This is a genomic window from Pseudomonas versuta (assembly GCF_001294575.1).
GTDB lineage: Bacteria > Pseudomonadota > Gammaproteobacteria > Pseudomonadales > Pseudomonadaceae > Aquipseudomonas > Aquipseudomonas versuta.
Genome location: NZ_CP012676.1, coordinates 1,714,837 through 1,772,507 on the forward strand (window position 1 = coordinate 1,714,837; position 57,671 = coordinate 1,772,507).

General features: G+C 61.1%; 46 protein-coding genes and 2 pseudogenes (1 of these 48 running past the window's edge). 32 read left to right on the plus strand and 16 right to left on the minus strand.

Annotated elements, in window-relative coordinates; translation table 11 throughout:
* Positions 1 to 112: 112 nt before the first annotated feature.
* The 3 genes from AOC04_RS07760 to AOC04_RS07770 all read left to right on the plus strand — a co-directional run bounded on the left by AOC04_RS07760 (position 113) and on the right by AOC04_RS07770 (position 2,837).
* Complete coding sequence (locus AOC04_RS07760) at positions 113 to 1,396, plus strand: NAD(P)/FAD-dependent oxidoreductase (RefSeq protein WP_060692119.1); 1,284 nt, start codon at positions 113 to 115, stop codon at positions 1,394 to 1,396.
* Between the two features lie 201 nt (positions 1,397 to 1,597).
* Entirely contained in the window at positions 1,598 to 2,146 is a 549-nt protein-coding gene (locus AOC04_RS07765) for a cupin domain-containing protein (RefSeq protein WP_060692121.1), read from the plus strand.
* Between the two features lie 76 nt (positions 2,147 to 2,222).
* Positions 2,223 to 2,837, plus strand: coding sequence for an LbetaH domain-containing protein (locus AOC04_RS07770; RefSeq protein WP_060692123.1), 615 nt, complete (start codon positions 2,223 to 2,225; stop codon positions 2,835 to 2,837).
* A gap of 90 nt (positions 2,838 to 2,927) precedes the next feature.
* On the opposite strand, the gene AOC04_RS07775 is transcribed toward AOC04_RS07770, so the two are convergent.
* Positions 2,928 to 4,604, minus strand: a complete 1,677-nt coding sequence (locus AOC04_RS07775) for an acid phosphatase (RefSeq protein WP_060692125.1) — start codon at positions 4,602 to 4,604, stop codon at positions 2,928 to 2,930.
* Positions 4,605 to 4,829: 225 nt separating this feature from the next.
* Here AOC04_RS07775 and AOC04_RS07780 point away from each other — a divergent pair, with 225 nt between their 5' ends.
* Positions 4,830 to 6,170 carry an MFS transporter gene (locus tag AOC04_RS07780; RefSeq protein WP_060692127.1) on the plus strand — a complete coding sequence of 447 codons (1,341 nt, stop codon included), beginning with the start codon at positions 4,830 to 4,832 and terminating at the stop codon, positions 6,168 to 6,170.
* Positions 6,154 to 7,083 carry a 2-hydroxyacid dehydrogenase gene (locus AOC04_RS07785; protein WP_060692129.1) on the plus strand — a complete coding sequence of 310 codons (930 nt, stop codon included), beginning with the start codon at positions 6,154 to 6,156 and terminating at the stop codon, positions 7,081 to 7,083. The genes AOC04_RS07780 and AOC04_RS07785 overlap by 17 nt, the downstream gene beginning before the upstream one ends.
* Before the next feature lie 9 nt (positions 7,084 to 7,092).
* Here the strand turns inward: AOC04_RS07785 and AOC04_RS07790 are convergent.
* Positions 7,093 to 7,461: pseudogene (locus AOC04_RS07790) on the minus strand (LysR substrate-binding domain-containing protein); the annotation flags it as partial.
* On the opposite strand from AOC04_RS07790, the gene AOC04_RS07795 reads away from it, so the two are divergent.
* The gene (locus tag AOC04_RS07795) at positions 7,437 to 7,769 is read left to right on the plus strand and encodes a tautomerase family protein (RefSeq protein WP_060692130.1); all 333 of its coding nucleotides are present in this window, start codon (positions 7,437 to 7,439) and stop codon (positions 7,767 to 7,769) included. The pseudogene AOC04_RS07790 and the gene AOC04_RS07795 sit on opposite strands and share 25 nt — an antisense overlap.
* A gap of 124 nt (positions 7,770 to 7,893) precedes the next feature.
* Entirely contained in the window at positions 7,894 to 8,379 is a 486-nt protein-coding gene (locus tag AOC04_RS07800) for a P-loop nucleotide/nucleoside kinase family protein (protein WP_060692132.1), read from the plus strand.
* On the opposite strand, the gene AOC04_RS07805 is transcribed toward AOC04_RS07800, so the two are convergent.
* Positions 8,357 to 9,730 carry an MFS transporter gene (locus tag AOC04_RS07805; protein ID WP_060692134.1) on the minus strand — a complete coding sequence of 458 codons (1,374 nt, stop codon included), beginning with the start codon at positions 9,728 to 9,730 and terminating at the stop codon, positions 8,357 to 8,359. The genes AOC04_RS07800 and AOC04_RS07805 overlap by 23 nt on opposite strands.
* Before the next feature lie 106 nt (positions 9,731 to 9,836).
* Positions 9,837 to 10,550, minus strand: coding sequence for a murein L,D-transpeptidase catalytic domain family protein (locus AOC04_RS07810; RefSeq protein ID WP_060692136.1), 714 nt, complete (start codon positions 10,548 to 10,550; stop codon positions 9,837 to 9,839).
* Positions 10,551 to 10,684: 134 nt separating this feature from the next.
* On the opposite strand from AOC04_RS07810, the gene AOC04_RS07815 reads away from it, so the two are divergent.
* Positions 10,685 to 12,244, plus strand: a complete 1,560-nt coding sequence (locus tag AOC04_RS07815) for a L,D-transpeptidase family protein (protein ID WP_060692138.1) — start codon at positions 10,685 to 10,687, stop codon at positions 12,242 to 12,244.
* A 38-nt stretch (positions 12,245 to 12,282) separates the two neighbouring features.
* Positions 12,283 to 13,368 carry an NAD(P)H-dependent flavin oxidoreductase gene (locus AOC04_RS07820; RefSeq protein ID WP_060692140.1) on the plus strand — a complete coding sequence of 362 codons (1,086 nt, stop codon included), beginning with the start codon at positions 12,283 to 12,285 and terminating at the stop codon, positions 13,366 to 13,368.
* Here AOC04_RS07820 and AOC04_RS07825 read toward each other — a convergent pair.
* From AOC04_RS07825 to AOC04_RS07850, 6 genes are all read right to left on the minus strand, one after another.
* A complete protein-coding gene (locus AOC04_RS07825) occupies positions 13,341 to 14,654 on the minus strand; it encodes a spinster family MFS transporter (RefSeq protein ID WP_060692142.1) in 1,314 nt (437 codons plus the stop codon). The two genes, AOC04_RS07820 and AOC04_RS07825, sit on opposite strands and share 28 nt — an antisense overlap.
* Positions 14,655 to 14,729: 75 nt before the next feature.
* Positions 14,730 to 15,752, minus strand: coding sequence for a 4-hydroxy-2-oxovalerate aldolase (dmpG, locus tag AOC04_RS07830; RefSeq protein ID WP_060692145.1), 1,023 nt, complete (start codon positions 15,750 to 15,752; stop codon positions 14,730 to 14,732).
* A gap of 10 nt (positions 15,753 to 15,762) precedes the next feature.
* Entirely contained in the window at positions 15,763 to 16,692 is a 930-nt protein-coding gene (locus AOC04_RS07835; protein ID WP_060692146.1) for an acetaldehyde dehydrogenase (acetylating), read from the minus strand.
* Between the two features lie 20 nt (positions 16,693 to 16,712).
* The gene (locus tag AOC04_RS07840; RefSeq protein WP_060692148.1) at positions 16,713 to 17,504 is read right to left on the minus strand and encodes a fumarylacetoacetate hydrolase family protein; all 792 of its coding nucleotides are present in this window, start codon (positions 17,502 to 17,504) and stop codon (positions 16,713 to 16,715) included.
* Between the two features lie 140 nt (positions 17,505 to 17,644).
* A complete protein-coding gene (locus AOC04_RS07845) occupies positions 17,645 to 18,418 on the minus strand; it encodes a glucose 1-dehydrogenase (protein ID WP_060692151.1) in 774 nt (257 codons plus the stop codon).
* A gap of 13 nt (positions 18,419 to 18,431) precedes the next feature.
* Positions 18,432 to 19,412, minus strand: coding sequence for a flavin reductase family protein (locus tag AOC04_RS07850; protein ID WP_060692153.1), 981 nt, complete (start codon positions 19,410 to 19,412; stop codon positions 18,432 to 18,434).
* Positions 19,413 to 19,584: 172 nt separating this feature from the next.
* Here AOC04_RS07850 and AOC04_RS07855 point away from each other — a divergent pair, with 172 nt between their 5' ends.
* The 8 genes from AOC04_RS07855 to AOC04_RS07890 all read left to right on the plus strand — a co-directional run bounded on the left by AOC04_RS07855 (position 19,585) and on the right by AOC04_RS07890 (position 31,059).
* Positions 19,585 to 21,021: a coniferyl aldehyde dehydrogenase gene (locus AOC04_RS07855; protein WP_060692155.1), complete on the plus strand. Its 1,437-nt coding sequence runs from the start codon at positions 19,585 to 19,587 to the stop codon at positions 21,019 to 21,021.
* A 118-nt stretch (positions 21,022 to 21,139) separates the two neighbouring features.
* Positions 21,140 to 22,714: an amidase gene (locus AOC04_RS07860; protein WP_060692157.1), complete on the plus strand. Its 1,575-nt coding sequence runs from the start codon at positions 21,140 to 21,142 to the stop codon at positions 22,712 to 22,714.
* 273 nt (positions 22,715 to 22,987) lie between these two features.
* Positions 22,988 to 24,175 (plus strand): acyl-CoA dehydrogenase family protein, encoded by a 1,188-nt coding sequence (locus AOC04_RS07865; RefSeq protein ID WP_060692159.1) that lies wholly within the window; start codon positions 22,988 to 22,990, stop codon positions 24,173 to 24,175.
* Between the two features lie 42 nt (positions 24,176 to 24,217).
* Positions 24,218 to 25,963 (plus strand): FAD-binding protein, encoded by a 1,746-nt coding sequence (locus tag AOC04_RS07870; protein WP_060692161.1) that lies wholly within the window; start codon positions 24,218 to 24,220, stop codon positions 25,961 to 25,963.
* Positions 25,960 to 27,714, plus strand: coding sequence for an FAD-binding protein (locus tag AOC04_RS07875; RefSeq protein ID WP_060692163.1), 1,755 nt, complete (start codon positions 25,960 to 25,962; stop codon positions 27,712 to 27,714). Before AOC04_RS07870 ends, AOC04_RS07875 begins: the two co-directional genes overlap by 4 nt.
* Positions 27,698 to 28,456: an SDR family oxidoreductase gene (locus AOC04_RS07880; RefSeq protein WP_060692165.1), complete on the plus strand. Its 759-nt coding sequence runs from the start codon at positions 27,698 to 27,700 to the stop codon at positions 28,454 to 28,456. Before AOC04_RS07875 ends, AOC04_RS07880 begins: the two co-directional genes overlap by 17 nt.
* Position 28,457: 1 nt before the next feature.
* On the plus strand, positions 28,458 to 29,489 hold the full coding sequence (locus AOC04_RS07885) for a ferredoxin--NADP reductase (protein WP_060692166.1): 1,032 nt from the start codon (positions 28,458 to 28,460) through the stop codon (positions 29,487 to 29,489).
* Between the two features lie 19 nt (positions 29,490 to 29,508).
* Positions 29,509 to 31,059 carry a FadD3 family acyl-CoA ligase gene (locus tag AOC04_RS07890; protein ID WP_060692167.1) on the plus strand — a complete coding sequence of 517 codons (1,551 nt, stop codon included), beginning with the start codon at positions 29,509 to 29,511 and terminating at the stop codon, positions 31,057 to 31,059.
* 67 nt (positions 31,060 to 31,126) lie between these two features.
* Here the strand turns inward: AOC04_RS07890 and AOC04_RS07895 are convergent, their stop codons facing one another.
* Complete coding sequence (locus tag AOC04_RS07895; RefSeq protein ID WP_060692169.1) at positions 31,127 to 31,744, minus strand: hypothetical protein; 618 nt, start codon at positions 31,742 to 31,744, stop codon at positions 31,127 to 31,129.
* A gap of 444 nt (positions 31,745 to 32,188) precedes the next feature.
* Here AOC04_RS07895 and AOC04_RS07900 point away from each other — a divergent pair, with 444 nt between their 5' ends.
* A complete protein-coding gene (locus AOC04_RS07900; RefSeq protein WP_060692172.1) occupies positions 32,189 to 37,267 on the plus strand; it encodes an RHS repeat domain-containing protein in 5,079 nt (1,692 codons plus the stop codon).
* 126 nt (positions 37,268 to 37,393) lie between these two features.
* Here the strand turns inward: AOC04_RS07900 and AOC04_RS07905 are convergent, their stop codons facing one another.
* Positions 37,394 to 38,179: an enoyl-CoA hydratase gene (locus AOC04_RS07905; RefSeq protein WP_060692174.1), complete on the minus strand. Its 786-nt coding sequence runs from the start codon at positions 38,177 to 38,179 to the stop codon at positions 37,394 to 37,396.
* 144 nt (positions 38,180 to 38,323) lie between these two features.
* On the opposite strand from AOC04_RS07905, the gene AOC04_RS07910 reads away from it, so the two are divergent.
* The 10 genes and pseudogenes from AOC04_RS07910 to AOC04_RS07955 all read left to right on the plus strand — a co-directional run bounded on the left by AOC04_RS07910 (position 38,324) and on the right by AOC04_RS07955 (position 49,689).
* The gene (locus AOC04_RS07910) at positions 38,324 to 39,109 is read left to right on the plus strand and encodes an SDR family oxidoreductase (protein ID WP_060692176.1); all 786 of its coding nucleotides are present in this window, start codon (positions 38,324 to 38,326) and stop codon (positions 39,107 to 39,109) included.
* 54 nt (positions 39,110 to 39,163) lie between these two features.
* Positions 39,164 to 40,153 (plus strand): bifunctional MaoC family dehydratase N-terminal/OB-fold nucleic acid binding domain-containing protein, encoded by a 990-nt coding sequence (locus AOC04_RS07915; RefSeq protein WP_060692178.1) that lies wholly within the window; start codon positions 39,164 to 39,166, stop codon positions 40,151 to 40,153.
* Between the two features lie 9 nt (positions 40,154 to 40,162).
* Positions 40,163 to 41,296 carry an acyl-CoA dehydrogenase family protein gene (locus tag AOC04_RS07920; protein ID WP_060692180.1) on the plus strand — a complete coding sequence of 378 codons (1,134 nt, stop codon included), beginning with the start codon at positions 40,163 to 40,165 and terminating at the stop codon, positions 41,294 to 41,296.
* Complete coding sequence (locus tag AOC04_RS07925) at positions 41,268 to 41,687, plus strand: MaoC family dehydratase (protein ID WP_060692182.1); 420 nt, start codon at positions 41,268 to 41,270, stop codon at positions 41,685 to 41,687. The genes AOC04_RS07920 and AOC04_RS07925 overlap by 29 nt, the downstream gene beginning before the upstream one ends.
* Before the next feature lie 18 nt (positions 41,688 to 41,705).
* On the plus strand, positions 41,706 to 42,881 hold the full coding sequence (locus AOC04_RS07930; protein ID WP_060692184.1) for a lipid-transfer protein: 1,176 nt from the start codon (positions 41,706 to 41,708) through the stop codon (positions 42,879 to 42,881).
* 9 nt (positions 42,882 to 42,890) lie between these two features.
* Entirely contained in the window at positions 42,891 to 44,060 is a 1,170-nt protein-coding gene (locus tag AOC04_RS07935; RefSeq protein WP_060692186.1) for an acyl-CoA dehydrogenase family protein, read from the plus strand.
* 107 nt (positions 44,061 to 44,167) lie between these two features.
* Positions 44,168 to 45,358 carry an acyl-CoA dehydrogenase family protein gene (locus AOC04_RS07940; protein ID WP_060692188.1) on the plus strand — a complete coding sequence of 397 codons (1,191 nt, stop codon included), beginning with the start codon at positions 44,168 to 44,170 and terminating at the stop codon, positions 45,356 to 45,358.
* 10 nt (positions 45,359 to 45,368) lie between these two features.
* Positions 45,369 to 46,508 carry an acyl-CoA dehydrogenase family protein gene (locus tag AOC04_RS07945; protein ID WP_060692190.1) on the plus strand — a complete coding sequence of 380 codons (1,140 nt, stop codon included), beginning with the start codon at positions 45,369 to 45,371 and terminating at the stop codon, positions 46,506 to 46,508.
* A 28-nt stretch (positions 46,509 to 46,536) separates the two neighbouring features.
* Positions 46,537 to 48,224, plus strand: a pseudogene (locus AOC04_RS07950) (class I adenylate-forming enzyme family protein).
* Between the two features lie 82 nt (positions 48,225 to 48,306).
* Positions 48,307 to 49,689 (plus strand): DUF1329 domain-containing protein, encoded by a 1,383-nt coding sequence (locus AOC04_RS07955; protein ID WP_397456629.1) that lies wholly within the window; start codon positions 48,307 to 48,309, stop codon positions 49,687 to 49,689.
* 192 nt (positions 49,690 to 49,881) lie between these two features.
* Here the strand turns inward: AOC04_RS07955 and AOC04_RS07960 are convergent, their stop codons facing one another.
* The 4 genes from AOC04_RS07960 to AOC04_RS07975 form a co-directional block, all read right to left on the minus strand.
* The gene (locus AOC04_RS07960; RefSeq protein ID WP_060692194.1) at positions 49,882 to 50,235 is read right to left on the minus strand and encodes a VOC family protein; all 354 of its coding nucleotides are present in this window, start codon (positions 50,233 to 50,235) and stop codon (positions 49,882 to 49,884) included.
* An 87-nt stretch (positions 50,236 to 50,322) separates the two neighbouring features.
* Positions 50,323 to 52,452, minus strand: coding sequence for an oxidoreductase (locus AOC04_RS07965; protein WP_060692196.1), 2,130 nt, complete (start codon positions 52,450 to 52,452; stop codon positions 50,323 to 50,325).
* Between the two features lie 71 nt (positions 52,453 to 52,523).
* A complete protein-coding gene (locus AOC04_RS07970; protein WP_060692198.1) occupies positions 52,524 to 53,351 on the minus strand; it encodes an alpha/beta fold hydrolase in 828 nt (275 codons plus the stop codon).
* A gap of 18 nt (positions 53,352 to 53,369) precedes the next feature.
* Positions 53,370 to 54,698: a spinster family MFS transporter gene (locus AOC04_RS07975; protein WP_060692201.1), complete on the minus strand. Its 1,329-nt coding sequence runs from the start codon at positions 54,696 to 54,698 to the stop codon at positions 53,370 to 53,372.
* Between the two features lie 219 nt (positions 54,699 to 54,917).
* Here AOC04_RS07975 and AOC04_RS07980 point away from each other — a divergent pair, with 219 nt between their 5' ends.
* The 4 genes in view from AOC04_RS07980 to AOC04_RS07995 are tightly spaced (at most 29 nt apart) and all read left to right on the plus strand, a layout consistent with a single transcriptional unit that may run on beyond the window.
* Positions 54,918 to 55,652, plus strand: coding sequence for an SDR family NAD(P)-dependent oxidoreductase (locus tag AOC04_RS07980; RefSeq protein ID WP_060692203.1), 735 nt, complete (start codon positions 54,918 to 54,920; stop codon positions 55,650 to 55,652).
* Between the two features lie 29 nt (positions 55,653 to 55,681).
* A complete protein-coding gene (locus AOC04_RS07985) occupies positions 55,682 to 56,455 on the plus strand; it encodes an SDR family NAD(P)-dependent oxidoreductase (RefSeq protein ID WP_060692204.1) in 774 nt (257 codons plus the stop codon).
* A gap of 10 nt (positions 56,456 to 56,465) precedes the next feature.
* Positions 56,466 to 57,095 carry a nuclear transport factor 2 family protein gene (locus AOC04_RS07990; protein WP_060692206.1) on the plus strand — a complete coding sequence of 210 codons (630 nt, stop codon included), beginning with the start codon at positions 56,466 to 56,468 and terminating at the stop codon, positions 57,093 to 57,095.
* Between the two features lie 10 nt (positions 57,096 to 57,105).
* On the plus strand, positions 57,106 to 57,671 hold the 5' portion of the coding sequence (locus AOC04_RS07995) for an alkene reductase (protein WP_060692208.1). It continues 508 nt past the right edge of the window; 566 of the gene's 1,074 nt are visible here — the first part of the coding sequence; its start codon is at positions 57,106 to 57,108; the stop codon falls past the right edge of the window.

Here is a 57,671-nt window from a genome sequence, read left to right on the forward strand (position 1 = left end):
CGGTTGGCGGGTGGTGCAGAAGCTATGTCCACCGCGATCAGCTGTGCTCTCGCTTGCGCGCTGCCGGCGCCGGGGTCCACCGGCGCGACGGCGGCGCCCATCGGAGACATTCATGAAGTACACCCATGTAAACAGCTATTACGCTGCGACCCGAAACCTCACGACTGACTTCCCGGCACTTGAAGAGTCGGTGGAATGTGATGTCTGTGTCATCGGCGCCGGGTACACCGGCCTGTCATCGGCCCTGTTCCTGGCTGAAGCAGGCTACAACGTGACGGTACTTGAAGCCGCGCAGGTCGGGTTCGGTGCCAGCGGTCGCAATGGCGGTCAGTTGGTCAACTCCTATAGCCGCGACGTCGATGTCATCGAGGCCCGTTATGGCGAGAAGACCGCCCGGGTGCTCGGCAGCATGATGTTCGAAGGCGCCGATATCATTCGCCAGCGCATCGGGCACTACGACATCCAGTGCGATTACCGGCCGGGCGGGATCTTTGCTGCGCTGAATAAAAAACAGCTAAAAGCCCTGGCCGAGCAGAAAAGCAGCTGGGAGGCGTACGGCAACCAGAACCTGACAATGCTCGATGCGGCTGACATCAAGCACGAAGTGGGCTGCGCCAACTACGTTGGCGGTCTGCTGGACTTGCAGGGTGGCCACATCCATCCGCTGAACCTGGCACTGGGTGAAGCCGCGGCCTTCATCGGCCTGGGCGGCAAGATCTTCGAGCAGTCGGCTGCCGTGGAAATTACTTACGGCGAGCCGATCACTGTGCGTACCGCCAGGGGCGTGGTGCGCGCCAAGTACCTGCTGATCGCCGGTAACGCTTATCTGGCGCAGAACCTCGACAATCGCGTGACCGCCAAAAGCATGCCCTGCGGGTCGCAAATTGCCGTGACCGAACCACTTCCCGAAGATGTGGCCCGCAGCCTGATCGCCAACAACTACTGCGTCGAAGACTGCAATTATCTGCTCGATTACTACCGCCTGACCGCCGACAACCGTTTGTTGTATGGCGGTGGTGTGGTCTATGGCGCCCGCGAGCCGGACGACATCGAGCAACTGATCAAACCGAAAATCCTCAAGACCTTCCCGCAATTGAAGGACGTCAAAATCGACTATCGCTGGACCGGCAATTTCTTGCTGACCATGTCACGCATGCCGCAATTCGGCCGTATCGAGAAAAACGCCTACTACATGCAGGGTTACAGCGGCCACGGTGTTACCTGTTCGCACCTGGCCGGCAAATTGATCTCGGAAATGATCCGTGGCGATGCCGAGCGTTTCGACGCGTTTGCCTCCTTGCCGCATATGCCGATGATCGGTGGTCGCACCTTCCAGGCGCCGCTTACAGCCATGGGCGCGGCGTATTACGCCCTGCGTGACCGGTTCGGGATCTGATCCCGAACTGGCCACGTGGTAGCGGGGGTCGTCAGCGCGCTGCCACTCAGTTATTGATCGGCCATTTAGCGAACCTGCTGAGCAAGAACCGCAAACGTGATTTAATAGCCGCCTTTCACGTTTGTGGTACAGGGGTACGGTGCGCTCAACGCCCTCCGTCGCCCCCCCATTACCCTTAAGTAGTTCACGCATAAGGCTGTCATGGACACGGGCTCACGACTCAAACTAGTACGCGAAAGCTACAAAATGTCCCAGCGCGAGCTGGCCCGACGTAGCGGCGTCACCAATGCCACAATCTCCCTGATCGAGCAGAATCGCGTCAGCCCTTCTGTCAGCTCCCTCAAGAAACTGCTTGAAGGCATCCCCATGTCTTTGGCGGACTTCTTCACCTTCGACCAACCGCCCCGCGCCCACCAGTATGTTTTCCGCGCCAATGAGCAGCCGGATCTCGGGCGCGATGGCTTGCGCCTGTTGCTGATCGGCGCTTCGGTACCGGGCCGGCAGATGCGCCTGTTGCGCGAGCAATATGCCCCGGGCGCAAGCACGGGGGCAGAAGCGATCGTGCACGCCGAAGGGGAGGAGTGCGGGCTAGTCACCCGTGGTGTTATCGAGCTCACCGTGGACGGTATGAGCAGCATCTTGAATGCCGGGGACGGCTACTACTTCCCGAGTACGCTGGCGCACAGGTTCAGAAATATCGGCGCCGACGAGGCAGAAATCATCAGTGCCAACACCCCGGCCAACTTCTGATGTGAAAGCATCCGGATGGCCTCGTTTGGCACTTTGTGCGCAAGCCTTGCGCTAATAAACGCCAGGAAAGTCTTCCATGAACATACCGCCAATCTGCTCGTTTATTGCTCGCTGGCCCGAACTGGGGCTGGTGCCATCCGTTGCGTGGCAAATCACCCGGGACTGTGAAAACCAGGTGTTGTTTTTACTGGCCAGGCTTGGGCCGGGTTATCAACGCCAAGGGGTTTGTGCAATTCACGAAACGGCGGTGGTGGAGCCGGGTGCCGTATTGAAGGGGCCGATCATAGTCGGCCCCGGTGCTTTCGTTGCGGCGGGTGCTTACCTGCGAGGCGGGGTATATCTGGGGCGCAACTGCATCGTTGGCCCGAGCTGCGAAGTGAAAAGCAGTTTCATGCTGGAAGGCAGCAAGCTGGCGCACTTCAACTTTGTTGGTGACTCGTTGATTGGCGAGAAGGTAAACATCGAGGCGGGTGCGATCATTGCCAATTACCGCAACGAGCTGGACGGTGCGCCGATCAACATCCGTCATGCGGGCTATGTGATCGAGACCGGAGCCAATAAATTCGGGGCCTTGATTGGAGATGGCTGCAAAATCGGGGCAAACGCAGTGATTGCCCCCGGCGCGCTGCTACTGCCCGAGACACGAGTGCCGCGACTCGGTCTGATTGACCAGTTTGCCTATGTTGACTAATACCCCCGCCAACTGCTGACAACCCCCTGTAGGAGCAGGCAAGCCAGGCTCCTACAGATCTGCTGCGCTCCCTGTGGGAGCTGGCCAGTCTCAGAACTTCAATGCATTGGTCAGGTCGCCCATGGGCGTTTGTCCGCGGGCTTTCATTGCATCGTCACGCGCCTTGAGGCCATCAAGCATTTCCAACTGATGCACCCGGGTGATCAGGCGCAGGATCGAGGCGGTGTCATACACCGTGTGGTCCACCGTGCCCTTGCGAGCGAAAGGGGAGACCACCAGCGACGGGATTCGTGTACCCGGGCCCCAGCGGTCGCCTTTGGGCGGCGCCACATGGTCCCACCAGCCGCCGTTCTCATCCACAGTGACCACAACCACCATGTTCTGCCATTGCGGGCTGTTGCGCAGCACCTTGATGACACGGTCAAGGTGCCGGTCCCCGGCCGCCACGTCGGCATAACCGGCATGCATGTTGAGGTTGCCCTGGGGTTTGTAGAAGGTCACCGCGGGCAGTTTGCCGGCCTCGGCATCGGCGACAAACCGGTTGGTAGCAGATTCGTCCCCCAGGCCGCCGTCACGCAGGCGCTTGCTGCGCTCGAGCGGGTTTTGCGGACCTTGCTGCACGAAGTAGTTGAACGGCTGGTGGTGGTACTGGAAGTTTGGAATCTTCGGCAGGGTGCCCGAGTCTTTGAACTGGTCCAGAGTGGCTTGCCAGGCACCGGCGTACCAGGCCCAGTCGATGTTCTTTTTGCTCAGTTTGTCGCCAATGTGCTCGTGGGTCTGGGGCACCAGCACGCTGGGCAAATCAGGTTTTGAGTAATCCGGATGTTCGGGGTCGCGGATCCAGGTAGGCCAGTAGGGCGGGGCCATGGTGTTCACGGCAAAACCGTCCGGGGTGAGGGCGCTGGGGCCGAACTGCGGGGCGCCGGTCATGGCGCTGGCCGGGGATTTGTCTAACGGTTTGAGGCGCGTGCCGGTGGGGTCGTCGCCTTGTAGCGAGGCGATCTGGGACTCGGCCACCGAGGTGCTGGCGTTCGGATAAAACGGTACTGCGGCGCTGATCAAGTACTGATGATTGAGGTACGAGCCGCCAAAAGCACCCTGGAAGAAGTTGTCACACAGCACGAACTCCCGGGCCACGTCCCACAGGCGCAGGGAATACTGGGTCTGGGCGTAATAGCCCATGGTCAGGCCGCCCGAGTCGGCCCAGGCGACGAACCGGTCGTTCTTGCCATCGTTGATCTGCATCTGGTTCTGGTAGAAGACGTGCCATAAATCGCGGGTCACCAGATTCAGCGGCAGGTCTTCCCGGTTCGGCCCCTTCAGGGCAAACGGGGCATTGGGCAGGTTTTCCTGGTACTGCACTCCGGTGGCATAAGTCACGCCGTCCACTGTCTGTGGCCCCACCTGAACCACTCCGCCCCAGGCGGGAGGCAAGGTCTGTAACAGGCTGCCATCACGGTCGCGTTGCTGGTAGTCGGCGGGTTCGAGTGCCGACAATGGCCGCTCTACGCCAGGGAAGTTGGCGAACAGATTGTTGAAGCTGCGGTTCTCGGCATAGATCACCACGATGGTCTTCACCTGCTCCCCAAGTTTGTTGTCCAGTTCAGTCGGCGTCAGCGGCTGCGCTTTGGCGCCGCTGTCCTGCTGACTGCCCCCGCAAGCGCCCAGAGCGGCTGCGCCCACCCCCAGCGCCGCAGCACCGGCAAGGAAATGACGGCGGCTGGTACTGGCGGGCAGTCGGGTGTCCTGGTCTTTCTGGTCGCTCATACGGGTTCCTGATCAGATGTAACAAAATATTATCGGGCCGGAGGCTAACAGGGGATTGTGACGGCGCCGTGGCAGCAAGTCGACCTTGAGGAAGATTTCATCCCATATATAGGGTTATTAAGCCACATATTGAACTGTCGTCGAGACTGGTTTATGGTCTGGCCATAACCAAGGGATCAGGCGGCTGTCGGGTTCCGAAAATAAATACAACAAGAGGTTTTCCCCATGACAGGTCCTTCGCTGGACAGTTGTCTGCATGCCAGCACCATGAAGAAGCTCAATCTGAAGCTGATTCCCTTCCTGATGCTGTTGTACATGGTGGCTTACATTGATAAGTCGAACATTTCGGTGGCGGCGTTAACCATGAACGCCGACCTGGGGCTCAGCGTGCGGATGTATGGCATCGGCGTGGGTCTGTTCTTCCTCACCTACATTCTGTTCGAAGTGCCCAGCAGCATCATCCTGACCCGGGTCGGTGCACGGCGCTGGATTGCCCGGATCATGATCACCTGGGGCATCATCGCTGCCGGCATGAGCCTGATCCAGAGCGCCAACCAGCTCTACGTCATGCGCCTGTTGCTGGGCGCGGCCGAAGCCGGTTTCACCCCCGGCATCATCTACTACCTGTCGCAGTGGTACCCGCGCAGTGACCGGGCCAGGGCCATGTCATGGTTCTACATCGGCGCGGCTCTGGCGTCGGTGATCGGGTTGCCGCTGTCGGGTGCCTTTCTGCATCTGGACGGTCTGCTGGGCATCAACGGCTGGCGGTGGTTGTTCTTTCTCCAGGGCATCCCTGCAGTGGCACTGGGCATTGTGGTATTGCGCTACATGCCTGACTCCCCGGCCTCTACCAACTGGCTCGACAGCGCGCAAAAAGCCTGGCTCAGCCGCACCATGCAGGCCGAACAGGCGACCACCGTCATCTCGCACAAGGACGCCTGGCATGTGGCGTTTCGCAGCCGGCAGGTGTGGCTGCTGAGCCTGTTCTGGTTGCTACAGGCGTTCGGCACTATCGGGGTCACCCTGTTTTTGCCATTGATCGTGCAGTCGGTGTCCAAACAGGGGTCGTTTATTGTCAGCCTGCTGTCGGCGATGCCGTTTTTCCTGGCTTGCGTATTCATGTACGCCAACGGCCGTCATTCCGACCGCACCGGTGAGCGCGGCTGGCACCTGGGCGGCCCGCTGTTGCTGGCCGGGATCATGCTGGGCCTGGCGGTGTTTACCGGCAATCAGTGGCTGGCCTACGTGATGCTGGTGGTGGCAGTTGGCCTGAACTGGGCGGCGACTCCGGTATTCTGGGCCACCACCACCGAGTATCTGTCCGGGCCTGCAGCCGCTGTTTCAATCGCCTTGATCAACTCCATCGCCAACATCGCCGGGCTTGGCCTGCCGCCCGTAATGGGCTGGATCAAGGACACCACCCATAGCTATGACTACGCCTTGTTGATGGTCGCCGTCGCCTTGTTGGCCGGTGGCATGCTGGGTCTGTACCTGGGCGGTCAACGCAAGCGCCAAGTCATGCGTGACGCCATCCTGGAGGGCCACAAAAATGTACACAGTGCTTAAAGTTGCGCGTTTGCCGGACATGCTCAGCGAGGGTTTACATGCCCGATATGAAGTATTGGAATGCAGTGAGAGCGGCAGCGAACTGGATGCGTCAAAGGCCCGGGGGATCCGCGCTCTGGTTGCCAATGGCGAGTCGCGGGTGCGGGCCGACTTGATCGGGCGGCTGCCCGACCTGCAAGTGATCGTGGTGTTCGGCGTCGGCTACGACGGTATCGATGTGGCGGCTGCCAGGGCTCGGGGCATTGTGGTGACGCACACGCCGGACGTGCTCACCGACGACGTGGCTGATTTCGCCATTACCCTGATGCTCGGCACTGCCCGGCGCATTGCCAAAGCCGATCAGTTCGTGCGTAGCGGGCAGTGGCAGCAAGGTCCGTTCGGCTTTACCCGCAAGGTCAGCGGGGCGCGGCTGGGCATTGTTGGCCTGGGGCGGATCGGCATGGCGATTGCCCGGCGCGCGGCGGCGTTCGACATGCGCATCAGCTACCACGGGCGTCGTCCGCTGGCGGTTGATTACCCGTACTACGCCTCGTTGACCGAACTGGCCGCCGCGGTGGATTTTCTGGTGATTGCCGTGGGCGGTGGAGAGTCGACCCGGCACCTGGTCGATGCCAAGGTGCTCGCGGCACTGGGCAGTGAAGGCATCCTGATCAATGTGGGGCGCGGTAGCGTGGTTGACGAGGCCGCGCTTGCCAGTGCATTGGCCCAGGGGCGCCTTTTGGGGGCCGGGCTGGATGTATTCGAGGATGAACCGCGGCCCCATCCCGGCTTGCTGGCGCTGGACAATGTGTTGTTGGCGCCGCATATGGCCAGTGCCACCTGGGATACGCGGCGGGCGATGTCCGACCTGACCCTGGCCAATCTGGCCGCGCATTTTAGCGGTGCTGCTTACCCCACTCCGATCCCGGATTGAACTGCCATTTTATGGCGCGAGCCCTTGCGCTTGTTCTTGCAGACCGGTTTCGATCAAGCCGGCCAGGTGTTTGATGGCAGGTGCCTGCAGCTCGGCGCCGGCATGCAGTACATAACCCAGGGTCGGCATTGGCGGTAAGCCGTCAATGACCTTGAGGTTGCCCGGCAGCCCGATACGGGTACGCAGGGTTACCCCAAGCCCGCCAGCGACAGCTGCCCAGAGGCCACCCACGCTGGGGCTGGTCAGGGCAATTCGCCACGGTATATTGGCTGCATCCAGCGCCCGGGTTGCAGCACTGCGCAACAGGCAGGGGGCATCGAACAGGACTAATGGCAGCGGGGTGTCCGTGAGTTGTGGCGCCGGCATGTCCCGCGGCCCTCTCACAGAGCCTGCACGCTGCCTTGGTCGAGAGCTTCGACGTACCGCCGACAGACCGCTTTCAGGTGATCCATCAGCACGAAGCCGGCGAGTTGATATTTGACCGTCATTACCCGCGCAGCGACGATTTTCTGCTGATCGAAATCACTGCCGGGCGTGTACGCGATACCGCGACCAAACAGCGCTTCTATCGATCCCTGGTCCAACGGTTGCAGCGTGAACCGGGTATCGATCCTGAGGACGTGATGGTGGTGATCACTACCACCGATGCCCAGGCACGGTCGTTTGGAGGAGGGCGGGGCAACTAGCGCCGGTTTCAGGCTGTATCAGCTAAATGCGCGCCAGCTGTGACTGTCGACAGGACTGGCGCAATGCTAGGGTCGGCATTCAATTCCCGGCCGATCAAAGCCAGCACAGACAAGGAACCCTTCCATGGCGCTACCGACCCTGCATCTTTTATGCGGCAAGATCGCTTCCGGCAAATCGACCCTGGCCAAAACCCTTGCCGTCGAGCACCGGGCCATTGTGCTGAGTGAAGACCAGTGGTTAGCCCGGCTTTACCCGGGTGAAATCAACTCGATCGCTGACTATGTGCGATACGCACGGCGGATTCGCGAGGTGCTGGGCCCTCTGGTGATTGGGGTGCTTGAGTCGGGTACCCCTGTGGTGCTGGATTTTCCTGCCAACACCGTCGCCGATCGTCAGTGGCTACTCAGCCTGGCGCAAGCGGCGCTGGTGCCGCACCGCTTGCATTATCTGGAGGTGGATGACGCTAGCTGCAGGGCCCGGCTGCATGCTCGCAATGCGCAGGGCGAGCATGACTTTGCTGCGACTGATGCAGAGTTTGATCTGATCACCCGCTACTTCAGTGTCCCGCAAGCAGATGAGGGGCTGGTTATCGTGACTCACCGCCCGTAGTCATCTCCAGTGGCCGGTAGTGCTGTTGGTCTGCTGCGCCCGGGGTTGCGGCACCGGCCTCATGCAGGGAAATCCTAGAGGTCTCCGGCAACGCCAGGCCACCGAGCAATGCCAGCAGGGCAACGGCGATCAGGTAAAACGCCGGTGAAAGGTTGCTGCCGGTGGTGCTGATCAGCCATGTCGCCACCAGCGGAGCAGTGCCGCCGAACAGGGTGTAGGCCATGTTGTAGGTAATGGCCGACGCGGTATATCGGGTGCGGGTCGGGAAGGTTTCCGAGAGCAGGGCGGCAGTTACCACCCCGCATAGCACCGCACCGACCGCCAGCAGCATGACGCCGATGATGGACGCCGCGAAGCCGCCGGAACTGGCCATCAGCAACGATGGATACACCACGACAATCAGCAGTGCACACGCCGTCATCACCGTGACCCTGCGCCCGACCCGGTCTGAATACAGCCCGGCCAGCGGGCAGATCGCGGCAGCAAACAGCAAGGCAATCAGCGATACCAGCAAGGCCGTTGCACGACTCAGGCCCCCGGCCACTTGCAGGTAAGTCGCGAAGTAAGTGGTGAACATATAGAAAGACAATGCCGTCAGCGACACAAAGGCGCCCAGGCCACAGATAGCCCCGCCATGGTTGCGCAAGGTTTCCTTGAGCGGGGAGTGGGCCACCGCATGTTCCTCGGCCACCGCCTGGAATGCAGGGGTTTCATCCAGCTTCAAGCGCATGTAAAGCCCCACCAGACCCAGTGGCGCAGCGATCAGGAACGGCAGGCGCCAGCCCCAGTCGGCCATGGATTGTGCCGATAGCGACGCTTCGAGTGCATAGGCCACCACGGCCGCTGCAGCGAAGGCGCAGAAGGTCGATACCGGCAGGAAGCTGCCATACCAGGCCCGTTTATCATTCGGCGCGTGTTCCATGAGGTAGGCACAGGCACCGGCGTATTCACCCCCGGCGCTAAAGCCTTGAGCGCAACGGATCAGGGTCAACAGGATGGGGGCCATCACGCCAATGGCGGCATAGGCAGGCAGTACCCCGATCAGTGTCGTGGCCCCTGCCATCAACAGGATTGTCATTGCCAGGGTTCTTTTGCGACCGATACGGTCACCCAGCATGCCGAAGAAAATTCCGCCAAGGGGACGGAACGCAAAGGCTACGGCGAACACGGCGAAGGTCTTGAGCAGCGCGGCACTGGCATCGCCGCTGGGGAAAAACTGCTGGGCGATGGTGGTTGCCAGAAAGCCATAAACCGCGAAGTCGAACCACTCGACGAAGTTACCGATGGCCGCGGCGGCAATGACTTTTCTCAGGGTTTTGGGGCTGACCTGCCCGGTGATGGCACTCGTCATGCTGAACCTCGACATTTCATCAGAATGCTTTCGATTATCGAGGCAGCCAGTGAAAGGGTTCGCTTCAAAAGTGTCATCGGCATAGTCAGCACCGACGCTTTGCTGCCTAGCCGCCTTTGGTCGAGACGATACTCGCCACCAGCCGTGGCTTGCAGTTCAGATAAGCCGAAGACTGCAGCCAGTGCTGGTCGGGGTACCAGGCAAACATGAACTGACCGTCCTTGAGTTTGTCTACCACCTGGCGCGCCACTTGCGGGCGTACGGCAGGGCAGCCCTGGCTTCGGCCGATGCGGCCCTGGGTCTGGCTCCACAACGGGTTCACATAGCTGGCGGGGTGAATCACGATGGCCCGCTCACGGGCACTGTCATTGATACCCGGCTCCAGGCCGTCCATACGCAGCGAGTAACCGTTGGCACCCTGGTAACTCTCCTGGGTGCGGAACAGGCCAAGGCTGGATTGATGACTGCCTTCATTATTGGAGAATTGAGTGGCGAAGTTTTCCCCGGATTTTTGCCCGTGGGCCACCAGGTCGCGCAGCACCAGGGTCTGTTTACGCAAGTCGAAGATCCACAGGCGGCGGGCCGTGGAAGGTTGCGAATAGTCGATGACGGCAAGGTTCTGTGCGGGGCTGGCGCCATTGCTGACGGCGCATTGCATGGCACTGAGGGCGCTTTTAAGTGCCTGGGGATTGAGTTCCGGAGCGGCCTGGGCGAGGCTGTTGTAAAGCCCTGGTGAGGAAGTATTGGCGGCGAACGCTGGGCTGCACAAGGCTCCCAGGGTCGCGGCGACCAGAAAAAGTCGTCGCAAAGAAATCAGCATAGATTAAGAGTTTCCACTATTGAATTAGCTCCTGACGCTGCGTCGAGTTAATAGCGATCCTGTTTAGCTGCTAGCCTTCAGGACGGCTGTAATGGTGACCCCCAACGTGACGGCCATGGATTGGAGTAAAGCAGTTGATCAAAAAACACGCATGTTACTTGAGCATTGCCTTGCTCGTAGCGCCATTGGTCGCGTGGGCCGATGTGCTGCCAGACCCGCCTGCCAACCCGTTGCAGCAGACCCTGCTGCAACTGCCCCAGGCCTGCCCGACACTGGCACCCGGCCTGACGCCTCAGACCCAGGCACTTTTGCAGGCCTTTTATGAGGGCCAGAACTACCAGCCGGTATGGGCGCAAGAAGGGCGCCTGACGGCTTTGCAGGCAGCCTTGTCACAGCTGGCCGACGACGGGCTGGACCCGCTCAATTACCGGTTGCCCCAGGGCCAGGACCTGTGCGCCGACATCGGTACCAGTCGTCAATACCTGCAAGCCCTGCAGGACTTGCGTTTCGGTCGCCTGGCACAAAACCGTTTTGAACCGGTCTGGCACGCCAATACTGAAGAGCCTGACCGTCAGGCCGAACTCCTGGCAATCGCCGGGCCCGGGGTACAGAACGTAGCCGGTGCTTTCGAACTGGCCCGCCCCGCGCTGGCGCAGTATCAAGACTTGCGCCGGGTCTATGCCCGGGAGCGCCAACAGCCGCTGCCCCAGTGGCAGTCGATCCCGGATGGCCCCTTGCTGCGCCCCGGCATGCAGGATGCACGGGTACCGGCACTGGCCAGGCGTTTGGCCAGCGAGGGTTACCTGAGTGCTCAGACGCAAACTGACAACAACACGTACTCCAATGAACTGGCCTCCGCGGTCAAGAGCTTTCAGCTCGATCACTCATTGCAGGCCGATGGCGTCATCGGGCCAGGCACCGTTAAAGAGTTGAACGTCAGTCCGGCAACCCGCCGCGAACAGTTGCGGATCAATCTGGAGCGTTTCCGCTGGATGGCCCGTGACTTTGAACCCACCAGCCTGCTGGTCAATGTTCCGGCGGCACAGTTGACCGTCTACCAGAATGGCCAGCCGGTGTGGCAGACCCGCACCCAGGTAGGGCGGGCCGACCGCCAGACACCGTTGCTCAAATCCCGGGTGACGCGCCTGACCCTGAACCCGACCTGGACCATTCCGCCGACCATCTTCAAGGAAGACAAGTTGCCGCAGATTCGCCGCGATCCGTCCTTCCTGAGCAAGCATGACCTGCAGGTGCTCGACAGCAGCGGGCAGCCGCTGGCGGTGCAAAGTATCGACTGGGACCGTCCGGGCAACATCCTGCTGCGCCAGGGTGCCGGGCCACGCAACCCGCTGGGGCGTATCGTTATCCGCTTCCCCAACCCGTTTTCCGTGTACCTGCACGACACCCCGAGCCAGGCCCTGTTCAGTAAAGGGCCGCGTGCCTTCAGTTCAGGGTGCGTGCGGGTGGAGTCGGTGTTCCAGTTGCGCGATTTGCTGGTGACCCCGGCGGAGAAGGCCCGGACCGAGGAATTGCTGGCCACCGGGCGCACCACCGAGTTCAGGCTGTCCAACCCGGTGCCGATCCTCATGACGTACTGGACAGCCCATGCCGATAAAAACGGCAAAGTGGTGTACTCGCCGGACATTTATAATCGTGACCCGGCATTGATATCGGCCCTGTCTGCCAAGCGCTGATGCCCGTTTCAACCTTGAATTGATCTGCGAGACCTGCAATGACTCAATGGCCCGACTCCTGTTTTACCGACCTGGTTGGCATTGCCCACCCGATCATCCAGGCCCCGATGCTGGGCGCGGGGGCGCCAATGATGATCGGCGTGGCCAAGGCTGGTGGGCTTGGCTCACTGGCCTGCGCCACGCTGACCCTGGACGCGGTGCGCGCCGAAGTGGCGGCCTTTCGTGAAGCCTGCGATCAACCGTTCAATCTGAATTTCTTCTGCCATCAGGCCCCGGAACCCGACGAGGCCCGGGCCCGGCAGTGGAAGTCTTTGTTCAAAGATTATTACCGCGAACTGGGAGTGGACTATGACGCGCCAACCCCGGTGTCGAGCCGTGCACCCTTTGATGAAGCCACTTGCGCACTGGTTGAGGAACTGCGCCCACCGGTGGTCAGTTTTCACTTCGGTTTGCCGGCCCCGCATCTACTGGCCCGGGTCAAAGCCTGTGGTGCCAGGGTTTTAAGTTCCGCCACCACCGTTGAAGAAGCGCAGTGGCTGGAGCGCAACGGCTGTGACGCAATCATTGCCATGGGTTACGAAGCCGGTGGCCACCGCGCGATGTTCTTGAGCAATGAGCTGACGACCCAGATCGGCACCTTTGCCCTGGTGCCGCAGATTGTTGATGCGGTATCGGTGCCGGTGATTGCCGCAGGCGGGATCGCGGATGCGCGTGGCATTGCGGCGGCCTTTGCTCTGGGCGCCAGTGCGGTGCAAATCGGCACAGCATACCTGTTCTGCCTGCAGGCCAGACTTGCCCGGCCCCATTACCGCGCCTTGCGTGAGGCCGGTTCCAGCGAGACTGCACTCACCAACCTGTTTACCGGCCGCCCGGCCCGCGGCATCGTCAATCGGGTGATGCGTGAACTGGGGCCGATCAACCCCCAGGCCCCGGAGTTTCCGTTGGCGGGTGGCGTACTGCTACCGCTCAAGGCCAAAACCGAGCCTGCCGGCTCCACAGATTTCATCAACCTGTGGGCGGGTCAGGCTTTCGCACTGAGTCCTGGACGCAGTGTCGAATTGTCGTCCGAGGAACTGACCCGCAAGTTGGTCGATGACTACACCGCGCGTTCCACATGTAAATAACGGGTTTGCGCGGCATGGGTGGAGGTGCGAATTAAAAGCATGATCGCACCCACCACCGGCAGGCTCACCAGCAGCAAGCCGTAGCGCAACGATTCATTGCCAAAGCGCGGCAGCAGTGCATCGCTGAACAAACCGGCGAGCAAAGGCCCGACACCGACCCCCAGCAGTGTCGAAATGATCGTCTGCAAAGCCATTGCTGTGCCCCGGCGATTGGGCGGCACCAGTTGCGTGACCAGGTTGTAGGACGGCGCCACCCACCACACCACAAAAAAACTGTACAGCGCACACCACAGCATGGCGCTGGGGATCGGCACCCCTGCCACCTGCGCCCAGATCGTGTTGGGCCACAATAAATAAGCGAACAGTGCGCTGATCGCGGCCACGTGCCCGATCACCGGAATGCCCACTTGCCAGTGCGGGTTGCGGGGCGTCAGGTGGTCGCTCAACCAGCCGCTAAATAACGCGCCGATGCCGGCAAAACCGCCACAAATGAACCCGGCCAACAGTCCGGCATGCTGCAACGACAAGCCATGGGAGCGCACCAGAAAACTGGTGTTCCACATGCCGATTGCATAGGAGCTGAGGGTGCTCAGGCCGCCGGCCATGATCAGGCAACGGTAAGCGGGCAGGGCCCAGAGCTTGCGGGCTTCGCTGCTCAGGCTTTGCAGGGGATGCGCGGCATGGGCATTGGCCAGGTCCCAGCGTCCACGGTCCGGATCCTTGGCCACCAGCGCCAGCACCAGTGAAAACAGCAGCGCCGGCATGCCAATCACGATAAACGCCGTGCGCCAGCCATAGTGTTCGACCACCCAGGCGCCAAGGCTCAAGCCGATCACCGCCGAGAAAGTCGGTGCGGCGGTGAAGCAACTGATGGCAAACGAACGGCGATGGGGCGGGTACAAGTCGGCAATGATCGACATCGACGCCGAGGTGGTAGGCGACTCACTCACTGCAACCGCCATGCGTGCCAGGGCCAGCATCCAGAAACTCACGGCCAGGCCGCAGACCATGGTAGCCACGGCCCAGAGCAGGCACGCCATGGCCAGCAAGCGGGTGCGCGACATGCGATCGGCCAGGCGTCCGGCAGGCAAGCCGAGCAGGGCGTAGACCCCGGCAAATGCCAGGCCGGAAATCAGCCCCATGGCTGTGTCACTGACACCGAATTCGAGTTTGATCGGTTCAATCATGACCGCCAGAATCTGCCGGCCGACAAAGTTGTCGGCAAACACCGCAGCCAGCAACAACAGCAAGGCATGGCTGCGCCAGCCGACGTGAGCCTTGGACATATTCGTTTCCCTGTCAGATAAAAATGCCAAAGGCGCTGACACGCAACGCGTCAGCGCCTTTGACAAACCCCTGCGTCAGCCGCGTCGGCGAGCCAGGGTCATGGCGGTGTCTTCGATCATGTCTTCCTGGCCGCCGACCATGCCGCGTCGGCCCATTTCCACCAGAATTTCCCGCGCCGGTACGCCGTACTTCTTCTCGGCGCGCTTGGCGAACAGCAGGAACGAGCCATAAACACCGGCATAGCCCATGGTCAGGGCATCGCGATCGCTGCGGATCGGGAAGTCCATGATCGGCACTACCAGGTCTTCGGCCACGTCCTGGATACCGAACACGCTGACCCCGGTTTCAATGCCCATGCGGTCACAGACCGCCACCAGGATTTCCATCGGCGTATTGCCCGCACCAGCGCCAAGACCTGCGGCGGCCGCATCGATGCGCGTGGCCCCGGCTTCGATCGCGGCGATGGAGTTGGACACCCCCATCGACAAGTTGTGATGCCCGTGAAAACCGATCTCGGTGTCCGGGTGCAGGGCTTCACGCATCGCCGCAACCCGGGCCTTGATGTCGTGGGGCAGCATGTAGCCCGCGGAGTCGGTGAGGTAAATACAGTTGGCGCCGTAGCTCTCCATCAACTTGCCTTGCTTGACCAGCCCTTCAGGGCTGTTCATGTGCGCCATCATCAGAAAGCCCACGGTGTCCATACCCAGCTTGCGGGCATAGGAAATATGCTGCTCGGAGACGTCCGCCTCGGTGCAATGGGTGGCGACCCGAATCGTGTTGACCCCCAGCTCGAAGGCCATTTGCAGGTGGTCCACGGTACCGATACCCGGCAACAGCAGGGCTGAGACTTTGGCCTGCTTCATCATCGGAATCACGGCCGACAGGTACTGCTCGTCGGTGTGCGCCGGAAAACCGTAGTTCACAGAGCTGCCGCCCAGGCCATCGCCGTGGGTTACTTCAATCAGGGGTACACCGGCGGCATCCAGACCGCAGGCGATGTCTTTCATTTGTTGCAGGGAAATCTGGTGACGCTTGGGGTGCATGCCGTCGCGCAGGCACATGTCATGCACGGTGATTTTTTTGCCGCGAAGATCCATGGGTAGCTCCTTAAGCGAGGGCAGATTGAGGGGCAGTGGCCTTGAGTTGCAGCTCGCCCTTGAGGATTTCCTCGGCAAACATCTCAGCCGTACGCGCCGCCGCAGCGGTCATGATGTCGAGGTTGCCGGCGTACTTGGGCAGGTAATCGCCCAGGCCTTCGACTTCCATAAAAATCGATACCCGGTTGCCGTCAAAAACCGGACCGTTCACCAGTTTGTAACCCGGTACGTACTTCTGTACCTCCTGGATCATGTCGGCGATCGCCAGGGTGATCGCAACCTTGTCCGGTGCGGTTTCGGTCAGGCAGTGCACGGTGTCACGCATGATCAGCGGCGGCTCGGCCGGGTTGACGATAATGATTGCCTTGCCTTTTTTCGCGCCGCCGACCTGCTCGATGGCACTGGCCGTGGTGCGGGTGAATTCGTCGATGTTCTTGCGCGTGCCCGGGCCCACCGACTTGGACGCTGCGGTGGCCACGATCTCGGCATAGGCCACGGGTTGCACGCTGGACACCGCGGCTACCAGCGGAATCGTTGCCTGGCCGCCGCAGGTCACCATGTTGACGTTCATCACACCGCGCTTGAGATTGGCCTGCAGGTTGACCGGCGGCACGCAATACGGGCCGATGGCGGCAGGCGTCAGGTCAATCATCAGCACTCCCAGCTCATTGAGCTTGCGGCTGTTTTCGGCGTGCACGTAGGCAGAGGTGGCATCGAAGGCGATCTGGATATTGTCCGCCAATATATGGGGCAACAGGCCGTCGACCCCGTCACTGGTGGTTTTGAGCCCCAGTTCGCGGGCGCGGGTCAGGCCTTCTGAAGTGGCATCGATACCGACCATCCACACTGGCTCCAGCACCTCGCTGCGCAGCAATTTGTACAGCAGGTCGGTACCAATGTTGCCCGGCCCGATCAGGGCGCATTTAATCTTTTTGCTCATGGGAAGGCTCTCGAACGGGTTTAGGACACAAAGCGCAGACGTGCAGAACCCAGGCCGCTGAGGGTCAGGCTGACCTCGTCGCCGGGTTGCACCGGTACCAGCGGCGCCAGGGCCCCGGACAGAATGATTTCGCCTTTGCGAAACGGAATATCGAACTTGCCCAGGGTGTTGGCCAGCCAGGCCACGGCGGCACACGGATGACCTTGCACCGCCGAACCGAAGCCGTTACCGGCCGGCTGGCCATTTTTCAGCAAGTGCAACTCGACCTTGGCCAGGTCCAGTTCACGGGGATCGATGCGTTGCTCGCCGAGGGCAAAAACGCCGCATGACGCATTGTCGGCCACGGTGTCCTGAATGCGGATTTTCCAGTCGGCGATACGTGAGTCGACGATTTCGAAACACGGCATCACCCATTGGCTGGCGGCCATGACGTCTTCGGCGCTAATGCCGGGGCCGTGCAGGTCCTCGCCGAGAATAAAGGCGATTTCACCTTCGGCCCGCGGCTGCACCAGCAGCTTGGCGCTAAAGCTGACATCGCTGTTATCGGCGACCTGCATGCGGTTGGTCAAAAAGCCGAAGTCGGGCTGATGCACATCGAGCATGTCCTGCACGGCGCGGCTGGTAACACCGATCTTTTTGCCGATGACCTGTTCCCCGAGGGCTTCGCGCCGTTGCAGAAAACGCAATGAAATCTGATACGCCGTCTCCAGCGTCAAGTCGGGATAACGCTGGGTCAGCGGCTGCAGGCTACGGCGTTCAAGCAACGCGTGAAACAGCTCATCGCCCAGGGCTTCAATCAACTTGGGGTCCATAAACACTCTCTCTAAAATCCGGACTATATGAGTCACTGTGGGAGCTGGCTTGCCAGCGATGGATTGCGCGCGGTCTGACTGCAAAACCCAGTCGTGTGCATCGCTGGCAAGCTCGCTCCCACACGTTCATGGGTACAGCGTCAGCCCGGCCAGACGCTGGACTCGGCGCCGCCGTCCACTTCCAGGATTTTGCCGGTTACCCAGCGTGACGCCGGGGTGGCCAGGTACAGTGCGGCGGCCGCAATATCCTCCACCTCGCCCAGACTCTGCAGCGGGGTGGCCTTGACCATGGCTTCACGCATGGCCACCGGCAGGACGCGGTTCAGGGCGTCGGTCAGAATGGGCCCCGGGGCAATGGCGTTGACCCGCACCAATGGCGCGAAATCCTGGGCCAGCAGACGGGTCATGTGGCTCAGCGCCGCTTTGGCGGTGCCGTAGGCGCTGAACTGGGTTTGCGCATAGCGCGCCGCACCCGAGGTGATATTGATGATGTTGCCCGCGCCGGCAGCACGCATATGGGGCACGCAGAGCTGGCACAAGTGATAAGCCGAAGACACATTGAAGCGCATGATTTCTTCAAACCGCTCGACGCTCAGGGTCAGCGGATCGTTCGGGCCGGCGCCGCCGGCGTTGTTGACCAGATGCGTGATACGGCCCATGTGCTCACGTGCCTGCATCACCAGAGCCGTACGCTGCTCGGTGTCATTGACGTCACAACTCATGGCCAGGGCGCGACGGCCCAGCAGACGGATCTCTTGGGCAACCGCTTCGACATCGTTCAGGGTACGTGCCGCCAGCACCACGTCGGCGCCGGCCTCGGCGTAGGCCAGGGCAATGGCCCGGCCGATTCCGCGGCCACCGCCGGTAACGATGGCCACACTGCCGGTCAGGTCAAATCTGGAAATAATGCTCATAAATAGTCCTTTATTAGCGAGGGGCCCACAGGTCGGGCAGCCCTGGGTCGCTGGCGCTGATCAGCCGCTTGAGCAACACCTTCAGCGCCTGGGCATCGCCGGGGCCGAGTTTGGCCGAAACGTTTTCCTCCACCGCCTTGGCCAGGGCCAGCTGTTGCAAGGAGGCCTCCCGGCCGGTCGCGGTCAGTACATAACGCGGTTCATGGGTGCTGCCCTCCAGTGCCACCAGATTCTGTTTTTCCAGAAAACGCATGCTGGCAACCGAGACCTCGTGGCCGGTGTAGCTGACGAAGGTGTTGATCTCGTCCAGGCTCATGTTGTCGCGAATGCACAGCACGGAGAGGATGAAAAACGCGTGTTCGTCCAGTTGCTGGTTGCTCAGCAGGCGATGCAGCGCGTCCAGTAACTGGTAGTGCGCGCGGCCCAGCAAATAGCCCAACAGGTCCTCGGTGTAGCTGCACTCGGGCGGCGGCGGGGTGGTAGCCAGGCGCAGTTCACTGCGTGGCTTGCGGGTGGCCAGTGCGTATTGACCGCTCTGGAACGCCAGCGGTGCGCGGTCGCTGTGATCAAAGGCGAGCACCTCGCCGACAAAAATCACATGGTCGCCGCCTTCATATTGAAAGGCCGTACGGCACTGAAAGCGTGCGGTGCAATCCTGTAGCAGCGGTGCTTCGCTGATACCGCTGTCGAGTTCGATTTCCGCGAACTTGTTTTCGCCCTGCATGGCAAAGCGTCCGGACAGAGGTTCCTGTTCGGTCGACAGCACGTGCACGTTCCAGTGTTTGCCCGAGCTGAACACCGGCAGGCTGCGGGCGGACTTGGCCAGGCTCCACAGCACCAGCGGCGGGTTGAGCGACACCGAGTTGAAGCTGTTGGCGGTGATCCCGATAGGTGAGCCGTCTTCAGCCTGGGTGGTGATGATGGTCACCCCGGTGGTGAAGGTACCGAGCGCGGTACGGAAAGCCTGGGGATCGAAACTGCTTTGCATTGCCATGACGAACCTCATGGATTGAATTTTCGTGCTCGCAGTATTCCTCTCCAGGTGGGGCGCTACATCGTCTTAATGGACTAACGAATACAGCCGATTATCGTCCGATCGGACGAGGCGTACGGGGCCGTAATTGGCTAGCGTCGGGGCCTTGAAACGATGCCAAGAGGACTCATCCATGACGTGCAGCAGTACGGCCCCAGAACAGCTGTCCAGCCTGTTGGCAGCGCAAAAAAAAGCCTTTATCGAGGCGGGCCCGGTAAGCGTTGAGCAGCGCCGGCAACGGATTCAGCGGGTGATAGAGCTGTTGGTGCGATATCAGCAACCGCTGGTTGAAGCCATGGATGCGGATTTTGGTGGCAGGCCCCAGGGCTTTTCGTTAATGAATGATGTGCTGGGCTCCCTGGCATCGCTCAAATATGCCCGCGATCATCTGCCGCACTGGGTCGAAGATGAGCCGCGTCAGGTATTCGCGCCCTATGACCAGCTCGGCGCCAAGGCCTGGGTGATGCATCAGCCCAAGGGCTCGATCGGCATCATGGGCACCTGGAACGCGCCGCTGTTCACCCTGCTCAGCCCGCTGGCCTGCGTGCTGGCCGCGGGTAACCGGGCCATTCTCAAACCTTCGGAAGTGGTGCCGCTGACCGCCAGTGTGCTGGCCCGGGCCTTTGGCGAAATGTTCGACCCGCTGGAAGTGGCGGTGGTGCTCGGCGATGCAGACGTGGCCCAGGCGTTTACCGCACAGCCTTTTGACCACCTGGTCTTCACCGGCAGCACCGCCGTGGCGCGCTCGGTGATGCGCAATGCGGCTGAAAACCTGGTGCCGCTGACCCTTGAGCTCGGCGGTAAATCGCCGGTCATTATTTCCCGCAGTGCTGATCTGGCCAAGGCTGCATTCAGCATTGCCGTGGCCAAAGCCAACAACGGCGGGCAGATTTGTATCAACCCGGACGTGGTGTACGTGCCCCGCGAGCAAATGGCTGACTTTATCGGCGCCCTTGGCGCGGCCTACAGCGAGCTGCTGCCGACCGTGGAAGACAATCCGGATGTGGTGTCAGTGGTTAACGACCGGCACTTGCAGCGCGTTGAAAGCTACGTGCAGGACGCCCGGCAGCGGGGCGCCCGGGTTGAAAGTTTCCCGCGTGCGCTCAAGGCAGCCCCCCAGTCGCGACGTCGACCGCTACAAGTGGTGATCGACCCGCCGCGTGACAGCCTGATCATGCACGAAGAAATCTTCGGCCCGGCGCTGGTGCTGCTGCCCTATGAAAAGCTCGACCGGGCCCTGGCGGACATCAACTCACGGGAGCGGCCGCTGGCCTTGTATTACTTTGGCCAGAGCGAAGAAGAGCGCCGGCATGTGCTGCAGCACACCCTGTCGGGCGGTGTGACCATCAACGACGTGATGATGCACGCGGCCATGCACGACGCACCGTTTGGCGGGATTGGCGCCTCCGGCATGGGCCATTATCACGGCCGCGAAGGCTTCCTGGAGTTCAGTCACATGCGCACCGTATTCAAGGCCCCGGCCCATGATCCGCGCCGCGAATGGGGCATGCTGCCGCCGTATGGCGAGCACTTCCAGGCAACCATGCAGTCGATGGTTACCCCCGACTGATCCCCCCAGAAGAACCCTGCAGGCGCGAGCTTGCTCGCGATGCCGCCGGCCCCGGTGATGCTGTCGCGAGAAAAGCTCACGTCTGCCCATAAAACAAGAAGTGATCCGGAGATAAATTTTGCCAATTCCTGCCGCTACACCCGAAGACAGCCAGACCCCTGAAGGCTGGCAGCGCCGCCACGTACTCAAGGCGGCAGCCCTGGCTGCCGGCGCCGGGTTGCTCGGGCGCTATGCCAGCGCTGCGGGCTCAAGTGCCGTATCGCCCAGCGAATACCTGGCGCTGGACGCCACCGACATGGCCCGAGCCGTGCAAAAGGGCGAGCTGACCCCCGAGCATCTGCTGGCTGCGGCCATGGCCCGTTGTGATGCGGTCAACCCCAAGGTCAATGCGGTCAACATGCGTCATGACGAATACGCCCAGGCGCTGCTCAAGACGCGACGCGCAGCAGGGGCATCCACCACGGGTGCGCTGGCCGGTGTGCCCATCCTGCTCAAGGACCTCAACACCTACCTTGAAGGTACCCGCACCACCAATGGTTGCCGCTTGTTCAAGGATGCACCGCCGGCGCCACAAACCAGCACTCTGATAGCCCGCTACCAAGCGGCTGGCGCCGTGCCGTTCGGCAAAACCGCGTGCCCTGAGTTCGGCCTGACCACCACCACCGAATCCCTGCTCTGGGGGCAAACCCGCAATCCGTGGAACCTGGCCAGAAGCGCCGGCGGCTCTTCCGGTGGTGCGGCTTCAGCGGTCGCCGCAGGCATTGTGCCGGTGGCCCATGCCACCGACGGCGGCGGCTCGATTCGTATCCCGGCCTCCTATTGCGGCGTGGTCGGCCTCAAACCCACCCGTTACCGCACCCCCAGCGGCCCGGGCAAATATGAGGGCTGGTTCGGTGCCAGTGTTGGCAACGTGGTGTCGCGCAACATCCGCGACATGGCGTTGTTTCTGGATGTCGGCCAGGGTCATGAGCAAGGCAGTCCGTACTGGGCAAAACCGCTGGTACGCCCTTATATCGAAGAGCTGGGCACCGCTGCGGGGCGCCTGCGTATTGGCCTGGTGCGAGACTCGCTGACCAGTTCGCCGCTGGACCCGGCCGTTGCAAAAGTGCTGGACGACACGGCCAGACGTCTGAGCGCGATGGGGCACAACGTTGAAGAACTGCGTTTGAACATCGACCCTCGGCAGTTGTTCGGCGCCCATGGTTCAGTGATTGGCGATGCCTTGCTGACCCTGGTCCACGACCGTGAACAGGCGCTGGGCCGAGCTGCCACTGCCGATGACTTCGAGCGCATCACCCAAGTGGTTCTGGACAATGGCAAGAAAGTCACGGGTGAAGGCCTGTACCGCGCGCGCCAGTCGTTTGAAAGCATTGGCGGTTACATGGAACAGCAGTTCGACACCTTTGACGTCATCCTGTCGCCGGTCACTGCCAACGTCACACCGCAGCTGGGGTTACTGAGCCTGAACCAGCCATGGGACAGCTACGCCCACAACGCCATGGGCAGCGCAGCCTTTACCGTACTGGCCAACGTCAGCGGGCAACCGGCGATCTCGTTGCCGGTGGGAATGAGCGAAAACGGCTTACCGATCGGCATGATGTTTACCGGGCCATTGGGCGGGGAAGACGTACTGCTGCGCCTGAGTGCGCAAATCGAGCAAGACCGGCCGTGGGCGAAATTACCGACCGTTTGATAACCCATCGCGACGCTTGTCGTCGCTGACGAGCAGCGCGAGGCTGCGATCGGCGACGCAATCGTCGTAAATCCAGACACACCCGGTCCAAAGGATTCACGATCGCTGCGCAATCGATCGCAACCTCGCGCTGCTCGTCAGCGAATACGGGTTTCGTTGGTACAGGCTTTTGCCTAGTCCGCTTTGACGATGATCAGTAGCGCGCCAGGCCGGATTATTCGTCATACAGCGCCCGCGCATTCGCGCAGCGAGAGACTGACGGAGAACAGACGGATGGATCAGATACGAGAGAAAAGTCCGATAGAGCTTGAGCTGCTGGAACGCGCGCGCAATCTGATACCTGCGCTTAAAAGCCGTTCAGCCCAGGCGGACAAGGATTGCAAACTGCCCGATGAAACCGTTCGCGACATGCAGGAGGCAGGTTTGTTTCGCGCCTTGCAGCCGAAGATGTGGGGCGGCCACGAAGTCGATCTGCGAACCTTTTTTGAAATCCAGATGCTGCTGGCCGAGGGCTGTATGTCCACTGCCTGGGTGTTTGGTGTGGTCGGCGTTCACCCGTGGCAACTGGCACGCTATCCGGTAGAAGCACAACGTGACGTCTGGGGCGAAGACAGCTCCACGCTGGTGGCTTCTACCTATATGCCAGTGGCCAAAGTCACCCCGGTCAAGGGCGGCTACCAGGTCAGTGGGCGCTGGGGGTTTTCCAGCGGCAGCCAGCATGCGCAATGGTGCCTGCTCGGCGGTATCGTGCCGCAAGACGAAACCGGCCCGACCGAACACGGCACCTTCCTGATCCCGGCCAGTGACTATCGCATCGAGCAGAACTGGGACGTGCTGGGTCTGCGCGGCAGCGGCAGCCACGACATCATCGTCGAGGACGTTTTTGTCCCGGCACATCGGGTACAACGCACCAATAATTACAGCCTCGAAGCCACACCGGGACGGCTGGTCAACACCAACCCGATGTACTCGATTCCATTCGCCCAGGTGTTCGCTCGCGCCGTATCGACGTCGGCCATTGGTGCGCTGCAAGGGGCAATCAACGAGTTCCGCAGCAACGCCGCCGCGCACATTGGCAAACATGGTGCCAAAACCGCCGAAGACCCGGCAGCACAGGCCGCCGTCGCCGAGGCCACCATCACCGTCGATTCACTCAAGCTGGTGTTGATGCGCAATTACGCAAACCTCATGGCGCTGGCCACTGCCGGCGAGTATCCGGATGTTGAAACCCGCTTGCTGTATCGCTACCAGTCTTCCCATGTCACCAATGTCTGCGCCGACCGGGTCAGCGACCTGCTGCGCTGCATGGCGGCTTCGGGTTTGTACAGCACCAACCCGGTGGCCCGATATTTCCGCGACCTGCACCAGGCGCGCGGGCATATCGCCAACAACGAAGCGGCCTATCGACGCAGCTATGGCGTAGTGCAATTGGGTTTACCCAACTCGGACCCTTTTGTTTGATCGAGTAATGAGTTTCTGACCTCAGCGGATGGCATAACAATAATGACGGCTCAAGTTCAGTCTCAGTCCAGCTATGACGTAATCGTGGTCGGCTCCGGTGCGGGGGCGATGACCTCGGCCCTGTTTGCCGCCGACCAGGGCCTTTCAGTGCTGATTGTCGAGAAAAGCGACAAGTACGGCGGCACTTCGGCGATTTCCGGTGGTGGTATCTGGATCCCGAATAACCATTACTTCGCCGCGATCGGCGGGCGGGACAGCGCTGAGCTGTCAATGCAGTACCTGAAGGCCGCCACCGGTGAACACGGTGATCCGGTGCGCCTGCAGGCGTATCTGGACAACGCAGCACCCATGATCAAAAAACTCACCTCCAACAGTCGGGTGCGCTATGCCGTGGCCGACAAATACCCGGATTATTACCCGCAATTGCCCGGCGCCCTGCCGGGCGGGCGGACCCTGGACCCCGAGCTGTTCGACACCAGCTTGCTTGAGGAAGAACTGCCCAATCTGCGCAAACCTTCACCCTCGACCCTGCTGATGGGGCGTATTGCGTGGACTGCCCGTGACGCGCACAAGGCCATGGCCCGCAGCTTCGGCTGGCAATGGCTGATTTTCAGATTGATGGCCCGTTACAAGCTGGACTTCAAATGGCGACGCAAGAGCAAATATGACCGTCGGGCGGCCCTGGGCAGTTCGCTGGTGGCGTCCCTGCGCCGTTCGCTGATGGATCGCAATGTGCCGCTGTGGCTCAACACCGACTTCCAGGACGTGCTGCTGGACGGTGATCGCGTTTGCGGGATCAAGGTTGCAACGGGCGGCAGAATTCTTGAACTCAAGGCCCGGCGCGGGGTGATCTTTGGCTCGGGCGGTTTCGAGCAGAACCAGACCCTGCGTGAAAAATTCCTGCCGCAACCGACCAAAGCCAGCTGGAGTGCTACGCCACCGGGCAACAACACCGGGGCCGCACTGGAAGCGGGGCTCAATATTGGCGCGGCTACGGCGTTGATGGACTGGGCGTGGTGGGCGCCGACCATTGCCGTGCCCGGCGAAGAAAAACCGCGCGGGGTGTTTGCCGAGCGTGCGTTTCCGGGGGCCATTGTGGTCAACAGCCTGGGCCATCGATACGTTAACGAGGCAGCGCCGTATCTCGAATTCGTTGACGCCATGTACAAGGACAACCGCAAAACCGACGGTCGCACGGTGCCGTCATGGGTGATCTTTGATGGCCATTTCCGCTTTCATTACGCCATGGGCCCTTTGATGCCGGCCCAGGTGATGCCCGATAGCCGCTTGCGCAAGGAATGGCTCAACACTGTGTACTGGAAGGCTGACAGCCTTGATCAGTTGGCCATGCAAATCGGCGTGGATGGCGCCGGGTTAAGCAACACCGTAAGCAAGGTCAATCAATACGCGAAAACCGGGGTCGATCTCGATTTCGGGCGCGGTGGCAATGTGTTCGACCGCTATTACGGCGACTCCAATATCACACCCAACCCGTGTCTGGCGCCGATGCGCAAAGGGCCTTACTACGCCATGCGCCTGGACGCCGGAGACATCGGCACCAAGGGCGGGCTGCTGACCAACAGGCACGCGCAAGTGGTGCGGGAAGACGGGCGGCCGATCAGTGGCCTGTATGCCATTGGCAACTGCTCCGCCTCCGTCATGGGCACCAGCTATCCCGGGGCCGGGGGCACTCTGGGCCCGGCCATGACCTTTGGCTATATCGCCGCCAACCATATCGCCAGCAGCGTGCCGGTGGCAGCCAGCACTGCGCCAGAGGCGGTGTCATGAACCGGCCCCGGACCGCCAGCATCACTGAAATCCTGCCCCCGCTGCACCTGGACCGTCTGGCGGATCGGGACTGGGACCAAAGCTGCGACGTACTGGTGATCGGTTGGGGGGCTGCCGGCGCCTGCGCCGCACTGGAGGCCCGTAGCCAGGGGGCCGAGGTGATTGTCGCCGACCGTTTTACCGGCGGCGGCGCCAGCGCCAAGAGTGGCGGCGTCGTGTATGCGGGCGGCGGTACCCGACAGCAGCAGGACGCAGGTTTCAGCGACACCCCGCAAGCGATGTTTGACTACCTCAAGCACGAAACCCGTGGCGTGATCAGCGACGACACCTTGCGCAAATTCTGCGATGACAGTGCCGACAACCTGCGCTGGCTCGAAGGCCACGGCGCACGCTATGCCCACAGCATGCCTGCGGGCGGCAAAACCTCGTATCCCGCCGATGGCTATTTTCTGTATTACTCCGGCAACGAACTGGTGCCGTCCCATGGTGGCGAGCAACCGCCGGCACCACGCGGTCATCGCACGGTGGGCAAGGGGCAATGCGGTGCTGTGCTGTATGGCCATTTGAAAGACGCCTGCCTGCGCGCCGCAGTGCAGCCCTTGCTGCAAACGGCGGCGCGGCGCTTGGTGGTCGATGACACCGGGCGCGTGGTCGGTGCCCAGCTTTGGCGTTTGCCGCCGGGCTCCCGTGAAGCCCGTGAGCATGCGCGTCTGGCGGCCCGCGCCGAGCGCTGGCAAAACTTCGCTCCCGGTTATTGCGATCGCCTGCGACAAAAAATCAGCCAGCTGGAGCGAGATCATGGGCAACCGATACTGGTCCGGGCGCGGCGCGGGGTCATCCTTAGCACCGGTGGCTTTATCTTCAATCGCGACCTGATCCGCGAACATGCACCCAAATTTCGCCGTAATTTCAAGGTGGGCGCTACCGGTTGCGATGGCAGTGGCTTGCGCCTGGGGCAATCGGTCGGGGCGCAAAGCGAACGCTTGAGCCGTGTGTCGGCCTGGCGCTTTATCAACCCGCCTTTTTGCTGGCCCAAGGGGATCGTGGTTAATGCCCAGGGGCAGCGCTTTTGTAACGAAGAAGTGTATGGCGCCACCCTGGGCCAGCCATTGTGTGAAGAGCAGGGCGGTCAGGCGTGGCTGGTGCTGGATGCGCGCTTGCGCAAGCAGGCCATCCGTCAGGCCTTGTTCGGGGGGTATTGGTGGTTCCAGAGTTTGCCTGCACTGGCCCTGATGCTGCTGAAGGTGCGCAAGGGCGAGAACCCTGATCGGCTGGCCCAGGTATGCGGTATGCAGTCCGGGGAGCTGAGCGGCTCGTTGCAGGCGTATAACGCAGCTGCCCGGGGCGAAATCGCGGATGCCTTCGGCAAGTCTGAGAGCAGTCGCCAGGTGCTGGATAAAGGACCGTTCTATGCCTGCAATATCAGTGTCGACAACCCGGTATTTCCGCTGGGGGCGTTGACGTTGGGCGGGCTGACAGTCGATGAAAACAATGGCGCGGTGCTGGACGACAACGGCCGCCGGATTGCCGGGCTGTACAGTGCCGGGCGCACCGCCATAGGCGTGGCATCACACCTGTATATCAGTGGTTTGTCCCTGGCCGACTGCGTGTTTTCGGGACGCCGGGCAGGGCGGGCCTGCACCGGTATTGACCGCAATGCAGACCACTTTATTGCTGATCCGCTCGTGAGCCATCAAGCGTCGGCCGGCGCGCCTATAGAACAAGGATCGCCCCATGAGCGCACGTGTTAAAGGCAAGGTCGCGCTGATCACAGGCGGCGCCAGTGGCGTGGGCAGGGCCAGTGCCCTGTTGTTGGCCCGAGAGGGCGCGCGCGTGGTGATCAGCGACATAGATGTGGCCTCGGGCCGTGCCCTGGCTGAAGAAATCGGCCCGCAGGGGCTTTTTATTGAACAGGATGCCGCCAGTGAAGCGGACTGGGCCCGGGTAATACAGACGATTGGCGAGCACTATGGCCAGCTGGATATCCTGTTCAACAATGCCGGGATCTTGCTCAAGGGCGATATTGAAAACACCTCCCTGAGCGATTGGCAGCGGGTGCAGCGGATCAACTCCGACAGCGTTTTTCTGGGTTGTCGCGCTGCCATTGGCCTGATGAAACAGGGCGGCGGCTCGATCATCAACATGTCTTCCATCGCCGGTGTGGCCGGGCGTGATGACTACGCAGCCTATAGTGCCTCCAAAGGCGCCGTCGCTGCGCTCTCGCGTACCGTGGCGGTGATGTGCAGGCGGCGTAAATATCGCATCCGCTGCAATTCCCTGCACCCGGACGGCATTCTCACACCCATGACCACGGCTACTCTGCCGCCAGGCTTGGACCCCTGGAGCCTGACCATTGATGCAGACCCCATGGGGCGCATGTGCCTGCCTGAAGATGTCGCCGCCAGTGTGCTGTTTCTTGCCAGCGACGAGTCGCGCGCCATCAACGGCATCGAACTGCGAATCGACAGCGGCCAGTTTGTAATGAGTATTTGAAATGAATTCACCTGCCTATTTCTCCTTGCGCGTCGCGCAAATCGTTACTGAAACCCCGGACTCCAAATCGCTGGTGTTTGAGGTACCCCAGGCCCTGAATGAGCAGTTTTCTTATAAAAGCGGCCAGTTCCTGACCCTGCGGGTGCCCTTTGAAGGCGGCTGGTTGCCACGTTGCTATTCGTTGTCGAGCACACCGCTGGTGGATGAGCCACTGCGGGTCACGATCAAGCAAGTACGCGACGGCAGGGCTTCGAACTGGTTGTGTCAGCAGTTGCGCGAGGGCGATCAACTGCAAGTACTGGCCCCGGCCGGGGTCTTTGTGCCGCGCCATTTTGACGATGACTTCGTGTTGTTCGGCGGCGGCAGCGGGGTAACCCCGGTGTTGTCGATTTTGCGTTCGGCGTTGATCGCAGGCAGCGGCCGGGTGCTATTGATTTATGCCAACCGTGACGAGGCCTCGGTGATCTTTGCCGGCGAGCTCAAAGCGCTGGCCAGCGCCTACCCGCAACGCCTGCAAGTGATTCACTGGCTCGATTCGGTCCAGGGGATTCCTTCGGTGGCACAACTGGCGCACATGGCCAGGCCGTTTGTGCATGCCCAGGCCTTTATCTGCGGTCCGGGCCCGTTCATGGACGCGGCGGTCAGCGCCTTGCATGAAGTGGGCATGGACCATGGGCGCATCCACGTCGAACGTTTTGTCTCCCTGCCTGAAGAGGGCAGCGTGGAGGCGCTGGCGCCGGTCAATACCGATGTCATCGCCAGCCAGCTCTCGGTACGTCTTGATGGCGAGGAGTTCGAAGTGCCGTGTGCCGAAGGCGAAACGGTGCTCAATGCCATGCTGCGCGCCGGGCTGAAACCGCCCAGCTCGTGCCTGGTGGGATCTTGCGCCACCTGCATGTGCACCGTGGAGCGGGGCAGTGTCGAGATGCTGCGCAACGATGCCCTCGACCAGCAGGAACTCAATGACGGCTGGGTACTGGCATGCCAGTCCGTGCCCAACAGCGAACACCTGCGGGTGTGCTTCCCCGAATAATCAGCCGGACGAGTGATCGATGACTTTTAGCCCCATGACTATTCCCCAGCTACTGATTGATGCCGCACAGCATCATGCAGGGCGTACCGCTATCGAAGAAAACGGTGAGTGCACCGACTACCGCGACTTGCCGCACCTGGCGCTGGCCGTGACCCGCAGCCTGATGGCCCGGGGTATCGGCAAGGGTGACCGGGTGGCGATCTGGGCCCCCAATGGCCGGGACTGGATCATTGCGGCACTGGGCATTCATTGCGCAGGGGCGGTGATGGTGCCGGTCAACACCCGTATGAAAGGCAACGAGGCGGCTGATATTTTGCAGCGCAGTGCCAGCCGGCTGTTATTTGTCCAGCCGAAGTTCTTGGGCAGTGACTACCTGGCCTTACTCGCCCCCCATCGTCCCGATACCCTCGAGGGGCTGGTGCTGCTGGGTGACGCCCCGGCGTGGGATGAGTTTCTGGCCGGCGGGTCAAGCGTCAGTGAAGCCGACGCCCGGCAGCGGGCAGCCGGGGTCCGTGCCGATGACTTGAGCGATCTGCTGTTCACCTCGGGCACCACCGGTAAACCCAAAGGGGTGATGAGCGCCCACGGGCAAAACATCCGGGCGTTCAGCGAATACGTGAAGGTGATTGGGTTACGTGCCGGTGACCGCTACTTAGTGATCAACCCGTTTTTCCATGCCTTTGGCTACAAGGCGGGCTGGCTGACGTGCCTGCTGGCCGGGGCCACCATTTTGCCGCACCCGGTGTTCGATGCCGAAGCGGTCTTCCAGCGCATTGCAGCCGAGAACATCAACGTACTGCCGGGGCCACCGACCCTGTATCTGTCGATGCTGGCGCACCCCAAACTGGCTGAAACCGACCTGTCGAGCTTGCGCATTGCCGTTACGGGGGCCGCGACCATCGCCCCGAGCCTGATCGAACGGATGCGCCGCGAACTGGGTTTTTCGGTGGTGACCACGGCCTATGGACTGACCGAGTGCGGCGGCCTGGCGACCATTTGCAACCCGGCCGATCCGGCGCAGACCATTGCCAGCACCAGCGGGCGGGCGATTGCCGGTACTGAAGTGAGCATCCGTGACCCGCAAAACCGAGCCCTGGCGGCGGGTGATACGGGCGAAATCTGCCTGCGCGGCTTTCACGTGATGCAGGGTTACTTTGAAGACCCGCAAGCCACTGCCGAAACCATCGACACTGAGGGCTGGCTGCACACGGGTGACATTGGCCAGCTGGATGCCGCGGGCAACTTGCGCATCACTGACCGCCTGAAAGACATGTTTATCGTCGGTGGCTTCAACTGCTACCCGGCGGAGATTGAAGCGGGCCTGATCGAACACCCGGCCATCGCCCAAGTGGCGGTGATTGGCGTACCGGATGAGCGCATGGGCGAAGTGGGCTGTGCCTGCGTGGTGCTGCGCCATGAACAGCGACTGGACGAAGCGGGGCTGATCCTGTGGGCCCGGGAGCACATGGCCAACTACAAAGTGCCGCGCATGGTGCGGTTCTACGAGGCATTGCCGGTCAATGCATCGAACAAGGTGGCGAAGAATGAATTGCGATCATTGATTATGTAGTGGCATTGGCCAGCGCTCCCGCAGGCTGAGCGTTGGCCATCACAGCCATTGGGTTCGAATAGCGTGATTACTCTGTTTTGATTCTGTCCGGGTTGGAGAATACATATCGAGTGCCGGGAAATTCGTGCTGGATGTTCCCGTCAATGACACGGTGTTTGTTACTTGCCAGAACATGGTTCGAAATATACTTAAAGGGCGGGTAGTAGAGAATGTTGTCTTTAGGGGCGTCCATCCAGCAGAAAGAGATATTTTTGTTAAGGAATGCGGATCTCGCCAACTTGAGAAAATCGGGATCGAAGCCAGCGCGACAAACATTAAATTTGACTACACCCACCTCTCTTAAGTTATTTCGACTCAGGTAATCGGCTAGCTCATTAATGCTGAGGCTAAACATTCCGTCCTCATCGCCGTGAGCAAAGATGTCAAGTCTGTCCAACCGATTGATATCAGCATAAAAGTGTTGATTCTGAATTAATGGGGTGTGTTCCTGTTCTAATGTATGTGCATGCAGATAATCATGAGTGCCATAGTAACTTTTCAAATATTCCAGCTCATAGGCCCCGCGCTGCCCAAGGAATGCCGATGCAAACACCGGGAAAATTCTGCCGTGAACCCAGTTTTTGGAGTGGATTAAAGGTATTTTGCCAGCGACAATATAAAGCGTTGTGAAAATTCCCATGTTCATCTAGCCCCGTTTTATATTGTCTGAAACAATCACTGGAGTCGCATAGGCATTGTGAGAACGTCTTATACCACCGCGGGCGAAAAGAACGGCATGCTCCGCCGAAAGATTCATTGCTTTAATGAAGACGTCCTTGTGTCTATAAATGGTACCGCCCATATTTATCTCCTGAATTATATTTGCATTTGTATGTGGTGAGATTTCGATTGGGTGTGCAACTTTTGGTAAATAGTTATTTGGTGCTGTGACAAATAAGCAGGCATGTTTAAATAAGAATAATCTCAAATCCCGCAGGGGGATTTATCCTAAACTTTACATTCAGCGTGCGACTGCTCTCGCACGCATGCCGTTCTGTAGTTGCACCCATTACATCTCTTACTCATTGTTGGTCTCAAGTCAGCGCTTCTATTTTGCCACTCCTCTTAAGCGAACCACGGAGTAGCAAACATGCTTGACCCATCTGACCCCACCCCCGACACCCAATCCGCCGCCAGCCTGCTCAACAGCGGCGACGTCTATTCCGGTGCCTACAACTTCATGAGCAGCGTCAGTGCCGGGGTTGATCCGCGCACCGGTTCGTTCTCGGCCTCGATCAGCCTGCCCACCGGCGCCGCCAACGACCTGCGCGGGCCCATCAGCCAGCTGCGCCTGGGTTACAGCCCTTTGATGACTGAAGACCAGGGTTTTGGCCTGGGCTGGGGGCTCGGCACCACCTCGTGGGACGGTGCCAGTCAGCAACTTCAGCTGAACTCCGGCGAGCGTTTTCGCGGTGAAATTGTTGGCCAGGGCATGCGCTTTCCCGATGTGCGCTTGCCGGTGGTAACAGTCACGGTGCAGCGCCAGGAGATGTGGGTCCGCCACAACGACGGCACCTCTGAACGCCTGACGCCGTTGGCCGGGCACCCGAGCCTGTGGGTGGTCCGCACCCTGGTCGGCGCTGATGGCAGTGCCCTGAACTTTGACTGGCGCTCGATTGGCAACGCGGCTTATTTGCAGCACGTCAGCGATGCCCAAGGGCGAGTCGTTGTCGCGCTGGACTATGAAGGCCCGACCCGTCTGACCTTGCAACCGGGCACGCCCTCACAAGTGGTGATGACTTTTCTGCGTATCTCCGGGCAGTTGCGCCGGGTAACGGTGGACGGGTTGCCTGACAATGGCTGGCAGTTTGACTACAGCACTTCAACCTCGGGCCTGTTGCTGCTGAGCAAATGCACCCAGCCTACCGGCAGCACCGAGGAGGTGACCTACAGCGAGGCCAACGGCCTGAACCTGCCTGCAGGTGCGCCCTTTGCACGGATGCCGGTGGTCAGCCAGACCCGCAAGGACCCGGGCGATGGCCAGCCGGTGCAGCTGGTTGGCTATGACTATGGGCTTTATGGCAGCAACAATTATTTCGGCTGGCCAGCGGTGCGCCAGTGGCGCAACCGCGAGGACAACCTCTACCACCTGACCGGGGGCGGTGATTTTCTGTATGGCTCCACCGAAACCCTGATGGATGCCCGGGGCACGCCGCTGCAAACCATCAGCCGCACCTTTAACCGTTTCCACCTGCTGACCCGCGAGCGCACGCTGCAGGGCCAGACGATGCAGGAAACCGAGACCACCTATTACGACGAACCCTGGCTGCCGATTGCCCGGCAACTGCCTTATTTCCAGTTCCCGCACAAGGTGATTACCCGCAAGGCGCAGCTGGACGGGCAGCGGGTTTTGCGTGAATTGAGTACTGAGGAAGAGACCCGTTACGACGACTTGGGCAACCCGATTTGGCACCGCAATTCCCTGGGCGCGGTTGAGGTGTCCGAGTACTACCCGGTCAGTGGTGAGACCGATAACTGTCCGGCTGATCCGTTGGGCAGGATTACCCGTCTGAAAAGTCGCACAGTGAGTCCACCGCCCGGCACCGAAGGCCCGGTGAAGCAGACTCAATATCGCTATCAATCATTGCCAGTACGTCAGGATGCACCCGAGTTTGCACTGCCGACCTTTATCCAGAGCAGCGAGGAGAAACTGTTGTTGGTGGAGGGCGAAAAACGTACCGAGCTGGGGCGCTCCAGCCAGACCTTTATCGTTGATCCTTCGTCGCCCCATCACGGGCGCATGCTCAGTGAAATTCAGACCGTACAGGGTAAAAGCACCACCCGTTCCTACAGCTATCAGCTCAACCAAGCCCGCAATGCCCGCTCGCTTGAGCATGCAGTGCTGCAGGAAAACGTCACCGTCACCGTCACCGGGCACGATGGGCATGAATCCAGCTCCCAATCCTCGCAAGATCTGTACTCGGGTTTGATGGTCACCGAGCAGACCGATGAGCAAATGCGCATCGCCTTTGCCCACGATGCCCTGGGCCGTGTAGTACAAGAGGTCGCCGCCCCGGATTCGGCGTTCGAGGCCGAGGTCAATTGGGCCTATTCGTTGTCAGCGAACGAACGCTGCCAGACCCGAATCGGCGCTTCCGGGCGTAAGGAAACCGTCTGGCTGGATGGTATGGGCCGGGAAATTCGTCGAGAAAAACAGACCGACAGCGGTGAGACTTATACCGCCTGGACTGGCGAATATGACGTGTTGGGCCGGGTATTTCGGGAGACCAGCTACGACCTCGGTAACGAAGACACTCCGGCCCTGAGCCTGAGCACCGAACGTACCTTTGATGACTGGGGCAATGTGCTGACCGAAACCGGGGCAGACGGCGTCACCCAACACACTGTTGCCGACCCGGTAGCCCTGACCGGCACCCGCTGGCAGACCGACGCCAATGGCGTGGCCGGGCCCAAAACCGTGACCACCCAGGGTCTTGATGGACAGCCTTTAAAAGAACAGGTGTTTTGCGCCGATGGCCTGCTCCAGCACGAACTGAGCTGGAGCTATGACGGGCTTGGACGTTGCATCAGCCAGTCCGATGCCATGGGCCGGGAGACGCGTCAGGAGTGGGATGCCCGCGATCGACTGGTGTCGACTACGTTGCCCGACGGCAGTGTGATCAAGCGCACCTACGCCGAAGGGCACGACGGTGAATTACCGGCCACGGTCTCGATCTCTCATGCTTCTTTGGGCAGTAATGAAATCGTATTGGGCGAGCGCCAATACGATGGTCTTGGCCGACTGGTATGGGAAAAGGTCGGCCAGAGTGTGTCTGAATGGCAATACGCCGAAGGACAAATCCACGCCCATACCCAGACGCTGCCCGACGGCACGCAGGTCCGGACCGAACGCCAACCGGAACTGGGCGGTGCGCTGCTGTCGATGCAGGCGCCCGGAATCCGTGTGTTCAACACGTACGACCCGCTCAGCGGCCGGTTGCTGGAATCACAGGGCAATCTGGGGCTGCAAAAAGATCATTGGTCGCCGTCGGGTTTGCTGACCCAAGCCGATTACGCCTGGCAAGGCGATCAACCGCGCTCGCAGCAACAAACCGCCACGCCATCGGGCAAGGTCACGCGTCTGACCGATGCCGACGGCGCCGAGCAGCGCTGCCAGTACGATGCCTTGGGTCGCTTGAGCCAGCAGCAAGGTCCCGACGTCACGGTTACCGTCACCTACGATGCCGCGTCGCGCATTCACCAGCAGCGCACCCAATCAAAAGATGGCTCGCGGGACATGACCGTGACCCTGGGCTACGACAGCCTCGGTCGCCCGGCTCGGCGCACTACCGATACCCGCACCCCGACTGGGCAACAGGTAGAAGTGCAAACCCAACAGTGGCGCCAAGACGGCAAGCTGACCCAGCGCGAACTGACCCGTGACGGTGTTCTGATACGTCGTGAAACCTTCGACTACGACATCCGTGGCCGGATGATCGCCCAGCAGCTAGTGGGCGAGAAATTACCCGAAGACGCCCACGGCAAAACCTACCGCGAGCAGCACTTCGAATACGATGCGCTGGACAATGTGCGCCGTTTGGAAACCGTATTAGCCGACGGCAGCGCAAACAACGTCACCACATTTACTTACAACCCCTCCGACCTTACCCAGCTGATAAACATCAGTCACAGCCGAAGCGATTACCCGGCGCCGGTAACCCTGGAGTACGACGCCCTCGGCAATCTCAAACGCGACGAGCGCGGTAATCCACTGCACTACGACACCCTGGGCCGACTCATTGGCGTCACCCTGCCTACAGGAGAACGCCGTTGGCACTACGGCCCGGCGGGCAACATCATCAAGACCGAGGATCTGCGCGGCCCCCGCTGGCGTTACCACACCAGCGGCCAGCTCAGTTGCGAGCTGGGTGAAGACACTCAAACCCGCTGGGTACGGGCCGGTGCGGTGCCGGTGGCCGAAAGCCGGCTGGCCTCAGCGGTGCGCGAAGTCATGTTGCTGGGCACCGATGCCCAGGGCTCTGTGACTACTGAGGCCGAGGACGGGATCAATACCCCGGTCTACGGCGCCTACGGCCAGAGCCAGCCCGGCGCCAGCCGCCTGGGCTACGCCGGAGCCCTGCGCGAACAAGACAGCGGCTGGTACTTCCTCGGTGATTACCGCATCTACAATCCGGCGCTGATGCGTTTTCACAGCCGTGACAGCCTCAGCCCCTTCGGTGAAGGCGGCCTCAATGGCTACGCCTACTGCGCCGGCGACCCGGTCAACCGCATCGACCCGTCGGGCCATTCGTGGCTGGACTGGTTGCTGCCGGCGGTAGGGATTGCGTTCGCGTTGGTGGGCACCGTGGCCTCATTCGGTGCATTGGCAGCGCCCACTGCGGCGCTGACTGCCAGCTATGTAACGGCAGTCACCACTGCGACATTGAGCGCGGTGTCGCTGGCCGCAGACGTCGCCTCGATAGCCTTGCTGGCCACCGGCAATGAAAACGCGGGTCGGATTCTGGGCTTTGTGGGTATGGCCACAGGTCTGGCATCAGCGGCGCCGTCAATCGCCGGGGCGGCGGCCAAGGGGGTCAGCAAAGCGGGCAAGTTTGTCGGTGGGTGGCAGAACAAACTGCAAAACGCCGGGGGACGGGGTCGGGGATTTCCTGCGCCCCGGACATACCAGGTGCCAACCCTTCAATCCTTGGCTAACAATGCTGCTGACCCGGGAGACGTATGGCGTGCGACCCGCCACATGGACTTTCCCGGCTCAGCAGACCGCCTGAGCCAAATAGCGCCAGAGGCGGCAAATCGGTATGGCAGTACCAGCGGGCGAGCGTTTAACGAGGTTCGAGGCTATTACCAGAACGCCAATCCAAGGGTCCCGGTGGTCCTGCCAGCCAACAATGTTCCTGCTGGTCAATTACATATCGGAGACGCCATAGCCCCGTTATACGCAAATAATCCGGATTATGTCCGTGAGGTCAGAATGATTGCATCTGATCGGCGCGCAAGATTCGATTACACGGATTTGATCAACGCCAATATACGCCCTGAGAACATTAGAACGGTTTCCAGAGAGTTTTCTAATAATGTGGCTAACTTGACACAGAGACAAAGGGCGCGACCACGTATACGGGAGCTTGTAGATCATTGGGGAGAAGACAGGACTTGGGCTGCTTTCAATGATGTCTGGAGCAGTGTCTATATGTTGCTACGTCAGTAGCAGCTGATTTTGTTACCCGATTAACCCGTTGTCGTTTGAAAGCGCGTGACGGGTTTTGTGCAACCAACCTTCGATAATTGCGTCGGGCGCCGGGGCCCTGGTATTCAAGACAACCGGCGCCACCCCTTACTTGCCCTCAAACACTGGCGTACGTTTTTCAATAAACGCCTGCATCCCTTCTTTCTGGTCCCGCGATGCAAACAGCAGCGCATTGGCTTTGCGCTCCAGGGCCAGGCCGGTCTCCAGCGGGGCATCGACCCCGGCCAGAATCACTTCCTTGATTTGCTCGGCCGCCAGCGGCGGCATGGCCGCAATCAACGTCGCCATCTTCAGTGCTTCGGCTTGCACCTGATCATCATCCACCACGTCACTGACCAGTCCGGAAATCCATGCTTCCTCAGCGGTGATCGGTTGCCCGGTCAATGCCATGCGCATGGCTTTGGCCTTGCCCACTGCCCGTACCAGACGTTGGGTGCCGCCGATGCCCGGCATGATCCCGATGCGGATTTCCGGCTGGCAAAACTTCGCGCTGCGCCCGGCCACAATAATGTCGGCCAGCATCGCCAGTTCACAGCCGCCGCCATAGGCGTACCCGCACACGGCCGCGATCACCGGTTTGGGGCAATGCTGGATGGGGGCCCAGACCCGCTCGGTATGGCGCTGGTAAATATCGATCGGACCGACGCCGGCCATGCTGTTGATGTCGCCGCCTGCCGCAAACACCTTGTCGCCGCCGGTCAGCAGGATGCAGCGCACCTGCGGGCTTTCGGCCAGCTCTGTGAAATAGCGCGACAACAACGCTTGCAGTTCGAGACTCAAGGCATTGGTGGCCAGCGGCCGGTTAAGCCGCAGCAAGGCGACGCCCGGGGTCGGAAATTCAAGCAATACCGGCGCGGCGGTTGGGTCTGACATGGGGTTCCTCATTAACAGGAGCTGTTGCTACAGCGTGCGCTGGATTGTTGCTTTGGCAAGGTGAGGCTTCATCGTCCGTTCAGACGACGAGCAGCCCCGGCATTGCCCCTAGAGTGGCCCCATCAGTAGAAAAAGGAGCACGTCATGGGCCAACTCTCTGGGCTGGACTACAGCGGTAAAGTGGTGCTGGTCACCGGCGGCACCAAAGGCATCGGTGCAGGCATTGCCCGCAGTTTTCTGGAAGCCGGGGCACAGGTGATCGTGTGCGGCAGGACTGCACCTGAGGCGCTGCCGCAAGCAGGTAGCGCACAAGCGATTTTCATGGCCTGCGACGTGCGCGATGTGGAGTCGCTTAAAGCCTTGTTTGCAGGCATTGCGGCTGACTTCGGTCGGCTCGATGTGGTCATCAACAACGCCGGAGGCAGCCCGTCTGCCGATGCCGACAGCGCCTCGCCACGTTTTCACGAAGGCATCATCCGCCTCAATCTGATCGCCCCGCTGAATGTCGCGCAACAGGCCAATGTCTTGATGCAACAGCAGGATGGCGGCGGTTGCATTGTGTTCATCGGCAGTATCAGCGCCTTGCGTGCTTCTCCGGGAACAGCGGCCTATGGCGCCGCCAAGGCCGGGGTGTTGGCGCTGGTGCAATCGCTGGCAGTGGAATGGGCACCCAAGGTGCGGGTAGTCGCGGTGAGTCCGGGGCTGGTACGTACCGAGCAGGCGCATCTGCATTACGGCGACGAACACGGCATTGCAGCGGTCAGCGCCGGAATTCCCGCAGGGCGCATGGCGCTGCCCGAAGACATCGGTAATGCCTGCCTGTTTATCGCATCGCCCATGGCGGGATATGCCAGCGGCTGCAATCTGCTGCTGCACGGTGGCGGCGAACGCCCGACTTTTTTGAGTGCGGCGCAAAGCGCGGCTCACTGATCGACCTTCAGCGGCGACCAGTGGGTTGCCGCTCTCAACACGCAGGAGACGAACTTGGCTGATTCTCAATTGCTAACCGACGTGCGCGCCCTGGTGGGGCGTGAATATGGTCGCGTCTACGCCTGGGACGAAGTCAACGCCCCGATGATCCGCCAGTGGTGCGAAATCATGGGCGTGGACAACCCGCTGTATACCGACCCGGTATTTGCCGCCAACAGCGTGCAGGACGGGCTGGTGGCGCCGCCTGCAATGCTGCAGGTGTGGTGCATGGAAGGCTTTCACCTGAACAACTATGCACCGGGCTCGACCACCGAAAATCCGTACGAAGTGCTCAAGCTGATTGAGTCGTATGGCTACGGCTCGGTGGTGGCGGTCAACTCCGAACTGACCTTCAACCGTAATCTGCGTCCGGGCGAAAAAGTCTATTACACCACCCGGCTGGAGTCGGTGGGCGATGAGAAAACCACAGGCCTGGGCACCGGTTTTTTTGTCACCCTGGTGATGAGCTATTTCGTTGAACACAAAAGCGGTGACGAGGCGGTCGGTGAGTTGCTGTTCCGGGTATTCAAGTTCCGTCCGGCCAACACTCACACCCCTGAAGCCGCACCGGCAAAAGATCAAGCCAAGCCTGTGGCCAAGCGCCCCAAACCGGGCATGAGCGATGACACGCGGTTTTTCTGGGAAGGCTGCGATGCGGGCAAGTTGCTGATCCAGCGCTGCACGCAATGCCAGACCCTGCGCCATCCACCGGCACCGGTATGCATCGAGTGCCACTCGTTCGACTGGGACAGCGTGCAGGCCAGCGGCCGCGCCAGCCTCTATTCGTTCGTGATCATGCATTACCCCGAAGTTGCGCCGTTCGACCATCCCAACCCGATCGGCCTGATCGAGCTGGAGGAGGGCGTACGCCTGGTTGCCGGGCTGGCGGGCGTCAAGCGTGAGGACCTGAGCATCGGCATGCCTTTGCAACTTGAGTTCAAGACCTTCGACGGCGAACTCACGTTGCCGCTGTTCCGGGCACTTTCTTTACCGTCGGCCGAGTAAGGAGCGAGCATGGATTTCGAATTCACCGAAGATCAAAACGCTATCGCCGAAATGGCTGGCAGCGTGTTTGCCGATTACTGCACCGATGACCGCCTGCGCCAGTTCGACACCTGCGGAAATGCCTTTATGGAGCCGCTGTGGCAGCTGTGCACAGAGACCGGGCTGCAGGCTTTGGCCATCCCTGAAACCCATGGTGGCAGCGGGCTGGGCATGACCGAGTTGCTGGCCGTGCTCCAAGCGCAGGGCAGGGCGCTGGGGCAGGTGCCGTTGTGGCGCCATCAACTGACGGCCGCGACCCTGGCCGCATGGGCTGACCCAGTGTTGCAGGGCTGGGCGACAGAAGCGGCTGCAGGCCGCGCCTTGTTGACCCTGGACCTGAGCGGCTTAAGCACTGCCCGTGGCCTGCAATTGCTGGCCACACCGCACGGTCAGGGCTGGCGACTCGACGGCCGTGTTGCAGCTCTGGCACTGGCAGAGCAGTCACAAGCGGCGTTGTTGCTGGTGAGTGTCGACGGTCAACCGCGTCTGGCATTTGTCGAACTCGACGCCGCGCCGATCACCCGTGTCCCGGGCCGCATGACCCACGGTGAAGCGGTTGCTGATTTATCAATCGACGGCTTGTTGATCGACGCGCACCAATTGCTCCCGGCTGCCGCCCTGGACTGGCTGGAACCGCGCAGCATTGCGGCCCTGGCGGCCTTGCAACTGGGGGTCAGCACCGAGCAGATCCGCCGCACCGTGGAGTACGTCACCGAGCGGCGCCAGTTCGAACGCAGCATCGGCAGTTTCCAGGCGGTGCAAATGAGCATGGCCAACGCGCACATCGCCCTTGAGGCCTTGCGCAGCAACCTGTGGCAGCTGTGCTACCGCCTGGATGCCGGTTTGCCCGCGCCGTCCGAAGCGCTGGCCACTGCTTGGCATGCCTGCGAAGCCGGGCATCTGATCGGGCACAACGCCCAGCACGTACACGGCGGCATTGGCGTCGATCTGACGTACCCGATGCATCGCTTTCTCTACTGGAGCCGCGCTTTGGGCTGTGCCCTGGGTGGATCGGCAGCAAGCCTGGAACGCCTCGGCGACTGGCTGAGCCATAACGACAAGCTGGGATGGAAATATGACCTTGCAGAACACCAAGCGCTTTGACGATGTGCGCCCCGGCGAAACCCTGCCGGAACTGGCGATCCCGATCACCGTGGGCCTGGTTACCGGCGGCGCCATCGCCACCCGTGACTACTTCCCGGGCCACCACGATTTGAATGCTGCCAAGGCCCTCGGCTCGCCGCACATTTTTATGAACATCCTTACCACCAACGGTCTGGTGCAGCGTTATGTCGAACAGTGGTCCGGCCCCGAGGCGCGTTTCACCTCGCTGAAGATCAAGCTTGGCGCACCGAATTATCCCGGTGACAGCATGACCTTCAACGGCGCGGTGACCGCGCTGGATGCTGCCACCCGCACGGTGGAAATAACCCTTGGCGGCAAAAATTCGATGGGCAACCACGTGACCGGTACGGTCACGCTGGTTCTGCCCTGATAGCGGGAGACAGCACACATGACGCAATCGTCCCTTTCCGGTAGCGCCGCCATTGTTGGCCTGGGTGCGACCGAATTCTCGAAAAATTCCGGGCGCACCGAACTGCGCCTGGCCCTCGAAGCGACTCTGGCCGCCCTTAAAGATGCCGGTATCGACCCCTCCGAGGTTGAAGGCTTCAGCTCGTACTCGGTGGATAAAGTCCCGGAATACGAAATCGCCCGCCTGCTGGGTTGCAAGGACGTCAAGTTCTTCTCCCAGGTGCCCCACGGCGGCGGTGCCGCCTGTGCGCCGATCATGCATGCGGCCATGGCCGTGGCCACAGGTGTGGCCAAGGTCGTGGTGGTGTATCGCGCCATGAACGAGCGTTCGTGGTATCGCTTCGGCAGCGGCAGCTATGGTTTCGCCTCGACGCCGATCTTCGAAAACGTCAACTACGGCTGGTACATGCCCCACGGCCTGCACACCCCGGCGTCATGGGTGGGCATGTTCGCCCAGCGCTACATGCACACCTACGGCGCCACCTCCGAAGACTTCGGTCGCGTTGCGGTGGCGGTGCGTGATTTTGCCGCGACCAACCCGGCCGCGTTCTTTTACGGCAAGCCAATCACCCTTGAAGAACACCAGGCTTCGCGCTGGATCTGTGAGCCGCTGCATTTGCTCGACTGCTGCCAGGAATCCGACGGCGCCGTGGCCATGGTGATCACCTCTGCCGAGCGGGCCAAAGACCTGCGCCAGAAGCCGGTGACGATCAAGGCCGGTTCGCAGGGGATTACTTCGGGCCAGCAAATCATGACTTCGTTCTACCGCGACGACATTACCGGTCTGCCGGAAATGGGCGTGGTGGCCAAAGAGTTGTATCGCCAGTCGGGGCTAGGCCCGGAGGCACTGCAAACGGCGGTTATTTACGACCACTTCACGCCGTTTGTACTGCCTCAGCTCGAAGAGTTCGGCCTGTGCGAACGCGGCGAAGCCAAGGAATTCATTCGTGCCGGTCACCACGCCCGTGGCGGTAAATTTCCGATCAACACCCACGGCGGACAATTGGGCGAGGCCTACATCCACGGCATGAACGGCGTGGCTGAAGCGGTGCGCCAGGTGCGCGGCACTGCGGTCAACCAGGTCGACAGCGTAGAAAACGTGCTGGTGACCGCCGGTACCGGCGTGCCCACCAGCGGCCTGATTCTCGGCGTCTAAGGAGCTCACATGTTCGTCGACCTCACACCTGAACAACACGCCCTGCGCCACAAGGTGCGGGACTATTTCCAGAACCTGATGACCCCGCAGCTGCGAGAACAACTGCGCGGCAAAGAGGGCGGCGAGCTGTACCGCGACACCATCCGCCAGATGGGCCGTGACGGCTGGCTGGCCGTGGGCTGGCCCAAGGAACATGGCGGGCAGGGCTACGGCCCTACCGAGCAATTCATCTTCTTTGAGGAAGCCAATATTGCCGGTGCGCCGCTGCCGTTTGTGACCATCAGCACGGTGGGGCCTGCGTTGATGGCCTATGGCACCGAGCTGCAAAAAGCCAGGTTCCTGCCGGGCATCGCGGCAGGCGAAATCATTTTCGCCATCGGTTACTCCGAGCCGGATGCCGGCAGCGACCTGGCGGTGCTCAAAACCACTGCCCGGCCCGAGGGCGATGATTTTGTGGTCAATGGCACCAAGCTCTGGACCTCGGGTGCCGAGTCGGCCGATTACATCTGGCTGGCGGCCCGTACCGACCCTGAGCGACCACGGCACAAGGGCATATCGATCCTGATTCTGGAGACTGCGGCTGAAGGTTTTACCACCACGGTGATTCCGACCACCAGCAACCCGACTGCAGCCACTTACTACGACAACGTGCGGGTGCCCCGGGACATGCTGGTGGGCGAGTTGCATGGGGGCTGGAAGTTGATTACGGCGCAGCTCAACCATGAACGGCTGGGTCTGGGGGCATGGTCCGACAAAGTGGTGGGGCTGTTTCGCCGGGTCTTCATGTGGGCCCGCGAGGCTGATGAGCAGGGGGTTCGTGCCACTGACAAAGCCTGGGTGCGTGCCGGTCTGGCGCAATGTTATGCCCGGCTTGAAGCCATGCGCCTGATCAACCTGCGCATTGCCGCCGATCTGGAGCGTGAGCGCATGGACGTGGCGCTGGCATCGACCACCAAGGTCTACGGCTCGGAATCGGCGATCGAGATCCTGCGCCTGCTGAGCAATATCGTCGGGGCCAATGGCCTGATCCGCGGCGGCTCGGCGGCTTCGTTGCTGCAAGGCGAACTGGAGTACGAAGTCCGTGCCTCGGTAACCCTGACCTTTGGCGGCGGCACCAACGAAATCCAGCGCGAGCTGATTGCCCAGTTCGGTATGGGCATGCCGCGTACCCAACGCTGAGACCCATCACCAAACCGCAGGAGCGAGCTCTTCTCGACAAATAGCTCGCGAGCAAGCTCGCTCCAACAGGTGGTGTGTTAGCAGGCGACCATTTACAGGTGAAACACATGAACGCCATTGATCAGTTCAGAGAGCAAACCCGCAGTTGGCTTGAGGCCAACTGTCCGCCGTCGCAGCGCAAAGCCATTCCTGAAGGCGAGCTGGTGTGGGGCGGTAACCATGTCGAGTTTCCAAGTGCCGATGCACAACTGTGGTTCGAACGCATGCGTGACAAGGGCTGGTTTTGCCCGGACTGGCCGCAGGCGTATGGCGGTGCAGGCCTGAGCGATGAATACAACGCGGTCCTCGAAAGCGAACTGCGCCGGCTTAAATGCCGCCCGCCGCAAATCAACCTGGGTATCTGGATGCTCGGCCCGGTCTTGCTGGAGTTCGGTACTGAAGAGCAGAAGAAAAACCTGCTGACCCCGATGACGCGCGGCGAAGTGCGCTGGTGCCAGGGGTTTTCCGAGCCCAACGCCGGTTCGGACCTGGCGAGCCTGAAAACCTCGGCCCGCGATGCCGGTGATCACTTCGTGGTCGATGGCAGCAAGATCTGGACCTCCTATGGCGACAAGTCGGACTGGATGTATGCCTTGGTGCGTACAGACCTTACGAGTAGCAAACATGCGGGTATCAGCCTGATCGTGCTCGATATGAAAAGCCCCGGCGTCAGCGTTGCGCCGATTGATTTGATCAGTGGCAAGTCGGCGTTCTGCCAGGTGTTTTTCGACGCCGTCAAAGTGCCTAAAAGCCAGCTTATTGGGCCGTTGCACGGCGGCTGGAACCTGGCCAAGCGTTTGTTGCAACACGAACGCAAGGCCATGTCCAAATTCGGGGAGTTCAGCCTGCCGTCGCATTTCCATTTGCTGCCACTGGTCAACGAGTACTTGCCCGAGCCTGCCGGCCAGAGCGAGCGGGCTCTGACGGCCCGCGCCGTGGCCTGCGCCATGAACGAACAAAGTTACAACCTGACCGTCCAGCGCATGGGCCAGGAGGCTCGCGCAGGGCAGGACGTCAGCGGGGTGATGTCGATCATGAAACTGGTGCACACCGAGCAGGAGCGCGACAAGTTCGAAGTGTTGCTGGACGTGATGGGGTATCACGCACTGGGGTGGGACAAGGAGGCTTTCGGCCCCCAGGAGCAGGCCATTACCCGCGGATGGTTAAACAGCTTTGCCCTGACCATTTCCGGCGGCGCGTCGGAAATCCAGCTCAATGTCATTGCCAAGCGGGTCCTTGGCCTGCCTGACGTGAAGTAAGGAACTGACCATGAACCTGGTTTATAGCGAAGATCACCGGCTGTTGGCCGACAGCGCCCGAGAGTTTCTGGCCGCGCGCAGCCCTGTCTCGCGTCAGCGCGAGCTGCGTGACAAGGGCAGCGCCACAGGGTTTGACCTGCAACTGTGGCAGGACGCCGTGGCGTTGGGCTGGAGCGCAATTCCATTCCCGGAAAATCTCGGCGGGCTGGATTTCGGTTGCATGGGGCTGGGACCGATTTTTGAATCCATCGGCAGCAACCTCAGCGCTTCGCCGCTGCTCTCGAGTGTTGTGCTCAGCGGCTCGTTGCTGCATCTGCAGGGCAACCCGCAGCAGCAGGATTACTGGTTGTCGGCGGCTATCAGTGGCGAGCGCCGCCTGGCTCTGGCGCTGGACGAGCGGGCCCGGCACAACCCGGCGCAGGTGGCGTTGCAAGCGGTGCCGAATGCCGATGGCTACAGCTTGAGCGGCGATAAATTCTGCGTGATCGACGGGGTGGGTGCTGATGCCTACCTGGTGGTTGCACGCGTGCCGGAGGCGGGGATCAGCCTGTTTCTGGTACCGGCCGATGCGCCGGGGCTGAGCGTCAAGGCACTGCCACTGATTGACTCGCGCAACCATGCGCAACTGCAACTCAGGCAGGTACAGGTCGGGCATGACGCCCTGCTGGGAGAGGCCGGATCGGCCACTGGCGCACTGAACATTGCACTGGATCGCGCACGCGTGTGCCTGGCGGCGGAAATGCTGGGCATGGCCGAAAAACTGTTCGCCATGACCCTCGACTACCTCAAGACCCGGGTTCAGTTCGATGTGGCGATTGGCTCCTTTCAATCGTTGCAGCACCGCTCGGCTCAGCTTTACGTGCAGTTGCAGCTGGCGCGCAGTGCGGTCATGGCAGGGCTTGCGGCGCTGGACGATACAGGCCTGAGCGATGTCGAGCGTCAACGCCTTGCCAGCCTGGCGAAGTGGAAAGCCGGGTTGATGGCACTCAATGTCGCCAATGAAGCGGTGCAAATGCACGGCGGGATTGGCGTAACCGATGAGCTGGATGTGGGGCTGTTTCTTAAACGTATTCGGGTAGCCCAGGCGAGTCTGGGGGATGCCGATTTTCACTGCGAGCGTTACGCAGATCTGATGCCCGCGCACGCCTAGGCCAATTGCCAGTCAGGAGAATAATAAGATGAAGCTTGAACAGTGGCAGAGCGCCTGGCAGCAATTGACAGGTGCCGGTTCACCTTTTGAAGTGGTCACGCAAGTGCAGGGCGGCGCGAAACGATTTCGTCATACCGCGCCCCACGTCTGGGCCGTTATTGACAGTGGCCGGGTGCACGGCGAGCGCGAATTTCTGGTGTGGGAACAACAGCGTCTGACGTTCAGTCAGTTTTTTGATCAGGTGGACCGCCTGGCGGGTCAACTGGTAGAGCGTTTTGGCGTGCGTCAGGGCGATCGGGTGGCGATTGCCATGCGCAACCAGCCAGCGTGGCTCGTGGCGTTTGCCGCCATTCAGCGCTGTGGTGGCGTGTGCGTGCCCCTCAATAGCTGGGGCCTGCGCGACGAGCTGTTCCACGGCCTGCAAGACAGCGGCGCGCGCTTGTTGTTGTGTGACGAGCCGCGCCTGAAGTTGCTCGACACCGATTTGCGCGAACAGGGCCTGGCGACGATTGTGGTCGGCCTGTCGGCCGGTCAGGCCCTGGCGCAACACTGTCAGCGTCTTGAAGACCTGCTGGCAGCGCCGGCGCTGGACGCACCGGCCGTTAAAGTGACAGCCGATGACCCGGCCATGATCCTCTACACCTCGGGCACCACCAGTTTGGCCAAGGGCGTGTTGTCGACCCATGGCGCGGTGTGCCAGGCCCTGGTGGCGCTGGAGTTTCAGGGCGCGTTCTGTGCACTGAGTTCGCCTGAACGCATCAGCGTCGTGATCAACAGCGGCTATGCCCCGACCACCCTGATGGCGGTGCCGTTGTTCCATGTCAGCGGCTTGCATGCGCAATTCTTGCTGGCCTTGCGCAGCGGTCGCCGCTTGTTGCTGATGTACAAGTGGGACGTGGAAAAGGCCTTCGACCTGATCCGTGATGAGCACTGTACCCAGTTCAATGGCGCGCCGGTGATGATGCAGCAACTGCTGACCTCGCCGCGTTTCGGCAGTGCCGATACCAAGAGTCTGTTTGGCCTGGGGCTGGGGGGGCGGCACCGTCCAGCAGCTTGTTGGCGCACTTGACCCAGCGCAAACCAGAAGCGGTCGGCGGCAGTGGGTACGGCCTGACTGAAAGCAACGGTATTTGCGCGGCCATTGGCGGCGATCAATTTGTCTACAAGCCGGCGGCGGCCGGCTGGCCATTGCCGATCGTCGATGTGCGCATCGGCGACAGTCCGGACCAGCCGTTGCCCGCTGGTGTCAGCGGGCTGATCTGGCTGCGTTCACCGACCTTGATGAGCGGTTACTGGAACCTGCCCCAGGCCAGTGCCCAGACCTTGCGCGATGGCTGGCTCGACACGGGTGATATCGGCCTGCTGGATGACGAAGGTTTTCTTTACATCACCGACCGGGCCAAGGATTTGATCAACCGTGGCGGCGAGAAAATATCCGCGGCCGAGGTTGAGTCCTGCGCCTGCGAAATGCCTGGCGTGATTGAAGCCGCGGCCTTTGCGGTGCCGGACGACGTGCTGGGCGAAGTGGTGTTTCTGGTGGTGCGCGGTGACCCGTCCGACGCTCCGGACAGTGAGGCGGTGCGCAGTTTCATTGCCCGGCGTCTGGCGAGTTTCAAGGTGCCGGCGCAGATCCATGTCCAGCACGCACCTTTTGCCCGCAATGCGTCGGGCAAGATGCTTAAAGGTTTGCTCAAAGAGTTGTTGGTAACGCCCTGAGTAGTCTTTGTGGACGATGTAGTCGCCGGCAAATGGCGAAGAATGGACCCCTAACAAGCCTTATTCGCGTAGGAGGCAATACATGAAAATAACAAGAACAGGCGTAATGCTCGCAGCCGCCATGGCCGTCAATGTACTGGCCGTCGGCCCTGCTTTGGCCCAGGTATCAGCCGCAGAAGCGGCCAAACTGGGCAAGGAGCTGACCTGTGTGGGGGCTGAGCAGGCCGGCAATGCGGCGGGCACCATTCCGCCTTACACCGGTAAATACCTGGGCGAAGTACCGGGCTGGAACCACGTTAAGTTTTCCGGTGATCAGCCGGTTGATCCCTATGCTGCTGAAAAGCCGATCCTGGTGATCACTGCGCAAAATATGGCGCAGTACGAAGACAAACTGACCGAAGGCCAGAAAGCGCTGCTCAAGCGTTATCCGACCACCTACAAGATGAACATTTATCCGGGGCACCGTGATTTCCGCTACCCGGACTACGTGTGCCGCCGCGCCATGAGTAACGCCCTGAATGCCAAGCTGGTAAACGACGGCATGGGTGTTGAAGGGCTGGGTCAGGTGCCGTTCCCGATCCCGAAAAACGGTATGGAAGTGCTGTGGAACCACCAGCTGCCGGCCCGCGCCTGGACCGAAGAAAAAACCAGTGACCTGGCCTCGGTACTGCCCAATGGCAGCATTGGCTGGGGGCGTGCCTATGGACGGGGGCTGTCACAGGCCAACTCACCGACGGTTGAACCCAAAACCGAAGACAAGATTCAGGCCATGGGCAACAACACCACCCTTAAACCGGCGCGTGACAACGGTGTGATCAGCATCTCCCACGAACCCTACGACTTCCAGACCAACCCGCGTCAGGCCTGGAGTTACAGCCCTTCGACCCGCCGCGTGCGGTTGTTGCCAGGCTATGGCTATGACCAGCCGATGATCGGCACCAACGGCACCATGACGGTCGATGAAGACCGTCTGTTCAACGGCTCGCCGGAACGCTACACCTGGAAACTGCTGGGCAAACGTGAAATCTACAGCCCGGCCAACGCCTACAAACCGAACGCGGGCACGGTCAAGTACGCCGACATGCTGACCCCCAACCATCCCAACCCGGACTTGATGCGTTATGAATTGCGTCGGGTGTGGGTAGTGGAAGCCGACCTGAAAGAAGGCTATCGCCACCTGTACGGCAAGCGCGTGCTGTTTATCGACGAAGACACCTGGAACTCGGTGATGGCGGATAACTACGATGCCCGTGGGCAATTGTGGAAGCACGCGATGATCAACTATTACTACCACCCTGACATGAGTGGCTGGCAGGCGGGATCCCAGTTTTTCATGGACTTGAACTCGGGGCAGTACACCGGTTACGGCATGACCAACGAAGCCAAGAAAGGCCCGATCCTCAACGAAGGGAAGTTCACGGCTGATCAGTACACAGCCGATGCTGCACGGGCGATGGGACGTTAAGACGCTGGATTAAACCTGCAACAAACTGAAAAAGCCCTGTCGGTTAACGACGGGGCTTTTTGTTTTAACCGGTGCTGGCCAGCCAGCTTTGGGGGTGTAGGAGCGAGCTTGCTCCTACAGAGGGATGTGTGGTGGGTTACAGAACCTGTGGGAGCTGGCTTGCCAGCGATGGTCCTGGCGCAGTTTTACATGTTAGCCATGGGTCCAGACCGCCAGTTCATAGCCGTCCAGGTCGGTGAAGTGAAAGCGGCTGCCGCCGGGGAAGCTGAATTCGGGGCGGCAGATGCTGCCACCGGCCCGGGTGATGGCCTGTCGGGCCAGGGCCAGGTCGTCGGCGTAGAGAATGATCAGCGGGCCACCCGCACGCACCGGTTCACCGGTGGTGAAGCCGCCGCTCAGGCGACCGTCGCTGAACTCGGTATAGGCAGGGCCATAGTCAGTGAAGGTCCAGCCAAACACGGCGCCATAGAAGGCTTTGCTGCGCTCAATGTCGTGGACATTGAATTCGATGTTGTCGATTTTGTAGGGGCGGTTGTCGGTGGTCATGCTCATCTCCTTGAGAGGGAGCACTATAGCTGCACTCAGGAGGTAGAACAGATCAATGCCGGGGGCGGGATGCCGCCCCCGGCGTGTTCAGGCTTCGCGACCGGCCTTGTGTCCGGCACTGATTGCGCCTTCGATATAGCCAATGCTGTGGCAGTCACCAATGCTGCTGGCAGGTAAACCGGCGCGGGTCAGTTCATCGAGCAAGCGGGTGTCGGGTTGCGCGCCAATGGCCAGTACCACTGAGTCGGCCTCGCTCTGTCCTGTGCCGCCATCTGCCAGTTGATAGCGTACGCGGTTGCCTTCAATGGCCGTGACACTGGCCCCGGTGAGCAACTGGCCGCCATGCACGCGTATCTCGTGCAGTACTCGCCAGCGGCGCACAATCGCCAGTTCGCGGCCAAGATGGGTACCGCTTTCGAGCACGGTCACCTGGCGCCCGCGGGCAATCAGGAACTCCGCCAGTTCCAGGCCAACCAGACCGCCGCCGATGATGGTTACGCGCTTGCCCAGGGGCATCCATACCCGTGACAGCTTTTGCATGGCTTCACTGCTGTCGGTGACGCCCGCCAGGCTCCCGGCTTTCATCAGGGTGCGCTGGGTGAAGGACAATTTACGTTTGGCAATTTCTTCCGCGCGGTCGCCGGTCATCAAGCGCCGCAGTTCGTCACCGCTCCAGACGTGGTCCTGATCGGCGCCGGGGATGTCCGGCGCCGCGCGTTCGGCGCCGACCGCCACCAGCACCTGATCGGCGCCCAGGTCGCGGAGCAGGGCAGGGCTGGCCACAGTGTTGAGGCGGATATCAATCGAAGACTGCTGCACCTGGACCTTGAGGTTGTCCAGCAGGCGGGCGTTTTCGGCGTAGGCCAGCCCGGCAAAGAACAAGGTGCCGCCCAGCCGGTCGCTGCGTTCCAGCAGGGTTACCCGGTGTCCGCGCAGGGCGGCGATACGGGCGGCCTCCATACCGGCCGGTCCGGCGCCGATTACCGCAATGTGCCGGGGGGTGGCGGCGGGGCTGATGACGTATTCGAATTCATGCCCGGTCATGGGGTTGACCGCGCACTTGACCCGCTCATTGATGAAAATCTGGCTCACACACACGTAGCAGTAGATGCACGGGCGGATGGTGTTTTCCTGATCATTGAGCAGTTTGTTCGGGAGCTCGGGATCGGCCAGCAGCTTGCGGGCCATGGCGATAAAGTCGCAGTCGCCGCGCTTCAGGGCGGCCTCACCGGCTTGCGGCTCGATACGGCCTACGGCAATCACCGGTATCTGCACACTGCGCTTGATAGCCGCCGTCCACTCCATGAACCCGCCGGGCTTATGCACCAGCGGGGCTTCGGTAAACACCACTCCGCTGGTAATCCGGGCACTGGCGGACACACTGACCGCATCCACGCCTGCGGCTTCGGCCATGCGCGCCACCGCCTTGGCGTCATCCAGGCTGATGCCGCCGGGGGTATGCAGCTCTTCGGCGTCCAGACGCAGCCATACGCCAAATTGCGCACCGACTTTGGCCCGCACCGCGGCAATGATCTGCAGCAGCAGCCGGGCGCGGTTTTCCAGCGACCCGCCGTATTCGTCGTCACGCTGGTTGTAATAGCCCGACAGAAAGCCGGCGATGATATAGCCGTGGGCGGCGTGCAGCTCAACCCCGTCGAAACCGGCGCGTTTGGCGCGATCGGCCGCGCCGGCAAACCAGTCAATCATTTGCGCAATGTCGGCACTGTCCATTACGCGGATCGGTGAGCCTTCGGCGCGGCGCTTCATGGAGCTGACGAAGTTGGCCAGCTCCTCGGGTGTGAGGGCCGCCATCATGTCGCTTTGCAGCACCGGTGGCACCGACGGTACCCACAGTTGCCGGCCTTCGGCCATATCGCGAACCGAGGTCTTGCCCGCGTGCTGCAACTGCATGGCGATTTTCGCGCCGTGGCGGTGGACGCGCTCGGCCAGGCGGCTCAGGCCCGGGAGAAAGTCATCGCTGGACACACCGACCTGGAACGGCTCTGCGGTGCCCGCCGGAAACGCCACCGAGCACACGCCCATGATCAGCAGTCCTGCACCGCCTCGGGCCCTGGCTTCGTAGTAGGCCTGAATCCTTTCGCCACAGTGGCCATCGGCTTCGGCATAGTTGGAGCCCATGGGCGCCATGATGATGCGGTTGCGCAGTTCGATTGAACCAATGCGACCGGGTGCCAGCAACTGAGAGAATTTTGTCATTGTTGTTTTTCAGTCCGAGCGGGATAAGAAGGGCTGAGGGCGACCCGCAGGCCGCCGTCAATGTTGCCTGTTCAGTTTTTCAGGAAGTCCAGGCACGCCTTGTTGAACAACTCACGGTGCTCAACCTGGACCCAGTGGCCGCAGCGGTTGAGCATGATAAAGCGCGCGTTCGGTGCATGCTTGAGTACTTTGAGCGCGCCGCTGGCCGGGTTGAAGTTGTCGTCAGAGCCCCAGAAACCGAGGATCGGCACTTGCAGCTCTTCAAGGCGCTCGGTCATGTTCGGCACCATCATGGTGGTGAACAGATTGCGCGGCTGGTGCACGGCCACGGCCACGCGTTCGGCCAGCAGACTGTCTTCCAGTTGCGAGCTGTCGAACAGTTGCAGGCTCATGATCCGGCGCATCTGTTCGATGCCCAGTGGCCCGGCGTTGTACAGCTCGACCATGCGCTGAATACCGACCATCTTGAAGTAGGTTTCTCGATCTTCGACGCCGCCGGGGGCCATCAGAATCAGCTTCTCGACCCGCTCGGGCTCGGCCAGCGCCAGGCCCAGGGCAATTGCACCGCCCAGGGAGTTGCCAAGCAGGGTGGCGCGCTTGACACCCACCGCCTTGAGAAAACCCGATATCGCGTTAACGAAAAAGTCCAGGTCGTATTGCGCGTCTTCAGGTTTGTCGGAGCGCCCGAAGCCCGGTAAATCCACCACCAGGTTGCGAAAGCCGGCGGCGACAAATTGCGGGTAGTTGCCTTTGAAGTTGCTGTAGCCACTGGCACCCGGGCCGCTGCCGTGCAGCCAGAGCACTACCGGGCCGCTGCCTTCATCGAGAAAGTGCAGGCGCAGGCCGCTATCCAGTGTCACGAAGTGGCCAACGGGCAGTGGCAGGTCTTGTTCAGTCATCACTCTATCTCCGGAAATTCAGGCACTGACCGCTACGGCCAGGGGCGTAGGGGCAGGGGTGTTGTTCAAATGGTTGCGATAACGCGGCAACGCCATGGCCAGAAATATCGAGGCCAGTACCAGCAGCGAGATACAGGACGCCAGTGCATAGCGCAGACCTTCGTTACCCAGGGTGTGGGCAAAGCCGTCGCTGAGCATGCCGATCAGTAGCGGGCCGACGCCCACTCCGAGCAAGGTCATGGCCATCACGAAAATCGCAGTGGCCTGCGCCAGGCGGGTGGCCGGGAACAGGTGCGAAATGGCGCCCAGGCAGGGTGTTGCCCACCAGGTCCCGAAGAAGCTGAATACGCCGTAGAAGAGGAATGCAGTGGGTACGGGTGTAGTGCCTACATGGAACGCAGTACCGGTCGGCCAGAGGAAATACGCCAGGCCAAAAGGGATGCTGATGAGTGTGCCGAGCAGTGGCACACCGATTTGCCAGCCTTTGTCGCGGCGGGCCAGGCGGTCACACAAAATGCCGCAGGTCAGGGTGCCGAAGGTGGCACCTGCACCGCCCGCAACGCCCGCCAGCAGCCCGGCGTCCTGCAGGCTCAGGCCGTGGGAGCGGATCAAAAAGCTGGGGCTCCAGGTACCGATGGCATAACCGGCAATGGCCGCCGAGCCGCCAGTGAGCACGATCCATAGAAACGAAGGCGTCTGGAACAGTTCGCGCACCGTCACCGCCCAGTGTGCTTGCGCCACTTGATTGGACTTGACCAGTTGCGCAGGCTTGGGCGCGCGTACGGTGAACATCAACAACAGGCCGAGAAAAATCCCCGGTGCGCCGATGACGATAAATGCGAACCGCCAACCATAGTGCTGGGCGATCCAGCCGCCCAGGCCCAGGCCGAAAATCGCCCCCAGGCTTGAACCCAGCATCAGCACCGACAGCGCCGTGGAGCGGCGTTCCGGCGGGTACAGGTCGGAGACCATGGCCATCGACGGCGCAGTGCCGCCGGCTTCGCCGATAGCCACCCCGATCCGGGCCACCACCAGCATCATGAAACTGGCGGCGAAACCACAGAACATGGTCATTACGCTCCAGGCGATACAGCTCAGCGCGATCACCGGTTTGCGCCCGATGCGATCGGACAGGCGCCCCAGCGGAAAGCCGAACACGGTGTAGAACACCGCGAACGTCACGCCCGAGAGCAGGCCGATGCCGGTGTCGGAAATACCGAATTCGGCCTTGACCGGCTCGATCAAAATGGCCATCAGCAGCCGATCGATATAGTTGAAAACATAGATGGCAGCCAGTACGCCTAACGCGTAGTGAGTTCGCCAGGTGGGACGCAAAGTTATCGACACGACGGGTTCTCCCGGTTTTGTTCTAGTGAGCGAGTTATTCCACGAACCCGTCGCCAGGGACATCGTCCATTCAGACCAGCTGTGTGGGCTGGCCCGCTGCAACGGGTTCAATGCTTAGTCCCATCGGACGATGTTCAGCTTTTTCCCGCAGTCAATGATTGCCCCATACACCGCCCAGGGCTTACGGGCGGCCGACATCTGGCAGGCGGGAGAAACACCATGAAGTTGTTGAATAAAGTTGCGTTTGTGACCGGTGCAGGACAAGGCATGGGGCGGGCGATTGTGCGCCATTTCGCCGAACAGGGCGCTGTGGTAGTAGCGGCAGATATCAATCTCGATGCCGCAAACCAGAGCATCGAAGGGCTTGGCGACAAGGCGCTGGCTGTGTGTTGCAACGTGGCCGACAGCGACTCGGTCGCCACTGCCATGGCTGCGGTCCAGGCGCGCTTTGGCAGCCTCGACATTCTGGTCAATAACGCCGGTATCGGTTCCATTGATGCATTCGCCCAGACGCCGGACGAAAACTGGCAGCGGGTGATCGGGGTCAACCTGACTGGTACTTTTTTCTGCAGTCGTGAAGCCGTGAAGCTGATGCTCAAGGCGGCCACCCCGGGTGTGGTGATCAATATCTCCAGCACCTCGGCCCTGACCGGCGAAGGTCCAAGCCACTACTGCGCGGCCAAGGCCGGAGTGATGGGGCTGACCCGCAGCATGGCCCGCGAGCTGGCCGGCAATGGCATTCGCGTCAACACCATCGTTCCCGGCCCGACCAACACCCCGATGATGGCCGGCATCCCCGATGACTGGATGCAAAGCATGCTCAAGGCCATCCCTCTGGGCCGCATGGGTGAAACCGATGAAATCGCCCGGGTTGCAGCCTTTCTGGCCAGTGACGACGCCGGCTTTATCACCGGGCAAAACCTCGCGGTCAACGGCGGCATGGCGTTTATCTGATGGCTGGCACAGACAGGGGAGAGCAGAGCATGGGTACTCGTTTACAAGGCAAGGTTGCATTTATCACTGGCGCAGGTTCGGGCATCGGGGCGGCAACCGCATTGCGGTTTGCCCAGGAGGGCGCGCTGGTGGTGCTCTGCGGTCGACGCATCGAGCCGCTGGAATCCGTAGCGGCACAGATTCGCGATGCCGGTGGCCGTGCTGAATGTGCGGTGGCCGATGTCAGCAATGAGGCCGCCTATGTCGGTGCCATTGGCGCCGCCGCCGAACGCAATGGCCGGCTGGACATTCTGGTCAATAACGCCATGGCCTATAGCTGGGGCGCGATTGACAGCACCTCCACCGCCGACTGGCATTCCAACTTTGCCACCACGGTCGACGGCACGTTCTGGGGTACCCGCACGGCAATGGGCCTGATGCGTGCCCAGGGCAGCGGTTCGATTATCAACATTGCCTCGATCTGCGGGCTGTTCGGCACGCCCTGGATGGCCGGTTATTCAGCGGCCAAGGCCGCGGTGATCAACTTCAGCCGCGCCGCCGCCAGTGAAGGTGCCAGCCACAACATCCGCTGCAACGTGGTGATTCCCGGCATCGTCGAAACCCCGGCCACCGCCGGCATGCTGACTGACGACAAGACCCGGGTGAATACCGAAAAACTGATCCCGCTCAAGCGTGTCGGCCAGCCGCTAGAAGTGGCCAACGCCATTCTGTTTCTGGCCAGCGATGAAGCCTCGTACATCACCGGTGCCAGCTTGCCGGTCGATGGCGGGCGCAGCAGCGAGCTGTACACGGTTTTGGAATAAGGACACTTTTATGGAACAGAACGCCTTGCTTGCCCGCCTTGACCGACTGGAGTCGATTGATGAAATCCGTCAGCTGGCCGGCAAATATTCGTTGTCGCTGGATATGCGCGACCTCGATGCCCACGTCAATCTGTTTGCCGAAGACATCCGTGTCGGTCGCGAAAAAACCGGGCGCGCGCATCTCAAAGCCTGGGTCGACGACACGCTGCGCGACCAGTTCCACGGCACCTCGCACCACCTGGGCCAGCACCTGATTGAGTTCACTGACCCTGACCATGCGGTGGGCGTGGTGTATTCCAAGAACGAGCACGAGACCGGCCCCGAGTGGGTGACCATGCAAATGCTTTATTGGGATGACTACGAGCGCATGCAGGGCCGCTGGTATTTCCGCCGCCGCTTGCCGTGCTACTGGTACGCCAGCGACCTCAACAAGCCGCCGATCGGCACGCAAAAGATGCGCTGGCCGGGGCGTGCACCCTACGCCGGTACATTCCACGACCTGTTCCCGTCCTGGACCGAGTTCTGGGCCAATCGCCCGGACAAGGATCAGTTGCCGCAAGTGGCCAGCGCCGCTCCGGTCGAACAGTTTCTTGCCACCCTGCGCCGTGGGGCTGGCGCACCGAAAATTCGCGTGCGCTAAGGAGCCCGTTATGAGCATTTTGTTTGAACCCGTACGATTGGGTGAGCTTGAACTGGCCAACCGGATCGTCATGGCTCCCATGACCCGCAGCCGTGCCGATCAGCACGGGGTGCCGACCGCAGAGATGGTCGAGTACTACCGTCAGCGCGCTTCGGCCGGGCTGATCGTGGCCGAAGGTACCGCGCCTAGCGCCAGTGGCCTGGGCTACTGCCGCACCCCGGCTATCTACAACGCCGAACAGATCGCAGCCTGGAAAGCGGTGACCGATGCCGTGCACGCCGAAGGCGGCCTGATCGTGCTGCAGTTGATGCACGTAGGCCGGGCTTCCTGCGCCCAGAACAAACCCGCAGGTGCTGCAACCGTGGCACCGTCGGCATTGCGCGCACGCACTCAATTGTTTACCGATCAGGCCGGGCTGGTGGACAGCGACGAGCCTCAGGTCATGTCGCTGCAAGACATCGCCGAGGTGATCGGGGAGTACCGTCAGGCGGCCTTGAATGCCCGTGAAGCGGGTTTTGACGGCGTGGAGTTGCACTGCACCAGCGGCTATTTGCCGATGCAGTTCATGGCCTCGGG

What these genes read in the sequence shown, in the direction of transcription:
- AOC04_RS07760 (WP_060692119.1), top strand. Translation starts at nt 113, where the DNA reads ATGAAGTACACCCATGTAAACAGCTATTACGCTGCGACCCGAAACCTC.
- AOC04_RS07765 (WP_060692121.1), top strand. Translation starts at nt 1,598, where the DNA reads ATGGACACGGGCTCACGACTCAAACTAGTACGCGAAAGCTACAAAATG.
- AOC04_RS07770 (WP_060692123.1), top strand. Translation starts at nt 2,223, where the DNA reads ATGAACATACCGCCAATCTGCTCGTTTATTGCTCGCTGGCCCGAACTG.
- AOC04_RS07775 (WP_060692125.1), bottom strand. Translation starts at nt 4,604, where the DNA reads ATGAGCGACCAGAAAGACCAGGACACCCGACTGCCCGCCAGTACCAGC.
- AOC04_RS07780 (WP_060692127.1), top strand. Translation starts at nt 4,830, where the DNA reads ATGACAGGTCCTTCGCTGGACAGTTGTCTGCATGCCAGCACCATGAAG.
- AOC04_RS07785 (WP_060692129.1), top strand. Translation starts at nt 6,154, where the DNA reads ATGTACACAGTGCTTAAAGTTGCGCGTTTGCCGGACATGCTCAGCGAG.
- AOC04_RS07800 (WP_060692132.1), top strand. Translation starts at nt 7,894, where the DNA reads ATGGCGCTACCGACCCTGCATCTTTTATGCGGCAAGATCGCTTCCGGC.
- AOC04_RS07805 (WP_060692134.1), bottom strand. Translation starts at nt 9,730, where the DNA reads ATGACGAGTGCCATCACCGGGCAGGTCAGCCCCAAAACCCTGAGAAAA.
- AOC04_RS07810 (WP_060692136.1), bottom strand. Translation starts at nt 10,550, where the DNA reads ATGCTGATTTCTTTGCGACGACTTTTTCTGGTCGCCGCGACCCTGGGA.
- AOC04_RS07820 (WP_060692140.1), top strand. Translation starts at nt 12,283, where the DNA reads ATGACTCAATGGCCCGACTCCTGTTTTACCGACCTGGTTGGCATTGCC.
- AOC04_RS07825 (WP_060692142.1), bottom strand. Translation starts at nt 14,654, where the DNA reads ATGTCCAAGGCTCACGTCGGCTGGCGCAGCCATGCCTTGCTGTTGTTG.
- dmpG (WP_060692145.1), bottom strand. Translation starts at nt 15,752, where the DNA reads ATGGATCTTCGCGGCAAAAAAATCACCGTGCATGACATGTGCCTGCGC.
- AOC04_RS07835 (WP_060692146.1), bottom strand. Translation starts at nt 16,692, where the DNA reads ATGAGCAAAAAGATTAAATGCGCCCTGATCGGGCCGGGCAACATTGGT.
- AOC04_RS07840 (WP_060692148.1), bottom strand. Translation starts at nt 17,504, where the DNA reads ATGGACCCCAAGTTGATTGAAGCCCTGGGCGATGAGCTGTTTCACGCG.
- AOC04_RS07845 (WP_060692151.1), bottom strand. Translation starts at nt 18,418, where the DNA reads ATGAGCATTATTTCCAGATTTGACCTGACCGGCAGTGTGGCCATCGTT.
- AOC04_RS07850 (WP_060692153.1), bottom strand. Translation starts at nt 19,412, where the DNA reads ATGGCAATGCAAAGCAGTTTCGATCCCCAGGCTTTCCGTACCGCGCTC.
- AOC04_RS07855 (WP_060692155.1), top strand. Translation starts at nt 19,585, where the DNA reads ATGACGTGCAGCAGTACGGCCCCAGAACAGCTGTCCAGCCTGTTGGCA.
- AOC04_RS07865 (WP_060692159.1), top strand. Translation starts at nt 22,988, where the DNA reads ATGGATCAGATACGAGAGAAAAGTCCGATAGAGCTTGAGCTGCTGGAA.
- AOC04_RS07870 (WP_060692161.1), top strand. Translation starts at nt 24,218, where the DNA reads ATGACGGCTCAAGTTCAGTCTCAGTCCAGCTATGACGTAATCGTGGTC.
- AOC04_RS07875 (WP_060692163.1), top strand. Translation starts at nt 25,960, where the DNA reads ATGAACCGGCCCCGGACCGCCAGCATCACTGAAATCCTGCCCCCGCTG.
- AOC04_RS07880 (WP_060692165.1), top strand. Translation starts at nt 27,698, where the DNA reads ATGAGCGCACGTGTTAAAGGCAAGGTCGCGCTGATCACAGGCGGCGCC.
- AOC04_RS07885 (WP_060692166.1), top strand. Translation starts at nt 28,458, where the DNA reads ATGAATTCACCTGCCTATTTCTCCTTGCGCGTCGCGCAAATCGTTACT.
- AOC04_RS07890 (WP_060692167.1), top strand. Translation starts at nt 29,509, where the DNA reads ATGACTTTTAGCCCCATGACTATTCCCCAGCTACTGATTGATGCCGCA.
- AOC04_RS07895 (WP_060692169.1), bottom strand. Translation starts at nt 31,744, where the DNA reads ATGAACATGGGAATTTTCACAACGCTTTATATTGTCGCTGGCAAAATA.
- AOC04_RS07900 (WP_060692172.1), top strand. Translation starts at nt 32,189, where the DNA reads ATGCTTGACCCATCTGACCCCACCCCCGACACCCAATCCGCCGCCAGC.
- AOC04_RS07905 (WP_060692174.1), bottom strand. Translation starts at nt 38,179, where the DNA reads ATGTCAGACCCAACCGCCGCGCCGGTATTGCTTGAATTTCCGACCCCG.
- AOC04_RS07910 (WP_060692176.1), top strand. Translation starts at nt 38,324, where the DNA reads ATGGGCCAACTCTCTGGGCTGGACTACAGCGGTAAAGTGGTGCTGGTC.
- AOC04_RS07920 (WP_060692180.1), top strand. Translation starts at nt 40,163, where the DNA reads ATGGATTTCGAATTCACCGAAGATCAAAACGCTATCGCCGAAATGGCT.
- AOC04_RS07925 (WP_060692182.1), top strand. Translation starts at nt 41,268, where the DNA reads ATGACCTTGCAGAACACCAAGCGCTTTGACGATGTGCGCCCCGGCGAA.
- AOC04_RS07930 (WP_060692184.1), top strand. Translation starts at nt 41,706, where the DNA reads ATGACGCAATCGTCCCTTTCCGGTAGCGCCGCCATTGTTGGCCTGGGT.
- AOC04_RS07935 (WP_060692186.1), top strand. Translation starts at nt 42,891, where the DNA reads ATGTTCGTCGACCTCACACCTGAACAACACGCCCTGCGCCACAAGGTG.
- AOC04_RS07940 (WP_060692188.1), top strand. Translation starts at nt 44,168, where the DNA reads ATGAACGCCATTGATCAGTTCAGAGAGCAAACCCGCAGTTGGCTTGAG.
- AOC04_RS07945 (WP_060692190.1), top strand. Translation starts at nt 45,369, where the DNA reads ATGAACCTGGTTTATAGCGAAGATCACCGGCTGTTGGCCGACAGCGCC.
- AOC04_RS07955 (WP_397456629.1), top strand. Translation starts at nt 48,307, where the DNA reads ATGAAAATAACAAGAACAGGCGTAATGCTCGCAGCCGCCATGGCCGTC.
- AOC04_RS07960 (WP_060692194.1), bottom strand. Translation starts at nt 50,235, where the DNA reads ATGACCACCGACAACCGCCCCTACAAAATCGACAACATCGAATTCAAT.
- AOC04_RS07965 (WP_060692196.1), bottom strand. Translation starts at nt 52,452, where the DNA reads ATGACAAAATTCTCTCAGTTGCTGGCACCCGGTCGCATTGGTTCAATC.
- AOC04_RS07970 (WP_060692198.1), bottom strand. Translation starts at nt 53,351, where the DNA reads ATGACTGAACAAGACCTGCCACTGCCCGTTGGCCACTTCGTGACACTG.
- AOC04_RS07980 (WP_060692203.1), top strand. Translation starts at nt 54,918, where the DNA reads ATGAAGTTGTTGAATAAAGTTGCGTTTGTGACCGGTGCAGGACAAGGC.
- AOC04_RS07985 (WP_060692204.1), top strand. Translation starts at nt 55,682, where the DNA reads ATGGGTACTCGTTTACAAGGCAAGGTTGCATTTATCACTGGCGCAGGT.
- AOC04_RS07990 (WP_060692206.1), top strand. Translation starts at nt 56,466, where the DNA reads ATGGAACAGAACGCCTTGCTTGCCCGCCTTGACCGACTGGAGTCGATT.